Consider the following 56973-nt stretch of genomic DNA (forward strand, 5'->3'; position numbering starts at 1 on the left):
CATGATCAAACTCTTCAATTTAAGATTTGTTTGATTCGCTAAGTTAATAGCTGTGCTCAAAGAATTAGTAACTGTTCATTCGTAATGAATTTACTGCTAGTCACTCTTCAAGACTTTTTTATATCGTTAGCCGATAGGTCTTGTGAGTGCCCACACAGATTGTCTGATTAAATTGTTAAAGAGCAGTGCCACGTTATCCCGTGGCGCGGGCCGCATATATTATGCAATTCCGCTGTGAAGTCAAGTGATTATTACCTGGCTTCTTACTGTCATCGTCAACGCGTATTCGCCGTTGCCGTGTCAGTGGGAGCGCATTATAGGGACTTCCCGCCGGCTTACAAGCGCTAAATGCAAAAAAATCATCAAGCGCTCAAAAATAAGTCAAAACCCCATTTATAGACTGGGTTTTGTACTAAAAATGGGGATTATCTACACAAAGAAAGAGAAAACGGGAGAAATAGGCTATTTCCCCCGTTTGGTTCTCGTTAAAAAGCGACATTATTGACGAGCAATGATGTTCTCGCCATCAACATCCAGCGTAACCAGTTTGCCTGGGATTAACTTGCCGGACAGAATCTGCTGAGCTAACGGGTTTTCAATCAGTTGCTGAATTGCCCTTTTAAGCGGACGAGCGCCATAAACCGGATCGAACCCAATTTCACCCAACCGTTCCAGCGCGGCATCCGTTATTGTCACCTGGTAGCCGCGCTCTTCAAGGCGCTTGTACAAACGCTGTAGCTGGATCTTGGCGATCGATGCGATGTGTTTTCTTCCCAGTGGATGGAATACCACCACTTCATCGATACGGTTGATAAACTCAGGACGGAAGCTATGACTAACGACTTCAAGCACCATCCCTCTCATCTCTGCATAACTCCGCTCGCCAAAACGCTCCTGAATCAGATCCGATCCCAGGTTCGACGTCATAATCACAACCGTGTTGCGAAAATCGACCGTGCGCCCTTGTCCATCGGTCAAGCGCCCATCATCCAATACCTGCAACAGAATATTGAACACATCTGGATGCGCCTTCTCGATTTCATCCAGCAAAATAACCGAGTAAGGACGGCGGCGGACGGCCTCAGTCAGGTAACCCCCTTCTTCATACCCGACGTATCCCGGGGGCGCGCCCACTAAACGCGACACCGAGTGTTTTTCCATAAACTCAGACATGTCGATTCGCACCATTGCATCGTCACTGTCGAACAGGAAAGAGGCCAGCGTCTTACACAATTCCGTTTTACCCACCCCAGTCGGCCCCAGGAACAGGAACGAACCGATTGGCCGATTAGGATCGGACAGACCGGCACGACTGCGTCGGATAGAGTTCGCCACCGCTTCGACGGCTTCATCCTGTCCGATTACCCGCTGGTGCAGCGCCTCTTCCATTCTTAACAGTTTTTCACGTTCACTTTCCAGCATCCTGGACACGGGAATCCCCGTCCAACGCGCGAGCACTTCGGCAATTTCAGTATCCGTAACGCGGTTACGCAACAGATGCATGGTTTTGCCTTCCAGTTGGGTTGCCGCCGCCAGCTGTTTTTCCAACTCAGGAATTTTACCGTATTGAATTTCGGACATCTGACCCAGGTCACCCTGTCGACGCGCTTGCTCCAGCGATATTTTTGCCTGCTCCAAAGCAGCCTTGATGTTCTGAGTGCCGGTGAGCGAGGCTTTTTCCGCTTTCCACTCTTCTTCCAGTTTGGAGTACGCGCGCTCTTTCTCTTCAAGCTCGGTATTTAGCAGTTCCAAACGTTTTTGGCTGGCTTCATCCGACTCTTTCTTCAGCGCCTGCTGTTCCAGTTTTAACTGAATGATACGGCGGTCGAGACGATCCAATGGCTCAGGTTTCGAGTCAATCTGGATACGAATACTGGAAGCGGCTTCATCAATCAGGTCAATCGCTTTGTCCGGCAGCTTACGATCTGCGATGTAACGATGAGACAAGGTAGCCGCCGCGACAATGGCCGGGTCAGTGATCTGCACATGGTGGTGCAACTCATAACGTTCTTTAAGGCCACGTAAGATGGCAATGGTATCTTCTACCGTAGGTTCAGCGACAAACACCTTCTGGAACCGTCGTTCCAGCGCGGCATCTTTTTCAACATACTGCCGATATTCATCCAGCGTCGTGGCGCCGACGCAATGCAATTCACCGCGGGCCAGGGCCGGTTTCAGCATGTTGCCGGCATCCATGGCGCCGTCAGCTTTCCCGGCGCCCACCATCGTATGAAGTTCATCGATAAACAGGATAACGTTCCCTTCCTGTTTGGATAAATCGGTAAGCACGCCCTTTAGCCGCTCTTCAAATTCGCCACGATATTTAGCGCCGGCAACCAGCGACCCCATATCCAGGGAGAGAACGCGCTTATTTTTTAGACCTTCCGGTACTTCGCCGTTAATAATACGCAGCGCCAAACCTTCGACGATGGCGGTTTTACCGACCCCCGGCTCGCCGATTAAAACAGGGTTATTTTTCGTTCGACGTTGTAATACCTGAATGGTGCGGCGAATTTCTTCATCACGGCCGATGACCGGGTCAAGTTTGCCCTGTTCCGCGCGTTCGGTCAGGTCGATGGTATATTTTTTTAATGCCTGCCTCTGATCCTCAGCGCCTTGATCATTCACTTGTTCTCCTCCTCTGATTTGATCAATTGCTTTGGTAACGCTTTCCTGCGTTGCCCCCGAATTTTTAATCATGTCGCTCAACGTGCTGCGCGAATCCAGCACCGCCAACACAAAAAGTTCAGAGGAAATAAAGGTATCGCCACGCTTTTGAGCCAGCTTGTCGCACACGTTTAAAGTGCGAACCAATTCGCTGGATGGCTGGACATCCCCACCGGTGCCTTCTACCTGAGGTAAACGCGCGATTGCGTGGTCGATCTCATTTTTCAGATGGGGAACGTTGGAGCCAGCCGCTGTCAGCAGCGGGCCGACGGTACCGCCTTCCTGATTAAGTAAAGCACTCATCAGGTGAAGGGGTTCGATAAATTGATGGTCTCGTCCGAGGGCAAGAGATTGGGCATCGGAAAGAGCCAGTTGAAACTTGTTGGTAAGACGATCCAGACGCATAACACCTCCCATGAAACTGGTCAAAACTGCTACTGGAGATCAGATGAGGTCAACCCTCAAGATTTCAAGGTTATTTTGCCAATAGCGATGGGATTAAATTGTTATTTGCCGTGGATCGCCTTAATTCAATAGGTTATATCAGCCAGATTAAACTTGCCATACGGCCCGTCACACCATCACGCCGATAGGAGAAAAATCGCCGCGCATCGCTGACCGTGCAAAACTCGCCGCCAAAGATCTGCGTCACGCCGCCAGCGCGTAAACGTAAACGCGCCAGTTGGTATATATCGGCAAGAAACTTATCACCATTAGGTCTGAATGCCGATATCGCCGTAACGTCATGTTGAATAAAAGCATCCCGGACTTCCGGCCCGACCTCGAATTTTTCCGGGCCGATGGCTGGACCAAGCCACGCCATAACCTGAGAGGGTTCGGCACGAAAGCAGGATAACGTCTCCTCCAATACGCCCGCACACAACCCGCGCCAACCGGCATGCGCCGCGGCGACTTCATCGCCAGCGACGGAGCAAAACAGAACCGGTAAACAGTCGGCGGTCATCACGGCGCAAACCGGCCCCTTGCGATCGGTGTAAACCGCATCCCCGCAGACAGTAGACGGCCGGTCGCCGCCAATACGAATAGTTTGCGTGCCGTGAACCTGTTCCAGCCAATGGGGCATCGAGGGTAAGCCGGCCTCATCCATCAGGAGCTGACGGTTCACCCTCACTTTTTCAGCCTCATCGCCCACATGGTTTCCCAGATTGAGCGCATCATAAGGCGGTAAACTGACGCCGCCGTAACGGGTTGTGCTACATGCCCGGACACACGCCGGGATAGGCCAGTCAGGATGTATCAGCATTATTTAATCACCAATCGAGTTGATCCTGGAACGCTTCCGTATCTGCTTTTAATGCATTAATGAGATCGACCATGTCCTGCGGCAAAGGCGCATGCCATTCCATTTGTATCCCGCTGATTGGATGATATAAACGCAGCATTGTGGCATGCAGCGCCTGCCTATCGAATCCACGCAGCGCGGTAATAAACGCTTCTGAAGCGCCTTTCGGCGGGCGCGGACGTCCGCCGTAAAGTTGATCGCCCACCAGGGGATGATTAATGTGCGACATATGCACACGAATCTGGTGAGTACGTCCGGTTTCCAGACGCAGGCGCAATCTTGTATGCGCGCGGAAGTGCTCCATGATGCGGTAATGCGTGACCGCGGGTTTCCCCATAGGATGAACCGCCATATGCGTGCGTTTGGTCGCATGACGCGCTATCGGTTCCTCTACCATTCCCCCCGCGGTCATGGTGCCGATCGCAACGGCTTCATATTCACGCGTAATTTCACGCGCCTGTAATGACTCGACCAGCCGGGTCTGCGCCGGCACCGTTTTCGCGACCACCATCAATCCCGTGGTGTCTTTGTCCAGACGGTGAACAATCCCCGCCCGCGGCACGTCCGCTATCTCAGGATAGTAATGCAATAACGCATTAAGCACGGTGCCGTCGGGATTGCCGGCGCCAGGGTGAACGACGAATCCTCTGGGTTTATTGATGACCAGAATATCCGGGTCTTCATACACGATATCCAGTGCGATGTCCTGTGCTTCCCAACGCGCATCTTCTTCGATAATTGCATCAATATCAACCAATTCGCCGCCCAGCACCTTCTCTTTTGGCTTATTGATTACATTACCGTTAATCTGTACCCGGTTCTCCAGAATCCACTCTTTTATACGAGATCGTGAATAATCAGGGAACAATTCGGCCAAAGCCTGATCTAAACGTTGTCCGAGTTGGGATTCGGCCACCGTTGCGGTGAGTTGTACTTGTTGTGCCATAGTTGCAGCTTCTTCGTTAACGTTGGGTTTTCACGGCGACGCCGTTTAAAATAATGTACTATTGTAGCTGGTCTAAATCGGGAGCTTAACGGACAGTTTCCCGGAATAACACTCTGAGGATAATCAAAACGTCATGACGCGTATGAAATATCTGGTGGCTGCTGCCACGTTGAGCCTGGCGCTGGTTGGTTGCTCCAACGGTTCCAAAGATGCGGTTCCTGATAGTCCGCCATCGGTACTGTATGCTAATGCTCAGCAAAAATTGCAGGACGGTAACTTTAGAGCAGCCATCACGCAGTTGGAAGCACTGGATAACCGCTATCCATTCGGCCCTTATTCTCAGCAGGTGCAGTTGGATTTAATTTACGCCTACTATAAATCTGCCGAGCTACCTTTGGCCCAGGCCTCCATCGACCGCTTCCTTCGATTAAACCCCACGCATCCAAGTATTGATTATGTCTTGTACATGCGTGGATTGACGGATATGGCTCTCGACGACAGTGCATTGCAGGGATTCTTCGGCGTCGATCGTTCCGATCGCGATCCTCAGTATGCCCGCACTGCTTTCCGAGACTTTACCCGCCTGATTCAGGGCTATCCAAACAGCCAGTATGCGACCGACGCGAATAAACGGCTGGTCTATCTGAAAGAACGTCTGGCCAAATATGAACTTTCAGTCGCGCAATACTACACGAAACGCGGCGCTTATGTGGCGGTAGTTAATCGTGTGGAACAAATGCTGCGTGACTATCCGGATACTCAGGCAACGAAAGATGCTTTACCGTTGATGGAAAATGCTTATCGCGAGCTTCAGTTGGCAGCGCAAGCGGATAAAGTCGCGAAAATCATCGCCGCCAATCCAGCTTAAGACAACCAAACGAAAAATCGCCAAACGGCAGCTTCGGTTGCCGTTCTTTTATGCGGTATGACAGGAAGAGAGGAGGCAATCACAGGCCAGGCGGGGCCACCCATCCATTCAATAATGACATAGCCCTCATCCCCCCTCAAGCACTTCCCGTCGATTCTCGACCTCGCCTCACAAATCATGTTTTTTTGACAAAAAGTGACAAAAAAAAGTGATCATAATCACGATTTTTGTCTTCACTCGCGCTATGCTGAAATTATTCAAGACGGACAAAGGCAGAGAGGTAAGTTATATGACTATCAATATTACCAGTAAACAAATGGATATTACCCCCGCAATACGTCAGCATGTCGAAGACCGTCTTTCAAAACTGGATAAGTGGCAAGCTCACCTGATTAACCCGCACATCATTCTGTCAAAAGAGCCTCAGGGTTTTGTTGCCGACGCGACAATCAGTACGCCGAATGGTCCCTTGGTCGCCACTGCCAAGCATGAAGATATGTATGCCGCTATCAATGAACTTATCGCCAAGCTTGAACGTCAGCTAAACAAAGTTCAGCATAAGGGCGAAGCGCGTCGTGCGGCGGCAAGCGTCAAAGACGCCAACCTGCAAGTTCCGCAAGAAGAGTAACTCATCGCTACTCTTGCTATCTAACGCGCCTTTGGGCGCGTTTTTGTATGGCGGACATTCTTGAAGAGCCAATATAGTGCGCCGCTCAACCATCTTCTCCGGCAATTTTGTATTGACAGAATGAAAAGCCAACGGTTACTGTTTCGTACTCATTTCTTATTTCATACTGGGTCAGCATGACTAACACATCGTTCTTCTTCGTATTCTTTTTCACCTTCCCCTGAATTTGGGAGGCGATTCGTCGTAAGAGTTGGAATACGAAGACGAACAAAAAAGCCTCCTGAAAACAGGGGGCTTTTTTTATGGCGGACTATCCCTGCCTCTGGCGGGCCGTCGCCGGCGACGTTGAAAATCGCGCCCGGCGATTATTATCAGGACAAAAACAGGTAACAATACCATGACCGATAACCCACTACTGGTTCTGCGTGAACGCATCAGTGAACTGGATTTAAAATTACTGCAATTACTGGCAGAAAGGCGGGAACTGGCGCTTGAGGTTGCACGCAGTAAATTACTGTCTCATCGCCCTATCCGAGATAAAGAACGCGAGCGGGATTTATTGGATAAGCTCACGACCATCGGGAAAAAATATCATCTGGATGGTCACTACATTACCCGTTTATTCCAGATTATTATCGAAGACTCGGTGCTGACGCAACAGGCGCTATTGCAGCATCACCTCAATCAGACCAGCATTCATTCCGCGCGAGTTGCCTTTCTTGGGCCAAAAGGCTCATATTCACACCTGGCGGCCCGCCAGTACGCCGCCCGGCATTTTGAGCAACTCGTTGAGTGCGGTTGCCAGAAATTCCAGGATATTTTCAATATGGTGGAAACCGGTCAGGCTGACTATGCCGTATTACCGATTGAAAATACCAGTTCAGGATCCATTAACGACGTCTATGACCTGTTACAACACACCGGGTTATCCATCATCGGCGAACTGTCGAATCCGATTAATCACTGCGTTTTAGTGGCTACCGATACCAGCCTGGATCAAATAGAAACGGTGTATAGCCACCCTCAACCATTCCAGCAGTGCAGTCATTTCATCAATCGCTACCCTAACTGGAAAATTGAATATTGTGAAAGTACCGCCGCAGCAATGGAAAAGGTGGCTGCGCTCAACTCCCCCAAAGCCGCGGCGCTGGGCAGTGAAGCAGGCGGAATGCTGTATCAACTGAAGGTGCTGGAACACAACCTGGCCAACCAATCCCAAAACATTACCCGCTTTATTGTGCTTGCCCGTAAGCCCATTGAGGTTTCTGAGCAGGTTCCGGCAAAAACCACGCTGATTATGGCCACAGGGCAACAGTCCGGGGCGCTGGTTGAAGCGCTGCTGGTGCTGCGCGAGCACGGCATCATTATGACGAAGCTGGAATCCCGACCGATTAACGGTAATCCCTGGGAGGAAATGTTCTACATTGATGTACAGGCGAACTTGCGCAGCGATGCGATGAAAAAAGCCCTAAAAGAGTTAGCGGAGATTACGCGTTCATTGAAAGTTTTAGGCTGCTACCCCAGTGAAAACGTCGTTCCCGCAGACGTCGCCGAGTAAAAAAAGCCATCCCGGCTAACGGCCGGGATGGCTGAATGTGAAGATGATGAATCGCCTGCGCGGCGCTTATTGGCGGATGTCGTTGGCCTGACGTAATAACGTCCGGCTTTCGGCCTGGAATCGACCCGCATAGTCGCCAAACCAGTGCTCAACTTTTTTGAAGCTATTGATAAACTCCGCTTTATCGCCCTGTTCCAGTAGCTCGATAGCCTCGCCAAAGCGTTTATAATAACGCTTAATCAACGCCAGATTATTCTCGGAAGACATAATGATATCCGCATACAGTTGCGGATCCTGAGCAAACAGCCGTCCTACCATTATCAATTCCAGACGATAAATCGGCGATGACAACGCCAGCAGCTGTTCGATCTGCACGTTCTCTTCCGCTAAATGCAGGCCATAGGCGAAAGTGGCAAAATGGCGCAGCGCCTGAATAAACATCATATTCTGATCGTGCTCCACCGCGCTAATACGATGTAGCCGCGCGCCCCATACCTGAATCTGCTCCAACAGCCATTGATAGGATTCTGGCTGACGGCCATCGCAATAGACCACCACCTGTTTCGCCAAACTGCCGCTGTCCGGCCCAAACATCGGATGCAGCCCAAGCACCGGTCCGTTGTGCGCCGCCAGCATGGCCTGCAAAGGCGCATTTTTCACCGAGGCTAAATCCACCAAAATACAATCGTCAGGCAGCTTAGGCAGACGGGCGATAACCTGCTCAGTCAGATGAATCGGTACGCTGACGATCACCATACCGGCGTCAGCCAGCAGGGTTTCCGCCTGCGGCCAGTCCTCTTGTTCCAGGATCTTGACCTGATAGCCCGACAGCGTCAGCATTTTTTCAAACAACGACCCCATTTGCCCACGCCCCCCCACAATCACTATCGAGCGGAGTTGCGGACATAGCGTTTTAAATCCCTTCTCATTCTCACTGGAATAGGACTCGCGCATAACCCGGCGCAGGATATCCTCAATCAGGTCGGGCGGCACGCCTAATTGGGCCGCCTCTTTACGGCGCAAACTGAGCATTGTTGATTCACGATCTGGCACATAGATAGGCAAGCCGTAACGGCTTTTGACCTCACCTACTTCCGCCACCAAACGCAACCGGCGTGACAATAGCGTTAACAGCTCTTTATCTACCTCATCTATCTGATCACGCAATGCGGTCAGTTCAGCTACCATTACTGTTACTCTCCTGAAAGTTTTACCCGCTCTGCGCCGATTTCCTGATGAACGGAACGCAGTAGCGTTTCTGTATTTTCCCAACTGATGCAGGCATCCGTTACCGATACGCCATAGCGCATTTTCGAACGCGGCTGTTCTGATGGCTGGCTGCCTTCATTAAGATGACTTTCCAGCATCAGGCCGATAATAGATTGGTTGCCTGCCTTAATCTGCTCGACTGCCGACTCGACCACGATAGGTTGCCGACGGTAATCTTTATTTGAGTTGCCATGGCTACAATCTATCATCAGGGAGGGTTTCAGTCCCGCCTCAAGCATCTGTTTTTCACATTCTGCAACATCTTGCGCACTGTAGTTCGGCTTTTTACCGCCGCGCAAAATAACGTGACCATCGGCATTTCCCTGCGTGTGCAACAGGCAAACCTGTCCGGACTGGTTGATTCCCATAAAACGGTGCGGCATAGACGCAGCCCTCATCGCATTAATTGCCGTTCCAAGGCTGCCGTCCGTACCATTTTTAAAACCGACGGGCATTGACAAACCAGACGCCATTTCCCGGTGCGTTTGTGACTCCGTGGTGCGGGCGCCAATTGCCGACCAACTGAACAGATCGCCCAGATACTGCGGATTATTGGGATCCAGCGCTTCAGTCGCCAGCGGCAACCCCATATTGACCAGTTTGAGGAGTAATTCACGAGCGATATGCAACCCGGCTTCCACATCGCAGGAACCATCCATGTGGGGATCGTTGATTAACCCTTTCCAGCCGACCGTGGTGCGTGGTTTTTCAAAATAGACCCGCATAACGATATACAGCCGATCGCTCAACTCGGCAGAGAGGGATTGCAAACGACGACCGTATTCCAAAGCCGCATCGGTATCGTGGATGGAACAGGGGCCGCACACAATCAGTAAACGGCGATCGCGTCCATGAATGATATCGGCAATCGTTTCGCGCGCGCGGGCAATCGCTTTTTGTTCGTCATCACTCAGAGGAAATTTGGCTTTTAACTCATCTGGGGTGATAAGCACTTGTTCTTCAACAATATTGATATTATTAAGCGAATCTTTTTGCATGTTCATATATTCCTGATAAATCCTGTATGACGTGATAGATGAATGCGCTCTATGCATTATGGCTACACCATATCACGAACCGTAAATTTTTCAATCCATAGATGTAAACTAAATTTACCACCACACAAAAACATCTGAAAGAGAGTCCCCTGCTCTTTACTGCTGTTTTTCATCATTCCAATCCCTAACCTGAATAATGCTAGAATCAGCGGAATATAAAGGGGGTTACGATGCTGAAAGCCATCATCATTGATGACGAACTACCCGCTCGTGAAGAGCTTGCCTTACTGCTGGAAAATGAACCTGACATAACGATCCTGGCCCAATGCGGCAACGCGCTGGAGGCGATACCGGCCATTCATCGCTTGCAACCTGACGTGATTTTTCTGGATATCCAGATGCCGAAAATCAGCGGACTGGAATTAGCCGCAATGCTGGATCCGGAAAACATGCCGTATGTCGTGTTTGTCACTGCCTATGATGAATATGCCGTGCGCGCGTTTGAAGAACATGCGTTCGACTATCTGCTAAAGCCACTGGACTCGCAGCGACTCGGCAAAACGCTGACGCGTTTACGTCGAGGTACAAGTGTAAATAAAAATATACAGCTAATTACCGAACCCTACCTGCGCCACATTCCATGCAACGGCCATAACCGCATTTTTTTACTTAAGGTCGATGAAGTGGAATATCTCAGCGCTGAACTGAGCGGAGTACATGTTGTTGGGATAAATGAGTCAGGCTATACGCAGCTTTCTCTGAAAACGCTGGAAGAAAAAACGCCTTTCGTCCGCTGCCATAGGAAATATATGGTCAATACGGAGCTACTGAAAGAAATTAAGCTCCTGGAGAACGGTGCGGCGGAAGTGCTCACCAACACGGGAAAACATATTCCTGTCAGCCGACGCTATCTGAAATTATTAAAAGAAAAATTAGGCATCGTATAAAAATAGTGTGATTTTTATGATAATGCCCACACTGACGAAAGGTCTCATTATGAAATGCAGTTACGTCCTGGCTGTAATTCTTATTATCGCAGGGTGCCAAAATAACGTCTCTACGCCAATGGCCAGTGGAGAAAAAGACTTCTGGTATGAGGCCGGTTACCAGGACGCCGTGTCGGGCATGGTCGTCAAAGATAATAGCGTGCTGGAGGAGTGGTTCGGCAATCCGCAGGTCGATCGCGAGTCCTATTTGCGTGGATACGGCGCGGGACAGGCGAATTTTTGCCGAATCGACAACATGCGTGCGTGGGGGAAATCCGGCAAAAGTTTCCCCGCCAGTTGTGATGGCGTTGCCGAGGCCGAGAGCCTGAAAAATCAATGGCAACAGAGTGTCGAGTAATCCTCTGCCCCGTCATATCCGACCGCACACGCTCTGGCACAATTTCAGAAACCGCTGAATGCCATTGTAATTTCAATATGAGATAATAACGAAGGTAAAACAACCAGCGGAATAGTTAATTACTAACGGAGTAGTAACATGTCAAAAACCAATCAGCCCGGCGGCGCAACCCCTCACGCCGAACTGTTATCTCACCAAGATTCCTCTTTTGACCACCATGATGCCCTGATGGAATCCGCCAGAGACAGGATCCGTCAGTCAGGCGATCTTCCCGCCGCGTCCATTGAACAGCAACTCGCCATCCTGGAAGAGCTTGCCACCTTCGAACTGGGACGCTTTTTATTGCAGCATAATGGATTGAATGCCTACTGGACGCATCATCTGGTGACATACCGCGACGATGGATCCGCTGCCAATTTCAGCGGCCAGCTTGAGGCGCTTATTCACCAGCAGTTGCCTAGCGTACTGGCGACCCGTGAACGGTTCGGCATTTTCCGGCAGCAGTTGCAGCAGTTATTACGTCCCGGTATCGTTATGGCATCCGTTCCCTGCGGATTTATGGGCGATCTGATGCTGCTCGATTATAGCCATCATCAGGATGTCAGCTTAATCGGGGTCGATCTGGATCAGCAGGCGCTGGAAGGCGCACGACAACTGGCGGTTCAACGGGGTCTTGAAAAACAGTTATCGCTCTATTGCCATGATGCCTGGTCACTCAATCTGGGAACCCACGTCGATGTATTAACCAGCAATGGACTGAATATTTACCAACCCGATGACGAACGCGTGACTGCATTATATTGTGCGTTTTTTGATGGATTGAAGCCCGGAGGTACGCTGGTGACCAGTTTCCTGACGCCGCCGCCGGCGCTGTCAGCAGACTCGCCCTGGCGAGAGGCCGACCCAACCCTGCTGGCGTTTCAGCAGTTGCTTTTCTCGCGTATCCTCAATGCGAAATGGACATCTTTTCGCACCCACGCGCAAACGAAGTTCCAATTGAGAAAGGCAGGATTCAGCGACATAGAGTTTATCAACGATCGCATGCACATGTTCCCCACGGTCGTCGCGCGCAAACCTCGCTAAGTATTCAATCTCGTCACATAAAAAAGGGCTTAGCCATCGGCTAAACCCTTTATTTGTAACAACTTTCGGATGTTGCGAAAGCGCTATCTTAGTTAAGACGCTCTTTAATACGGGCAGACTTACCAGTGCGTTCACGCAGATAGTACAATTTGGCTTTACGTACGGCGCCACGACGTTTAACAGTAATGCTGTCCACTACTGGAGAATGTGTCTGGAAAACACGTTCTACACCTTCGCCGTTGGAAATCTTGCGAACAGTGAATGCAGAATGCAGACCGCGGTTACGAATAGCGATAACCACGCCCTCGAATGCCTGCAGACGTTTTTTGCTACCTTCAACAACCCATACCTTCACTTCTACGGTATCACCCGGACGAAATGCAGGTACGTCCTGCTTCATCTGTTCTTGTTCAATTTGCTTAATAATGTTGCTCATAATATGTCTCTTACCCTAGGTAAACTGATATCTGGGTTCGTCTGGTCATGCCAGAACGACCACCTAATACTTTTGTTGCTCAGACTGATATTCCTTCTGGAACTCAGCCAGCAACGTTGCTTGCTCGTCAGTCAGAGCTAGGCTTTTCAGAAGTTCAGGTCTTCTAAGCCAGGTTCGGCCCAGCGACTGCTTCAAACGCCAGCGGCGTATTTCAGCATGGTTGCCTGACAGTAAAACTGGCGGGACATCCATACCGGCCAACACTTCAGGACGAGTGAAATGAGGACAATCCAACAACCCATCAGCGAAAGAATCTTCTTCTGCTGAGGCCTGATGACCCAGAACACCCGGTATAAACCGGGAAACGGAGTCAATCAGGGTCATTGCCGGGAGCTCCCCGCCGCTGAGAACGTAATCGCCGATTGACCATTCTTCGTCAATTTCGGTTTTAATTACGCGCTCATCGATTCCCTCGTACCGACCACAAACCAGGATCATTTTCTGATTCGTCGCGAGTTGGCGCACGCCTTCCTGATCTAATTTACGACCCTGAGGCGATAAATAAATCACTTTGGCACCTTCGCCTGCCGCTTCTTTTGCCGCATGAATCGCATCCCGCAAGGGTTGCACCATCATCAGCATACCGGGACCGCCGCCATAAGGGCGATCGTCCACGGTGCGATGCCGATCGTAAGCGAAGTCTCTCGGACTCCAGTACTGTACGTTCAACAGGCCATTTTTAACTGCCCGGCCAGTGACTCCGTAGTCAGTAATTGCGCGGAACATCTCTGGAAACAGGCTAATAACCCCAATCCACATAGTCTCGTTCCACTTCGTACTACCGGTCAATTCAGAGTTCAAAAACCAGGATCCCAATCTACTTCAATAGTTTGAGCAGAAAGGTCAACATGCTTGACAACCTGTTCAGAGAGGAACGGAACCAACCGCTCCTTGACCCCAAAGGCATCTTTCAGGTTAGCCCTTACCACCATCACGTCATTTGAACCGGTTTCCATCATATCGATGACTTTCCCCAGTTGATAACCTGCTACGGTCACGACCTGACAGCCAATAAGATCTTTCCAGTAATAATCACCTTCATCCAGCGCGGGCAACTGCGACGAATCGACGTTAATCTCGCAATTAGTCAGTAGATTTGCCGCATCACGATCGTCAACACCTTGGATCTTGATGATCAGATCCTGATTGTGATGTTTCCAGCTTTCAATCTCGACAAGCTGCCAACCACTTTTTGTCTGGATAAACCAAGGTTGATAATCAAAAATGCTCTCGGCATCTTCGGTGGATGAAAACACTCTGAGCCAACCTCGGATGCCATAAGTAGACCCCATCTTACCCAAGATAATCGGGTTAGCGGGCCCCGTCGGGCTGAGTTGCTTGCTCATTGTCACCACCGCAACAGATTATGCTGCTTTTTTAGCGTCTTTGATCAGCGAAGTTACGCGATCAGAAACAGTTGCGCCCAGACCGACCCAATGTTCGATACGATCCAGATCCAAACGCAGCGCTTCTGCCTGACCGGTTGCGATCGGGTTGAAGAAGCCTACGCGCTCAATGAAGCGACCATCGCGCGCATTGCGGCTATCGGTCACGACAACTTGATAAAACGGGCGTTTTTTAGCGCCGCCACGTGCCAAACGAATTGTTACCATAACATCCTCTTTAGTGAATAAAACAACCGGGCCCCATCGAGGAACGGGGCCCAGTGTCATATAAAAAGCCCCAAAATTTTACTCATTTTGGCGCAAAAAGCAATCTAAAGCGTATAAGCTTGCGAGACTTTGTCTATTCGCCGGGTTTTCCGCGCTTAACGTCCCGGAAATCCTGGCGGCATCATACCTTTCATGCCACGCATCATTTTCGCCAGACCGCCATTTTTCATTTTCTTCATCATCCGTTGCATATCATCGAACTGTTTGAGCAGTCGATTGACATCCTGAACCTGCATCCCCGACCCCATCGCGATTCGACGTTTGCGCGAACCTTTAATGATTTCAGGTTTTGCCCGCTCTTTATGCGTCATGGAGTTAATAATCGCTTCCATACGCACCAGAACTTTGTCATCCATCTGCGACTTAACATTATCGGGCAACTGGCCCATACCCGGCATCTTGCTCATCATGCTGGCCATACCGCCCATGTTGCGCATCTGCTTCAACTGTTCCAGAAAATCGGTCAGATCGAAGCCGTCGCCTTTTTTCAGCTTCTTGGCCAGTTTCTCAGCCTGCGTGCGGTCAACCTTGCTTTCAATATCCTCGATAAGGGAAATCACATCTCCCATGCCAAGAATACGGGAAGCCACGCGCTCGGGATAAAATGGCTCAAGCGCTTCCGTTTTTTCGCCTACGCCGAGGAATTTGATTGGTTTGCCGGTAATATGGCGGATAGACAACGCCGCGCCGCCGCGGGCGTCGCCGTCAATTTTGGTCAGGATCACGCCGGTCAACGGCAGCGCTTCATTAAAGGCTTTGGCCGTATTCGCCGCATCCTGCCCGGTCATGGCGTCAACGACAAACAGGGTTTCCACCGGATTAATCGCCGCGTGAACCTGTTTGATTTCGTCCATCATGGCCTCATCGACATGAAGACGACCGGCGGTATCGACCAACAACACATCATAGAATTTCAGCTTGGCGTGCTGAAGCGCCCGATTGACGATATCGAGCGGCTTTTCCTGGGCGTCTGAGGGGAAAAAATCGACCCCGACGCTTTGCGCCAGCGTTTCCAACTGTTTGATGGCCGCCGGCCGATAGACGTCGGCAGAAACCACCAGTACTTTTTTCTTTTGTTTTTCTTTAAGAAACTTGCCCAACTTACCAATGCTGGTGGTTTTACCCGCCCCTTGCAAACCGGCCATCAACACCACGGCCGGCGGTTGAGCGGCAAGGTTCAGCTCCGCGTTAACCTCGCCCATGGCGCTGACCAGTTCATTTTTAACGATCTTGACGAACTCTTGCCCTGGGGTCAGGCTCTTATTGACTTCGTGGCCGACAGCCCGCTCTTTTACCCGGTTAATAAAATCCCGCACCACGGGTAAGGCGACGTCAGCTTCGAGTAACGCCATACGAACTTCACGCAGCGTTTCTTTTATATTGTCTTCAGTCAACCGCCCGCGGCCGCTGATATTGCGCAATGTGCGCGATAGTCGATCGGTTAAATTTTCAAACATATCTCATGCTCAATGTAAGACAAAGCCGCTACCGCGACGCGAATGGAACGGATTATAACACGAAAGCCGCGGCGATCTCTGCGCCGCGGATGGAGAACAGTTGGTGCCTATCACGACTAACGCTATACTGACTGCTCACTTTACTCAGTTGATAGTTAATAACCTACTCGTATGTCTGTTTTCGCTATTGTCGCTTTGGTCGCCTACACACTAAGCCTTGGACTGATTATTCCCGGTCTGCTGCGCAAGAACAGTGCATATCGTCGGCTGGCAATACTTTCGGCCAGCGTTGCGCTTATCTGTCATGCGGTAGCGCTTTATCAACGTATTTTTGATGTCCAGGCCGGACAAAATCTCAGCCTGTTGAATATCGGCTCCCTTGTCAGCCTGATTATCTGCACCGTGATGACCATCGTGGCTTCACGCAATCGCGGATGGTTCCTGCTGCCCATTGTGTATACTTTTGCGCTCATCAACCTGGCGTTTGCCAGCTTTATGCCTGGCGAATTCATTACGCATCTGGAAACGACGCCGGGGCTGTTGTTCCATATCGGCCTGGCGCTATTCTCCTATGCGACGCTGATCATCGCCGCGCTCTATGCGCTACAGCTGGTATGGCTCGATTATTTGTTAAAAAATAAAAAGCTGCGCTTTACTGCCGATATGCCGCCGTTGATGAGCATCGAGCGTAAGATGTTCCACATCACCCAGGTTGGCGTGGTCCTTCTGACCCTGACGCTGTGTACGGGGTTGTTCTATATGGATGACCTGATCAACAACAAAGAGAATCTGCACAAGGCAATCTTTTCGTTGTTTGCCTGGTTCATCTATATCCTGCTGCTGTGGGGACACTACCACGAAGGGTGGCGCGGACGCCGCGTGGTCTGGTTCAGCCTGGTTGGCGCGCTGCTACTGACATTGTCCTACTTCGGCAGCCGGGTGATACAGCATTTCGTGGCCGCCTGACGACGGTCTAGCATCAGATAAAAAAGAGAGCCGTAACAGCTCTCTTTTTTATTTTGCCGATCAGATATGTAGTTCCGACAGCTTCTCTTTCGGCAACGCCAGTTCATCATTATGGTTGATGCCGATATCGCGATCCAGAATATGCCGGGCAATCTCCTGGGCTTCGGCCAGCGAATGCAGTTCATACGAACCGCACTGATATTCGTTAAGCTCAGGGATTTTACGCTGGTCGGTCACTTTCAGCACATCGGCCATAGCGGCTTTCCAGGCATCGGCGACACGCTGCTCATCAGGCGTGCCGATTAAGCTCATATAGAAGCCGGTACGACAGCCCATTGGGGAAATATCAACGATCTCTACGCCATCGCCATTCAGATGATTGCGCATAAAACCGGCAAACAAATGCTCCAGCGTATGAATCCCTCGTTCCGGCATCACTTCGATATTCGGGCGGCAAAAACGCAGGTCAAATACCGTGATTGTATCGCCATGAGGGGTTTTCATGGTTTTGGCAACCCGGACAGCGGGCGCAGCCATACGAGTATGATCTACAGTAAAACTATCTAGTAATGGCATCAGGCCACCTCCTCATAGAAAAAATTCATTTTTTCTCATTTCCGGGAACTTTTCTTTTTCATGCAAGTCTGAATACTTGAAAGACGCGCATTTATCATCATCATCCCTATTCGAGATGTTCATTTGGCCACATTGATATGTGGCCTTTTCTTTTTTATTGCGCCGCCAGGTACGCTTCAAAACTTATCTTATCATCTGCTTCGATCTGCCGCTGACGTCGCCATGAGCGTTCACTTTCCGCCGCCAGCTGTTCTTCTGTCAATACCTGCAACGGTTCATCGCACAGCATCTTACGATATTCTTCCGCCAGATGAAGTCCGACCCCGCGATTACCGCCCTCTTTCATCAAGTTCAGCAAGCGACCAGAGAAGGTGCTTTCCGGATCGTCAAAACCAATAATCAGTTCATCGCAAACCTGCTGATAATAGGGCTGAGCGTTGCCGTTATCCAAAACTTCCGCAACTCGACGTAAATCGTTAAACAATGATTTCCCGACCTTGGCAATAGCATGCTGCGCTGTTTCACAGCCCATGCCGATCGTCTGCCCCGGTTTACGGCCTTCCAGTATCACCCGATTCCAGTTTTTGCGCGTGCATAACAGTTCATCCGCACTCATCTCCGGCGCGTCCGCCAATGCGCACCAGATCAGGAATAAATCGAGGAAACGCACCTGACTGGCATCAACCCCGGTAGGCGAGAAAGGATTGATATCCAGCGAACGCACTTCAATATATTCAATCCCGCCGCGCAGCAAGGCGTCAGAGGGCGATTCACCGGCCCGGGTCACACGTTTCGGCCTGATTGGCGCATAAAGCTCATTCTCAATCTGCAATACGTTGGTGTTTAATTGCAGGTAGCGCCCCGCTTTCTTCATCCCAATCTTCGCATACTCTTCCGAAGGGGTTTTGATCGCCTGTTTCAGCGCCGCCACATAGGTGTTCAAATCGTTAAACGTAATGCCCAAATTGCTTTGTGACTTATTAGTGTAGCCGAGATCGCTCAGGCGCAGAGATGTTGCATAGGGCAGATAGCACAATCCCTTCTCGGTACGTTCAAATGGCAACGACGTTTCGGCGCCTTGCAGGAAGGAAGAACAAATAGCGGGTGACGCGCCGAACAAATACGGAATGACCCAGCCAAAGCGGTAGTAATTTCGGATCAGGCGAAAATATCCGGCGGAAACTTCCGCTTTACCGCTTTCCATATCGCTGACGCCGGCTCGGGCTTGCCAGAATGACACCGGCAATGAAAAGTTATAGTGTACGCCGGAAATCGTCTGCATCAGCGCGCCATAGCGATTCTTCAGCCCTTCACGATAAAGGGTTTTAAACCGCCCGATATTGGATGAGCCATATTGCGCCAGTTCGATATCTTGTTCATTAGCGATAAAGCACGGCATACTCAATGGCCACATCAGTTCGTCGCCCAAATTACGAGCGACGTGACGATGAATATCGCGCAAAAATGCCAGCAGATGATCGACATCTTTATCGACCGGCGTAATGAACTCTAACAATGCTTCAGCAAAATCCGTGGTAATCCATGGATGTGTTAATGCCGCACCTAATTTCTCTGGATGACTGGTTGCGGCAAGCTGTCCATCTGCCATAACGCGCAAAGTTTCGCGTTCAATTCCACGCTGGATACCGTTCACTGCCTGAGGATTATTTTCCAGCCAGGAAAGAGCCTGTGATATATCCGGGATCAAATCGACCTCCCGATGTTAAATGTAATGTTTGTAAGCATAATTGAAACTTGATGAACCGCACCAGACCTCATTTTCCGGTTAAGACCACCATGCGATGCCTTGTAAGGTTATCCCTGTCAGGACGATATAGCGCAGCGCTTTGCCAATACAAATAAAAATCGCCGAGCTCATCCAAGGCATGCGTAACCAACCCGCCAATACACACAACAAATCGCCAACTACCGGAACCCAGCTAAATAACAATGCAGCCGAACCGTAACGCTGCAACCAGCGTACAGCCAGACCATATCCCATCTGTTGTTTTGGTTGAGGTAGCAAGCGCCCTATTAAAACATTGGTTAATCCGCCCAGGGTATTCCCCACCGTTGCGACCATAATCAGCAAAAAGGGTCTGGCGCTTTCAGAAACCAACAAAGAAACCAGCACGACTTCCGAACTGCCGGGCAACAACGTCGCACTCAGTAGGCTACTCCAGAAGAGAGAAAAAGCGGCCCATAACTCACTCACCGTTTACGAACATCGACCACGGCCATTTTTGCCCTTACGGCAGCTTCAATGCCATAATCCGCATCTTCAAATACCACGCAGTTTTCCGGCGCGACGGCGATCAATTCGGCGCAACGTAAAAAGGTATCGGGAAAAGGCTTATGATTATCTACGTCATCCGCCCCTACGATTGCATCAAAATAATCGCGTAAACCAAGGTGGTTCAGGAGCTTGTCAGCCAGACCATGGGTACTCCCGGTGCCAACCGCCATCGGACGGCGTCCCCGATAGTCTTTAACGATATCGATCAACGGCAACGGTTTTACCGTATCCAACAACATCTCCTCCACCACCGCCGCTTTTTCGGCCGCCAGTTGGTAGGGGTCGATATCAACCTGATGACGACTAATAATAGCCTGAGCAATTCGCCAGGTGGGCGAACCGTTAAGCGCGGTCATCGCAGCGGCATCATAGTTAACCCCATATCCCGCCAGCACTTGCTGCCATGCTTTCTGATGCGTGGGTTCCGTATCGAGGATGGTGCCGTCCATATCAAAGATCAGCCCTTGATAGCGATCGTACATCATGACTCCATGATCACTGAAAAAAGAGAGATCTACTTTAGCGTAAAGTGAAAACATTGTCGCTCACTCAATAACCATATAAGAATCATGCCATTAGCCGTGCAGATAATAGTTTTGCCGCACGAATGCCGTGAACGCCACGCGGCATCACGCAAAATAGGGAGTTAATAACACAGGTAAGTGTAATACACACAAGCCGGTAGGCCGGACAGATGGCGCAGGATATGCGGACGCTTGAAATGTTTAAGCGATGTACAACAAGATTAACGCAGAAGAAAAATGTAACCGTTCGATACAGAAGTGAAAAAAGGAAAAAGAAGATATAGACCAGACGAGGCGTGCTGCTGTTCCGATTAAAGATGGTGCATCCGGGAGGATTCGAACCTCCGACCGCTCGGTTCGTAGCCGAGTACTCTATCCAGCTGAGCTACGGATGCATCGGAATGAAAACGTCTGTTTAGTGAATCAGCGCATGGCGGTTAAGCCAGATAACCCAAGGTATTCAAGAATGGTGCATCCGGGAGGATTCGAACCTCCGACCGCTCGGTTCGTAGCCGAGTACTCTATCCAGCTGAGCTACGGATGCATTAATAATTCTTTGTATAGCGTAGTGTTTGCTTGTCACTATCGGCATCAGGGATACCGTTTATTACCTGCCATTTATAATATGGTGCATCCGGGAGGATGACTCGGCAAAGCCTCGCCCTTCGGGCCGTTGCTAAAGCGACGTTATCCTCCCTCGTCATGATATGCCGCTAAAAGCGAAACAAACCAGACTGGGTTGCTGCCATTCCAACTTAGTATGGTGCATCCGGGAGGATTCGAACCTCCGACCGCTCGGTTCGTAGCCGAGTACTCTATCCAGCTGAGCTACGGATGCAAAATAAATGGCGGTGAGGGAGGGATTCGAACCCTCGATGCAGCTTTTGACCGCATACTCCCTTAGCAGGGGAGCGCCTTCAGCCTCTCGGCCACCTCACCAAACCTTACCTGCGATTGTCATCAGATGTTTCTTGCTGACCCTCACCGGTACTGCGTGGCGCACATATTACTTTCCCGGTCTTATAAGTCAAATACTTTTTCCCAAGTTATGTTTATTTGCGCAATTCGCACCCAAGACGAGCAGATTCACAGCAAAAAGGGTATTTTATCAACAGAAAAACAGACGCTTATCTTGTCGTAAGAAAAGATAATCAAAAGCGCCAGGGCGTGTTGATAAACATGCGAAGAGGGAAAAACACGGGAAAGCGACAATAGCGTCTCGTTTCCGCGAGACGCTTTGTCAATCAATAGGATGTCGGTTGCGATTTTTCTGCCTGAATTCGCTGATAGATTTCTTCACGGTGGACAGAAACATCTTTAGGAGCGTTAACACCAATACGCACCTGATTGCCTTTTACCCCTAGTACGGTAACCGTTACCTCATCGCCGATCATGAGGGTTTCGCCAACTCGACGAGTCAAAATAAGCATTCTTTGCTCCTTGAAAGATTATAAAGAGTCGGGTCTCTCTGTCTCCCCGTCATCATCCATCATGTGCCGTGAAAACGTAAACCTAGATGGAGGATATCACCCTCGCCATCTCACTCATAGTTTGTCGCTACTGTTAGTTTAGTCGATATAAGTAGCTTGTGCCTTTGTTATCACAACAAGACTTGCAAGCCGATTCAACTTCCTAACATCGAAAGTAGCCTCGTATTCATCTTGCTTGCCGGAAGCCTTTTCGGCAAGACAAAAACGCCAAAACCAATGAAGTTATGGCGTTTTGTTAGGATAACACTCTGATTTAATATTTATAGCTTATCAGCCACCCAAGGTTCAATGCTGGCCAATGCTGCGGGTAACGCGGCGATATCGCTGCCGCCGGCCTGCGCCATATCAGGACGCCCGCCGCCTTTACCGCCTACCTGCTGAGCGACAAAACCAATCAACTCGCCGGCCTTCACGCGATCGGTCAGATCTTTCGTGACGCCGGAGATGAGACTGACCTTACCTTCCGCCGTCGTTGCCAGCACAATAATGGCCGATCCTAATTGGTTTTTCAGATCGTCCACCATGGTGCGGAGCATTTTAGGCTCAACATTGTCCAACTCAGTGACCAGCAGTTTCGCACCGTTAATCTCTTTCGCTTTGCCTGAAAGCGAGGAGCTTTCCTGCGCGGCCTGCTGTGCCTTCAACTGTTGGAGCTCTTTTTCCAGCAGACGAGTACGCTCAAGTACAGACCGTACCTTATCAACCAGATTATTACTATCACCTTTTAGAAGCTGAGTGACATCCTGTAGGACGTCGCTCTGGCGGTGCAACGCAGACAGCGCGTTTTCCCCGGTAACCGCTTCAATACGACGGATGCCGGCCGCCGTACCGGACTCGGAGACGATCTGGAACAGGCCGATATCCCCCGTACGACCAGCGTGAGTCCCGCCGCACAGTTCGATGGAAAAATCACCCATGGTAAGAACCCGGACGTGATCTTCATACTTCTCGCCAAAGAGCGCCATCGCCCCTTTTTCCCTGGCATCCGACAATGTCATTACCTCGGTCTGTACGGCCAGGTTACGGCGAATCTGCGCATTGACGATATCTTCCACCTGGCGAATCTGCTCTGGCTTCATCGCTTCCGCGTGCGAGAAGTCGAAACGCAGGTAGCTGTCATTAACCAGAGAGCCTTTCTGAGCGACATGATCGCCCAAAACCTGACGCAACGCGGCATGCAACAAGTGAGTAGCGGAATGATTCAGACGAATGCGATTACGGCGTTCGTTATCAATAACCGCTTCCACGCTGTCACCGACCTTCAGCGTCCCCTGAACCAGCTTACCGATATGACCGATGGCCTGCCCGTATTTCTGTGCATCCTCAACGGCAAAGTTAACGTTGGCGCCTTTTAATTCGCCCCGATCGCCTACCTGACCGCCGGACTCGGCATAAAATGGCGTTTCATTCAGAATAACAATGGCCTCCTGGCCCGTGTTAATCTGATCGACCGCGTTGCCATTATGGTAAAGCGCGATGATTTTCGCCTGTTGCTGGTTTTGTTCATAGCCGGAGAACGGCGTCTTCACATCGACGCGCACAAGATTATTGTAATCGACCCCAAAGCCACTGGCCTCGCGCGCGCGCGCGCGCTGCGCATCCATGGCGCGCTCAAACCCTTCTTCATCGACTTTCAGACCACGTTCACGACAAACATCGGCCGTCAGGTCAAGCGGGAAACCATAGGTATCATACAGACGGAAAGCGGTTTCTCCGTCCAGCGTATCCCCTTTCAGCGCTTTGATTTCTTCATCCAGCAGGGCCAGGCCGCGCTCCAGCGTACGAGCGAACTGCTCTTCTTCCGTCTTCAGCGCTTGCTCAACCATCGTCTGCTGGCGCTTTAATTCATCAGCGGCGGAGCCCATCACTTCAATCAGCGGAGCGACCAGCTTATAGAAGAACGTATCGGTCGCGCCAAGCATATTGCCATGTCGAATCGCTCTGCGAATGATACGACGCAGAACGTAACCCCGGTTTTCATTTGACGGCATCACGCCATCGGAAATCAGGAACGCGCAAGAACGGATATGGTCGGCAATAACGCGTAGCGACTTGTTGTCCAGGTCAGTTGTTCCCACCGCTTTGGCAACGGCGGCGATCAGCGTTTTGAACAAATCAATTTCATAGTTGGAGTTCACATGTTGCAACACCGCGGAAATACGCTCTAAACCCATGCCGGTATCCACGGAGGGCTTGGGTAGCGGCAGCAACGTGCCATCGGCCTGACGATTGAACTGCATAAAGACGAGGTTCCAGATTTCTATATAGCGATCGCCATCCTCGTCCGGACTTCCCGGCGGCCCTCCCGCGATATGCTCGCCGTGGTCGTAGAAAATCTCGCTACACGGGCCGCAAGGGCCGGTGTCGCCCATCTGCCAGAAGTTATCTGAAGCATAGGGCGCGCCCTTATTATCCCCAATGCGGATAATACGTTCATGAGGAACGCCGATTTCGTTGGCCCAAATGTCATAGGCTTCATCATCGGTGGCGTATACCGTTACCCACAATTTCTCTTTCGGCAGATTAAACCATTTGGGATCTGTCAGCAGTTCCCATGCATTGTGGATAGCATCGCGCTTAAAATAATCGCCGAAGCTGAAGTTACCCAACATTTCAAAGAAGGTATGGTGACGAGCGGTATAGCCGACGTTTTCCAAGTCATTATGTTTACCCCCGGCGCGCACGCAGCGTTGCGACGTAGTCGCCCGTGAGTAACTACGTTTATCCAGCCCAAGAAACACGTCTTTAAACTGGTTCATACCCGCGTTGGTGAATAGCAACGTTGGATCGTTATTCGGCACCAGAGAGCTGCTAGCAACAACCTGATGTCCCTTACTGTGGAAAAAATCGAGAAACGCTTGACGGATCTCAGCGGTGCTCTTGCTCATAATTGTCCTGGAATCAAACTAAAAGAACAGATCGTGGGCAAGGTTAGTGCAGCATGCTGACGCTACCGTGCAACTCACGAACAAAAAGTGGGAATAAGATAAATTTTCTTCGATGGGAAGTAAAATCCCGTATGCATTCAATCTGAAAAATTAGTGTAAATGGAGTTGATTTCTTCATGGGAAAAGCCGCGATATTGCAAATATCGTTGAAGTTTTGCTTTTTCTTTCCATTCGACAGGCAGGAGAGGCCCGAATTTTCTTTCTGCTGCGACTTTAGCCAGTTCGAACCAGTCAATATCACATTCGTTTAATGCAACAGCGATCGTCGTCTTATCGATGCCCTTCTGACCTAACTCTGCTTTGATACGCTGGGCGCCATAGCCTTTACGACTACGGCTACCGATATAACGACGAGCATAGCGCTCATCATCCAGCCAGCCGTGCTCCGTACAATAAGCGATAGCAGATTCGATTTCCTCCGCAGCAGCGCCGTCCGCCATTTCATCACTCTCTGGCTCCGCAGTGATCGCTTTTTGCAAATACGCCGCAAGCTTGCGGCGTATTTCAACTTCACTATGGTCGCGGACGGAAAGCACATTCATCGCATAACGTAATGGTTTACTCATTCACAAACCCGATGAACACCGTTGCGGTAAACAACTTAACCAACATTAAAACTCTTTATCGCCTTCGCCGACGGCGACTTCATCAAAAGCATCGCCATCAATCGCCGGGGATAAATCGCTGCTCTTATGCAGCAGCATTCCACGCAGTTTTTTATCCAGTTCATCCGCAATAGCAGGATTTTCCTTCAGATAATTGCACGCATTGGCTTTACCCTGTCCAATCTTGTCGCCGTTGTAGCTGTACCAGGCGCCCGCTTTCTCAATCAGCTTATGCTTAACGCCCAGATCGACAAGCTCGCCGTAGATGTTAATCCCTTCACCGTACAAAATCTGGAATTCGGCCTGCTTGAAAGGCGCGGCCACTTTGTTTTTCACGACCTTAACGCGGGTTTCGCTACCGACGACTTCGTCGCCGTCTTTGATCGAACCTATACGGCGAATGTCCAAACGAACCGACGCGTAGAATTTCAGCGCGTTACCCCCCGTCGTCGTTTCCGGGTTACCGAACATCACGCCAATCTTCATACGAATCTGGTTGATGAAAATCAACAGCGTATTGGCCTGTTTCAGGTTGCCGGCTAATTTACGCATCGCCTGGCTCATCATACGCGCAGCCAGTCCCATGTGCGAATCACCGATCTCACCTTCGATTTCAGCTTTCGGCGTCAATGCGGCGACGGAGTCGACAATGATGACGTCAACCGCGCCGGAGCGTGTCAGCGCGTCGCAGATCTCCAACGCCTGCTCGCCGGTATCCGGCTGAGAACACAGCAGATTATCGATATCGACGCCCAGTTTCTTGGCGTAAATCGGATCCAGCGCGTGCTCCGCATCGATAAAGGCGCAGGTTTTGCCTTCACGCTGAGCCGCTGCAATCACCTGCAACGTCAGCGTTGTTTTACCCGAGGACTCCGGGCCGTAAATCTCGACGATGCGTCCCATCGGCAAACCGCCGGCTCCTAATGCAATATCAAGAGACAGGGAGCCGGTAGAAATGGTTTCAACATCCATTGAGCGATCTTCGCCCAAACGCATGATAGAACCTTTACCAAATTGTTTTTCAATCTGACCCAGCGCTGCTGCCAGTGCCTTTTGTTTGTTCTCATCAATAGCCATTTCTGCTCCTGTCATACGGCGTAAAGCTGTCTCTCTACCGGCCGTTTAGTCATGGATTACCGAGTAATTGTCGACATTATACTGTATACGCATACAGCATCAAGATTATTTTTGCAGAAACTCATCCAATAGCGTTTGCAACGCAAAATGGACCGACTGCAAACGCACGGCGTGCCTGTCTCCGCTGAATAACGCTTTGCGCGTAAAGGCCCGCCCCTGGTTATCAGTAAATCCGAACCAGACGGTGCCGACGGGTTTTTCATCCGTTCCGCCATCCGGCCCGGCGATACCGCTGACAGAGACGGCGAAATCCGCCCCGGCGACGGTCAACGCGCCGGCGGCCATTTCCCGCACGACCTCCGAACTTACGGCGCCGTAGTCAGCCAACGTCTTTTCATTCACGCCGACCAGCACCTGTTTGGCCTGATTGCTGTAGGTGACAAACCCGTAATCAAACCAGCCGGAGCTACCGGCCACATCGGTGATGGCCTTCGCCAGCCATCCGCCGGTACAGGACTCCGCGCAGGTCATCTTGGCGCCGCGGGCCTTCAGCCGATCGCCGACCAGACCGCTTAATCGTGAAATATCAGTTTCCGTCATTGCTCCATCATCCTAATCAGGCATAGATAAGTCAGGGTAACACTTTTCCCCGGAGAAAGAGGTCTTGCCATCAGAGTTGCGAACCCCATTGCAGGAAAATCGCGCATGTTGCATAGACCTCATGCCGTCTTCCGACTTTGCTTAATGGTCAATATTAGTCACAATGGCGTTAAAGATGCTCTACGGACCAAAAATTCATTAGGAGGACTCTTGTTAAGACCGCCTTTTCTAAAAAATATCGGGGGTAGCGGCAATAGCGGCTCGGATGAAATTCGTAGCAGCATTACGATTAATCGACCTGCTGAAACGTTGTTTGCGCTCTGGCGCAAGCCTGAAACGCTGCCGATTCTGATGAATCATTTCGCCACCATCGATATTCTCAACCATACCGACTCACGCTGGCGTGTGAATACCCCCTTCGGCGCGCTCATTGACTGGCGGGCGAGAATTGTTGATGAAAAACCGGGGGAATATATCTATTGGCGTTCTCTGGAAGGCGCCCGCATCCCCAATGAAGGCAGACTATCATTCAAACCCGCCCAGCCTGGCCTGGGAACCGAAGTGACATTGATGATTCGCTTTGATCCTCCCGGTGGTTTGCTGGGGAAAAAAATCAGCCAGATGTTTGATATTTTCTCCAAAGACATGCTGACAAAAACGCTCCGCCGCTTTAAAACCCTGGCGGAAAATGACGAGACAGCCTGAAAAAAACAACTGCAATTGCAGTAAGATAGCGCCAGACCATCTTTACCTTGAAAAGGAAACTTGCAGGCCAGCCTTGCATTGTTCATAGCCAACAGGAGATTAAATGCTGGAGTTAATTCAGACAATCGGAGTGGGTTTAGTATTAATTTTACCTCTCGCCAACCCTCTGACAACAGTGGCGCTGTTCCTCGGGCTGGCCGGGAGTATGAGCTACCGCGAACGGAACAAACAGATATTTCAAGCATCCCTGTATGTTTTCATCATTATGACCGTCGCCTTTTATAGCGGGCAACTGGTCATGAATACTTTCGGAATTTCTATTCCCGGATTGCGCATCGCTGGCGGACTGATCGTTGCCTTTATCGGCTTTCGCATGCTGTTTCCGCAGCAGCAGCCAGAGAACTCGCCTGAAGTGGCAAGTAAAGCCGATGAAATCCATAACAGCGAATCCTCCAGCGCGGTCAATATCGCCTTCGTTCCGTTGGCGATGCCCAGCACCGCAGGCCCAGGTACCATCGCGCTTATCATCAGCTCCGCATCACAAATCAAGAGCGGTTTAGATATTACGCCATGGGTGCTTACGGTCGCGCCGGTGCTGACGTTTCTGATTGTCAGCCTGATTTTGTGGTTGAGCCTGAAAAGCTCAGGATTCATCATGCGGCTTGTCGGCAAAAGCGGTATCGAGGCCATTTCCCGCCTGATGGGTTTTCTGTTGGTGTGCATGGGCGTTCAGTTCATCATCAATGGCACATTAGAGATTGCCACAAAGATTCATTAATGCATGAACCGACGCCCCGGCATTAAGGGCTTCTTGTCCTTCCTGCGCTGTACGGGGCGAGCCGCCCGATGATATCCGAATTCAAGCGGCGGATTAGCGTATGAACACATCATCGCGCGGCAATCATCCGGTGCCGTTATTTTCAATCATTGAACGGAGGAGAAAGATCTTATCTACCCTTTCTCATGCATAATTAAATCAGGCCACGTCTCAAGCCAGCCCTTACTATTTATTCGCTGGTTAAACGCTTCAAAACTGCTCTTCACGTTAAATGTAATTGTTTTGTTGAATAGACGCTCAAGACCGAACGGCGCAATAAATTGAATATCATCATTTATCCATCTTACAGCGACGGCCGTCTCGATCTCAGGCCAGTATGACATGGCTTCCAGCGTGCTTTTATATTGCGTTTTCTTTAACTTACCGTGCATTCTCGCCTGATTTTTTACCGAAAAACCAAGCGACGCGTTTGTTAATGCGCGTAGTTGCGATTCATAAAATAAATCCGCTGACTTATCCGTCTGTTCTGCATCGTAATAAATAACATCGATATCATTCAATGGGGTGGAATATGAATAACGATGTAATTTATCCCAGACCAAATTACGGATAAACCCGGCGGCGATCCAACAATCAGAAAGGGTTAACGAGGATACGGCCTTGATGACGTCAAGTCTCATTTCATCTTGCATTAGCCATAATCTAATTTGCGCTTCATAATCCACCTGCACGCTCCTGGAACACAATCAATCCCGATTAATAATGATGCATAACGTCGCTTTTACGCGCGGGATAGCCATACTAAGACGGATATAACAACGTGATTAATGCGACCGCCCACAACGCAAGCGTGGCAAACATCGTCCGGCGAAATAACCGGCGCGCGCCCAGCCAACGTTCCGCCAGCGTACGCGTTTTATCCTGTTTCATCGGCCATAAATAGGCCATTCCCTCGTCAAATGAAGCGAGGTCGCTTTCATTATCCAGCAACAAAAAAAGCCGCTCATCAAGCCACAAGCGCCAGCAAAAATAATGGCTAATGAAAAACAGAATCAACAACAATACGCTTTGCAGGGAATATGCCGAATTAAAGGCGATGCCTAAAGGCGGCAGCGTCAGGAATGCGAAGTAACGCCAACTTGAAAGATGGATCTGCATGATACGGTTCGTCAGCGCGATGTTCGGCATAAAGTTTCCTGCAATTGTTCCAGCACAGCAAGATGGGCTGGCGTTAACACTACCTGCGGACGCCGAGTTCTTATCAGCTCAACGGCCTGCTTAACGTTGGCGACTTTCCCCTGGGCCAGCAACCAGGCCGCGACGACAACCGCGCTACGTGATAAGCCGAGCGCGCAACAAACCAGAACAGTATCGTGCGTTTGTCGCAAGCGGCCAAGTTTTGCCAGCGCATGCAAAATGCTTCGCGCATCAGGCGCCGCTAAATCCATTAACGGATACGCGCACCAGGGATGGCGAGTCCCTTGATGAAACTCAGCCGTCAAATCCAGGATGGCGCTTTGCTGCACCGCAGCCTCAGGGAAACCGCCGAGATAGAGCCCGTCGCAAATCGCAGACGTTTTAGGGATGGCGCGAGAAAACCAGCGCATGGATAATCTGGCGCCCGCTAAATAAGGCCACAACAGGATCCGGGCGGAAAGCGATAATTTCCCTTGCGCGTTTTTTTGGAAAACCGCAACGCCTAATCCCGCATAACCGGCAGCGACCAGAAACAGTGATATCGCCGGCCATAACAATATCTCGCCATAAGGCATGATGAAGCCGGCAAGCAGAAGCATAACGCCGCCGCCCGCATATTTTAAAGACAGGCGGACAGAGTGAGAGGATGGGCGCCGCCAGCGCCATTTCCCCGCGATCGGAATGGCGTAGCTAATCAAAACCGCCGCGATAAAACCGCTGAATACGTCGATAAAATGGTGTTGCCATGTGGTTAGCACAGACGCCGCGATCAGTAAAAACCAGCCTCCCGCCACTATTCTTGCATTTCTGCTCAAATGCTGACGAAAACGTAACCACAGCAGCCAGGTGAGAATAATATGTAATGACGGCGCCTGATTGTAAGGCAGGTCGAATTGCTCCAACTGACGAAACAGCCAACCGAATATCCCTTCGGTTTCCGGGCGAACAAAAGTGAATTTCAAAGGGAATAATAAAAAAACGGCGCAGGCGGTCAGCGATGCCGCCAGCAACCGGTAGCCGTGACGCGTCAGTTCCTGCTTTGAAGTACAAATAAACAGTGAAATGCCATACAGAATATCGATACTCCAGTAAGGCACGATGGTCCACGGAATAAACGGAATCACATGTTCCCAGCTAAAGACGATCCAGCCGACATCCTGCCTCGTCGCCGTGAATTGGTTGACCTGCCCGTAGGTCAGAAAAAACAGCGGCCCCAGCAATAGCAGCCAGCATAGCCCCTGTTTCCAGAGGCTGAATGGATTTCGTGAGATTGCCGACTCAGTCATGCCGTTTTCTCACCGCCAGCGACACGGTAAATATCCCGTACTCGTCAATAAGCTGTCCGCACTTTTCAAAACCGGCCTGCTCCACCAGCGTATCCAGCTCTTTCTGGCTGCGAACCCGCATCATCCAGGGAATGCCGTTCTGGTGGCTGGTTAAGGTATAAGCGATGGTTTTTAACTGCGGATGCCAGGGCTGACCGGTGTAAACCAATACGCCGCCCGGAGGAATCGCCGCCGCAAGCCCGGCCAAAGAAGTTCTAAGTAAGTCATTATCCGGGAACAGCTCATACAGGCCGGAAACAATCCCCAACGTCGGGGCCGGATCAATTGACGCCAGAGAGTCATAGTCGAAAGCATTGCCAGTCTTGAACTGCGCAATCCCGCTCAGCCCCCGCGCTTCAATCATGGCCTGACCTTTCGCCACATTCAGTTCGCTGTAATCGCGCAGCAGAATACATTCAATATCGGACTGTTGTTCCAGCGCATCCAACACATAGCGGCCGTGCCCGGCGGCGATATCGACAACGCGAATCGGCATATTTTTTTCGCGCAATGTCGCCAAAGCCCGTTGGATCATCTGCTGTATATGAACTTTACGTAGCCGAATGCCGCGCCAGCCGATACTGTTAAGATAATTACGGTCAATGACGCGACCAAGGAAGCCCTTGCCTTCCGGTTCGTTGCGATAGACATAATCAAGCGTGCTGCCGGAATCAAAGCCGGTATCATAGCCCAGTTGCATCCCTGTCGAGCGCCGGCCGAGGGTGTTCATCGCATAGCTCAACGCGGAGTAGTACAGCCCTTCCGGCGAGAGTGATTTCGGCGGCGCCTGTAATTCACGATAGGCGTCGGCGCTTGGGCTCCAGCGATCTTCATGGCGGTAATCAAATGCGTAAACTTCGCTGCCGTAAAGTCGCGAGATAAAATCCTTCATCTTATCGAAAGCAATACGGCGGTCTTTCTCGCCCAACGTATCATGGTAGAAACCCGGTAAAATATGCTGTTCTTTTATCGCGCTGCGCAACCCTGCATAAAATTGCTTTTGCGGTTTAGCATGTACCACGAAGTCATCGCCGGAAATAAGCAGTTGGGTAGGCAACGTTATCGCTGAAGAATCCGACACAATACGTTCAGCGGTTTTATAGAGATCCAGCAAAATATTGACGGCGATTTGGCGCGTGATTAATTCATCCTGTTCAAAGCTGGCGATACGCGCTGGATCGTGACTGAGAAACTTCCCTTTCACGTAAGAGTTTACATAAAACAGGCCGCGTATCCGCTGCAATAATCCCAAACCGGCTCGAGCGAAAGGGACATAGAGTTTGACCTTAAACGCCGGCGACGCCAGCACCATGCCCCGAATTTTGGGCGCATAATCATGAACCCAGGCGGCAACCAGCACCGCCCCCACGCTTTGTGCAATGACGATGATATCTTCGCTGCCTACATTGGCATCCGCCGCCGCAAAGCGTACGAACTCATCGACATCCCGCACGGATCGCGCCAGGCTGGGGCTGTAGCCGCGATCGCCGGGAGACTTTCCATGTCCGCGCGCATCCCAGGCATAAAAATGCGTGTCCGGCATGTTCAGTTCATCGACGACATGCTGTAGCCGCCCGGAATGCTCATGTCCGCGATGAAACAACACGATCACTTTACGGCTATCGCTTTCCATCGCGGGCCAATGACGAAAATATAGCGATATATCGTCACTGGTTAAGAATGTCCCTTCCTGAAATAAACGCGTTTCCTGACTCATCATATTTTCCTTGTGGCATGTTGTTGTAATGCAAGAAAGCGGTTTAATAACTTATCTTTAAAAGACGCTTTGTCGGCGTCGAAAAACAACGGATCATCAATGTAAATATCGATAAAAAACGGTACCGGTATTTTTTGGCCTTTCCCCATCGAACGATCCAACCCATGCATATAGACGGGAATGATAGGGACTTCAGGGCATTGCTGACTTAAATGCCAGATACCTGACTTAATATCCGAGAGTTTTCCCGGTTCGCCACGGGTTCCCTCGGGAAATAGAATGATTATTTTATTTTCAGCTAATGCATCCACACAGGATTGCAAGGGATTCGCCTGATGGGCGCCACGATAAACAGGAATGATGCCGATAACTTTAAGGGCGAACCAGGCAATCAGTTTATTCTTCAGAAAATAATCGGCCGCAGCTACAGGCTGTACATTAACAAGAGTAGACAGAGGAAACAGCGTAAATAATGTCAGCACATCCAGATGGCTATTGTGGTTCGCCACAATAATCGCCGAACCGCTGACCGGTAGCTTTTTTCTATTGGAAATGGAAACCCCAAGCCAAATCCATACCACGGGATAAGCGATACATAAGGTAAACAGCCAGCGCAGCATTCGGTTCATCAGCGCTCCTTAGACATAGAAATAATAATAAAAGTGGAAAAACAGCGGCGCGGTATAAATCAGCGAGTCCAGACGATCCAAAATACCGCCATGACCGGGCAGCAGTTTGCCGGAATCTTTGACGCCGAAATCCCGCTTGATGGCGGACATCACCACATCGCCGCAAAATCCGCTTAAGCCGATAAGCATGCCCGCGCCTAATGAATGCGCCCAGTCCATCTGCGTGAGCATCGGCCCCAGTAAGGTCGCCAGAAGCGTTGTGGTGCATACCCCGCCGAGCAGTCCCGCCAGCGTTTTATTGGGGCTGACTTTCGGCGTAACCTTGATTCTGCCCAGCGACTTCCCCCACAGATACTGAGCGATATCATTTATCTCGGTCAGAACAACGAGGAAAATAACCAGCAGCGCGCCTGCCTTAACCGCCTCTCCCGGCAACGCCAGCAAAAAAGCGACGTGGCTTAATGCGAAGACGGTCGTCATCATGCCCCAGTGCATAATCGACGCCGAATGCAAAAAACCTTTGGTATCGCCAATGATCACCATTCGAGCGGGTAAAAATAAAAAGACATAAATAGGAATAAAGATAATAAACATGCCGTACCAGGACATGCCTATCCAGATGTACTGCAATGGAATAGCGGCATACATCCATAGCAAGGGGACATTATCCGAACGCCGCGTGGGGGCCAACGTCAAATATTCTTTTAAGGATAAGAAACTGATAAATCCGAAGAAGGTCAGCGCCAGCCATTTCGGCGACAGCATCGCCAGAGAAAACAGACAAACAATCACCCACCAACTGTTGATGCGCTGCTGCAACTCAAGCCAGTCACGTTGAGGTCGACATTTTTTCAATATGAATATCGTGATTGTCGCCAGTACCAGGACACTGAAAATGCCGCCCAGACAATAATATAAAGCTTGCGCGCTATCAGACATGCTCCGCCTCCAATGCGCTACGGCAACGGTTGATGCAGGTCCAAACCAATAATACCGCGGCAATAATAAACACAGCATTGGCAACAGCCACATACTGCGGCCATAAAGCAATCCCCAGACCTAACGCCCCGAACAGAAATGCACGATCGCTTTTGCCGAGCGGGCCTCGATAGTTTCTTTGACGCGTTAACGTTTGCGTGATGACGCCGCAAAATTCAGTCAGCCAGGAGAGCAAAACAACCAAAACCACCAACCAGGGCCATACCCCTGCCAGGAAAGCGAAAGCAAGGTAAAGCGCGGCATCTGAAATAATATCGCCTACTTCATTAAGCATCGCGCCTAAGGTTGTCTGTTGGTTAAACTCTCTCGCCAGCATGCCATCAATCGCGTTGAGCGCCATACGGAAAAATAAATAAATCGGCAGAGAAATAAAAAAGAAAGGCACGGGGAATAACATCAACAATCCCCCCAAAATCACCGATATCAACATCGCCAGCAGCGTCACCTGATTTGCTGATACCCCCCAACGATGCAGTTTGACGACTATCGGTCTTAATAGGTTTTGAAATTTAGGCTTAATCTCATATAACGTCACTTGACGGCTCCTGTCGTTTTTTAAAGTAATGCATCCCTGAATGGGTTCAGAATCAATGTTGCATGAGTACAACTGATATTACTTAAAAAAGATTGGTATGGAAAAGCTTCCGCCGCTGTAAAAATAGATCTATCGAGTATGAATCTCGGATGAATCTTTTTGGATGCGTTTTTCGGTTCTCATATTAAAGGGTTGTCATCCAGTGTATCCAGTAACGAATCTTACTCGCAAACAATGATTTCCGACTTACTTTGGTGAAACCGTTCAAAAACGCTGTGGATAAATAAGAATAAATGCGGTGATGTGGATCAATTTTTTGCGGGATGGCCAGAGAAACATAATCCGTCGTGAATGTTGATTTTAATCGACAGACTACGCCCCGGATGACACTCACTACAACACCAAAAGCCAACACGACGCAGCTATTGAAAGCCTTCAAAAAAACGCACGCCCTTAGTCGTCTCAGTCCATGAATACCCGGTCAAAGCGCTGAGCACGTTTTTCTTTACCTGCGATACGGTATTTCATGCGCCAGCTTTTAGTGCCGTTTGGGAACACCTCCAGATACATGCCCCACCATCCGCTAACTTGTAGGGTTTATCTTTAGGCTTGGCAGTCTCGACTTGTCTGGCATTGAGCTTCATCCGGGGGTATCTCCTCTAGACCGAACACGACATGCCCCCATTGACACCCCCAAATCACCGTAGATTTCAGACAATAGTAGTCAAACGCAACACCATAAATAATTGTTTTTAATAAATATATTTAGTTATTAAAAATTCATTTATACACATCGGCGCTTGAGCCCCGTTAAAGTGGATACAAAATCTCAAGTAGGCAATATGACGCTTCCCCAATAAAATTATTTTTCTAAAAACTGTTCACCCTCTTCACCTTGTATTTTTTATCTTTATTTTTAGCGAGTTAAGTGGTGAGCAGCCAATGAACAGGTGATGAGTAACTCACCACCCTTGCAGGTAAGGTACGCCCAGGCCGTGATTGTGGTACTCTTTATCGCATATATATGCGGATTAAAGGTGAAAGCACATGCGATATGAAATGGCGGTACTCGCGGCTCTGGTACAAGAGGATTCCCCTAATACGCACTCTATCGTAACCGCTACAGGTATCTCTGAAAGAAAAGTACAGGAAGTGTTAAGCACGCTCCAGTCAACGATGGATATCAGCATTACTCGTGTAAAAAGTGGCAAACGGCAAGCCCTGTCTATCTCGTCATGGGGTGTGTTCGGTGACGGGGAACGGCTGGTTGAGAAACTTAAAAATACCGACCTGTTGATATTCAAGCAACATCGGAAAATAGCGCCAAAAACGTTGCCAAACAAAACGCGCTCCCCACGTATGGTGACACTGGAAGAAAAGCGCGATTACTACAATCAGGTGAAACTCAAAAACTACCGGGACAGTATGCGTCTTGAAGGATTCAGCGTTGAGGATACGCCGCTTCCCGCAGACAAACAGGAAAGGGAAGCGCTGAGAAAAAACCTGATTGCCATGTATAAGGCGAGTGGTTATGTCTGATAAATACGGCTCAGGGCAAGATCCTTACACCTACCCCGATAGCGATGTTCTGATAAACAAGCTCGGCATCAACGATAACAGTAAATTCGACTATGCGGAGCGTCAGTTATCCGAACTGGCCGTTCTCGATATTGAATTTGAAGAACCACCTTACGACCTGCATTACTGGTGCAGGCTGCATGGGAAAATATTCGGGGATTTATTCGATTGGGCAGGAGAAATACGGCATATCGATATTTCTAAAGGCCAGACACGTTTTTGCACCGTATCCCGTATTGCAATTGAAGCCAATAAAATTTTTACACAGCTATCCAATAATGATTTTTTACAAGGCCTTGAGTGTCCGGCTCTGATAACTCAGTTAGCAGAATACTATTCAGATTTGAATGTAATTCACCCGTTTCGGGAAGGTAATGGACGTTCTCAGCGTTTATTGTTCGAGCATATAATTATCAACTGTGGCTATGGTGTCTCTTTTGAAAAGATCGGCGTTCAAGAATGGTTAGCGGCTAACGTGGCCGGATACCACGGCAATACTCGGCCATTAGCCGATATTTTTGAGAAAAGTATTCTTTGACCTCCCAATAAAAAGATTTTTCACAAAACTGATCACCCTCTTCACCACGGATTTTTATTTTTACTAATCAATAAATTAATGGGTGATGAGTCGGTGAACAGGTGATGAGTAACTCGTCACCCTTTGACGTTTTTTGGCGTAAAAAAACCGGCCGGAGCCGGTTGTATCGTTGCTGGCGTCTATCTCGCCACCTCACACTTGGGCAGCCAGTCGGCATCCGATTCATCTTTCAGCTCAAGGTTAGTCTGTCTGCCCTGTTTGGTTCTGCCCTTGAGGTACACCTGCCCGTATTCCGACATCATATTAGGCAGCACCTTGCCAAAAGCCGTCAGACTGATGGGTTTTTGATGGCCGTGTGACTCCATAAACGACAGGTAGGCGTGGTACAGGTATTTTCGCGGGTTACGCGGCGTGATGTTAGCGTTGTTGATGGTCTCTGCCGTGGTGTTGTCCTCCCCGGCCAGCATAGTGGCAATTTCGGCCAGAATACGCGCCTGTTTATCCGCGTTGTTCCCTGCCGCACGGGTCAGCCAGCGCCAGAAGTGCGGGGCGTTGTCGGCAAGGTTTTCCCCGGCCTTAAACGGCGTGTAGTCCACGTCGTTGACGGTATGCAGCCAGTGCTCGCGGCGATGGGGTTTAAACGCCCCGCTGACGGTATCGAAGGTGGAGCGTAGCGACATCCGCAGTTAGCAGTTAGCAGTTAGCAGTTAGCAGTTAGCAGTTAGCAGTTAGCAGTTAGCAGTTAGCAGTTAGCAGTTAGCAGTTAGCAGTTAGCAGTTAGCCCTTCACAGGGATGAACGAGCCATATGTGATCCCCTCACGGGAATGATGATGCCTTGTCATGGCCTCTTATCAGGTAGCCGTTGTGATCCGGTGGCTGAAACCGGGGCAGAGCCGGATTCTTTCCCGATCCGGTTAGTCTTCCCAACATTAACGCCTGTTTATTCGCTGCAACGTCATCGCGACGTGTTGCATCATGGAGCGCAGCACGAAGCGCGAGCCACATTGACAAGGGGTCTGGGAAAAGATTAGAGACGCTGGCGACGTCATCGGCTTCAAGTTGTTGGTGGAACGATGCGACGGTTCACACTTTGTACGTGTTTGAGCCTCGAAACGACACGCCGCTATGAGTTAACATCCCAATTGCCACTATTAACCACAGCGGCAACTGTTACTGAAAGAATCACTGAGAAAAAGATCGCATATTGAGAGAGAGAAAACCTCTTCAATTGATTGATTTATAATGATTTTAATGTGATAGTGCGATAATAGGAACAGAACACGAGGCTCATGGTATTGATTTATAATAAAATATGTATATTCAACACTTTACTGTACCCCCAAAAGTACCCCCAATGGATTTTCGTCCATATGAATGTGGTTGTTACAGTCTTGAACTTTCAACTTGAATGGATCAACTGCTATCATAAATTTACATTGACAAATGTCTAAGATGACATTTTCACCGTTCAAGGCCTTCAAGTTTCTACAGGTGAGTTTGTGCCACAAGCAAAGCGAGTGAAGATGATGGAACGCATCCCTTGATAGCCCGTTTGCGCGGTAATGTTGTATGATGTATGTAAATCCCCCCTTCTACCATCTTTGGTAGCAGGGATCATATCGTAGATACTGTTTTTGTAAGCGTTGATGGATTACAATCCCTCACAGAAGAAGGTTGAATGAGCGTTCTGGCAGCTATAGTCAGGGGCGGTAGCGTGTAAACAGCACTTAGGGACTTATCTGCTCACTTCTCCAAGAGAAAAGATTGCAACAAAACGTAACCGTATAATATTTTCATTACCTTCCCCCTTTAATATTTTTGCTAACGCCATATTGCTACATGGTCGTTTACATATCCAATAGATTTAATTTTTTGGTATGGCTTTAGCGCTATACACAATAATCTCGATAAGATTGACGGATACATACCTAATGTTCTATTTCCACACATGCAAGACCACGAGTGGGCGAAGATTTGTTGAGCAAAACGCTCCTTTTCTAAGTAGGGCAAATGGTCCGAAAAAATGGCAATGGTTATCCCAAGGTTATTACTTTTGGACCGATGTAGATTACTTTGCCCATATTTGGGGGCGAGATTCATATAATAATGATTATGCTATAGTTCGCTGCCAAATTACGATTAACTCTGATATAGTTTTAGACTTAGCTGCCAACGTTGAACATAGTCTATATTTCAAAGGACTTGCAGAAGCGTATCAGAAAAAAATACAAAAAGTTAATCCAAATGAAATGCCAACAGTTTCTACAGTAATAGAGCATTATAGAAAAGCAGCGGAAAAAAATAAAGAAATATTTCCCTTTGAAGCAATAAGAGCAGTTGATTGCTCGCCTACTGCTCCTAAATTAAAATTCGCTCCTGATGCTATGGGCTTTATGACTACTATACCTCGATTACAGTTCTGCTTATTTCAGTCTTCAAGAAACGCTATTACATCAAAAGAAATATATCATTTCTCGTAAAATATATTAAGGTAATACCATGAATACACTTGAAAAATCATTAGCATTAGCTAAAGCTTGGTTAGACAGTGTTGATGACAAAACATTCTACAGCGAATATGAAAAAATTAAAGAATATTCAAGCGTCGGTCCTACCATTGAGATTTTTATCAAAGGTTATTCCAAGGGGGATGTGCTGTCATATGGTTTTTATGTAAAGCCAGTTCAATCTAATATATCCCCTAATATAAACAACTTGAATTATAATGTAATCATTTCAGATGGATACTCTCTATCCAGTCAAGCTGTAAATGATGAAAATTATTCTTTGGCTGCATAATATGAATATACAATTAAAAGATAATATATTAGATTCATTCCGACTTGAAAAAAAAGAATCTGTAATCGATGAACATAAGGATGAGCTTTCATTTGGTTTTAAACCTGAATTTCTAGAAGATGAACTTCGTAGTTATTCCATTCTTTTCAGCATACAGTTCAAGCATAAGGAAGGGGCTACTTTTGACGTTGTTTATCGATCGAGATTTTCAACAGATGATGATATAACCTCAAGTTTCAAAAAGTCGCCTTTTATTTTTGTAAACTCACCAGCAATAGCCTATCCTTTCCTAAGAGCTTATATTGCGAATATTATGTTGCTTTCTGGTTATGATCCTATAATGCTTCCAACCGTAAACTTTCAAAAACTATATAATGATAATAAAAAAGAGATAGTAAACACATTAAGCCAATAATGTGCGCAACGACTCATCCCTTTTGATTATTTAACCTTTGAGTATTCGAAGGTTAAATATCATTTGATTTTAGATGTTTTTTTACCTGTAGCAGAGCATCTCCCTTCATCGGTTCTTTTCTAAGCCTTTCTTTTAACCGCGATTTAAATACACTCCCATACTCGTTCATACATAATGCTTTTTTTATTATTGTTTCATTATTTATTTTCACTAAGCATCTGTTTTGAATAACAATTTTTTTAATACCTAAACGCTCTCTTATCTCTTCAATCTTAGTTGCTCTACTATTGAAACGGCTACCGCTCTTGAGTCTAAATTTATTTGTGGCTGCGTTGGCTGTTTCTGCATGATCAAGTATCCTACTGATAGAACCGCTATCAGATTTATCACGCCAACTATTGAAGCCACTTTTATTATAAGTTTTGATTGATTTTTTATTGTGTTGCGTTTTAACTCTGTTGAGTATTTGTGCAGCTTTTTGTGATGTTCTTCTAACTTTTGTGCTTGTTGGTCTATTATATTTTTCGCTGAGTTTAAAGCTGTGGTTGTTGCTTCTAATGAGTTGTTCACTCTGGTAAGTGTCTGTTGTGTCTGATTTAATGCTGTGCTGACTGATTCGGATAATATCATCATCGATTCCGTTAACGGCTCTACTGTCATTGAAATCTGATTCAATAAGTGATCGTCTAATACTATTTTCGTCATCTGTTTTTCTTGCTGAGAATCTTCTAACGAGTTCATCATCTCTATTTTTGTCATATTTCACCTTATTTTTTATAGTGTTCCAACTAAATTTTTTGCCTAACTGAGAGCCTTTAAAATAAATATTTTTTCCATTATTTTTGATACCAAATGACACCCCAGAGACGGTGCCAGTAGAAGCAATGTTGAAGGCTGGCTCGATGCCTACAGCCTGCAGACGTTCTACGAACGTGGACAAATCAGGCTTACCGACTAAAGCCGCTTGTAGTGCGTTCTGTAGCACGATTCGAGCTGGTTTTTCACCTATACGGAGAGCTTGCTCAATCTCGTTCTTGGTTGGTGCTGATACGTCTGATTTTTGACCTTTAAGCCCCTGTGTAATGGTTAAGCCGTGCTTTACTTCTAAACGTTCACAAGCTGCTATTGTATTAAATGCTGAGTGCTGACCGTGCCATACAGAACCATCAAGGCCGACACGATTCGCTACTATATGGATATGGTCTTTATCAGTATCTTTATGACGCACACAAATATATTGATGTTTTTCTATATCGATATTCATTTCTTTCAAATAGTCTTTTGCTATTTCTTCCCATTCCTGATCTGTTAAATATTCATTCTTGGGAAGAGATATAAATGCATGAAACACTGGTTTTTTTATATCGTGTCTAAAGCTGCTTACAGCTTTGAACTCATCAGTTAAATCACTAACATTATTTTTATCTGCTGACATATTGCTACTAATAAAACTGTGATCGTCTTTTAATATATACTCAACTCTATTTTTAAATGATCTCCCTGTTTTAGCCACATTCCCTTTCATATATACCCCAGATCTTTATTAATTTCTGTCAATCTTCTGCCAACCTGCTTTATATTAAACATTATCTTATCAACATCATTTTTATTAAAATGTTCATTACCATTTAACTTTTTAACGGCCTGATTTATGTTATTACCAAGAGCTGACATCTGTAAGTATGTTTTTTGATTAACTTCTGGCATCTTTCTCTTAATGATTGGTTCAGCGTTTAAAATCTCTTTTCGGATGTAATGGCCCCTTTCAAGGCCGGATGCTTCAACAAGCTCTTTTAAATAGCCAAACTCTGCTTTGTTTACTCTAAACTGTATAGATATATCTCTGCGTTCTTCGTGATTTAATTCTATACGTCCTCTCTTTCTATCTGTCTTCATATTTCTTTCTCACTTCATTAAAAGCTGTATACTGAACATAATCACTTATAGCTTTTATATAATCATCATCATTAGTATCTATCAATGCTTGTATAAGCTCGTCAGCTTTATTTTCGTTAATGTATCTATTGGCAACAAAATAACATAAGCTTTGTTCCTCATAGCTAGAGTAATCAAAAGGTATATCTTTAGCTTGTTCAATATAATAGAAAAAACGCGCTAATATATTAAGTTTTATTTCATATTCCATAATCATTATTGATGCCTCTTTTTGTATTTTATAAGCTCTTTTTTATCTATTATTTTTCTTACATCTGATATTGCTTGCTTTGCTTCGCTTGATGTGTTTGTTTTACCCATACAACTACGGATCATAAACGCACCTAAAAGAATACAAAGAAGCATCATTGCTATTGCTATAATCATATATTAATCTCCTCAACTAAAATGAATATAAAACTTATCTTCTTCTTTTGATTTTAAAACAACATTGTTATAAAAATCTTTAATGTCATTGATACGTTCAGGATCTGGATAGTTTTTTATTTCTTCGCTATTTATTATTTTATTTAATGCGCTTTCTGCTCCTTTTTTACTTATTGTTTTACCGTCATTGCTACCTGAAAAATGATTATTATACTCTTCACAATGAAAACTTTTATAAAAAACAGCGTCAGCATAACCAAAAAAGAAAGCTACTTTTTTATCTTTTTTTCTTTCAATACTAAAATCGTGCGACATATGTATAACTCCTAATATTATTTATAATATCCAAAGTAAATCTTTGGGGTTTGATTTACCGCCTCCCATTTGATAAGGGGAACAGGCGGAAGGGTAGATCTTTTTCAACCCTACGAGCAAAGCGAGATAGGGCAATCCGAAGGATTGGGTAAATAGCGGATACGCTATTACACCTTGCCTCAGTTTCCGAAAGCTAAAAATAAAAGCTGAACTCAACTTATATTTAAATAAATAACCGTTCTAAAAAACTAGTCAATAGCGGCTACATAAATAAATACACTGCACGATAAATAAAATGCAAATAAAAATAGGGTAAATAATATATTGTCTTTATGACAACTTTGGGGGGGGAATCGTCAAGGGCTAAATCGTGGGGTCCCGCTTGCGGGTTCCGATTTAGTGCTTGATGATATAGAGGAGGAAATAAAATTTATATGGGTGATGGTTCGACACTTCGAGCCATCACCTTGGAAGACGTATTTTACATTCTCCTTCTGAAAGAAATCCTGTCAGAAAAAGCCAACTTGCTAATAATAAACCCAACAATCGCAATGACAAATAAACTAATATTACCAGCCATTATTCCTGAACTCATACCGATCAAAACTGATAATATTAAGGTGCTGAATACTATTAAAAATACACACCAGCCCGGCGGAGCACCGTATAATACCGTTGCTTGACATCCAGTGCATACGTGAACCCCTTTCTGACTTTCTTTTAGACAGTATGGGCATTGAATGGTATTATTTTCCATTTCCTACTCCTCTAATCTTTCTTAAAAACCGCACCTTGGTAAACAACTCCATCTTTGACTTTTTCGATTTTAAAAGTCCAAGATCCGAGATTTTTGTTTTGCGTTTTGGCGATATAGATGGGTTTCTTGCTTTCATCCCAGCTTTTAACTGTAAAAACACCATCGCGAAACTTGATCACATCTTTCTGAATATCAAGCCTGACGCCGAACTGTTGATTAACATAGTTGCCATAGATGCCATCATCGCCACACCCTGCTAGCAGGACCGCAAGACCTGCCACTAACATAAATTTCCGCATACCTTTTCCTTCACCAATAGCACAGATCTACGATTGACCTGTAAACGCCTTAGGATTCAATTATTTTCATGTCTAGTCATATCGTTTGTACCGATCGAAAAAATAAGCAATGATAGATAAAAACTATCAAAAACAAATAACCGATCGTTAAAATCAATTAATAACGATCAATTTAGTGCCTTTTGATTGTTAAAATCTATCAATATTAACATATCGATCTTTTACACCGATCTATTTCTGTTAAGGATTTGGATCTTGAACGGACAACAGCGGGAAAAGTTCTATGGTGGGATATCTGGAACGAGACTTTTTTTATATTTTTTAGATATATTTTCCTTTTTACTTTATTAGCCCTCGTTTTATAGTTTTTTTGATCTAGCTCTGCTTTATATTTTATTAGTGCCATATAAAACAAGGCACCTTTACTATAAATAAACTTAGCTTTACTGAGAGCTATATACTGCCTTGTGTTCGCCCCCGAAAATGGGACTTCACCCAAGGCTTCGCCTCCTGAAATTTTCAACTTATTTTGTTGAAAATCTATCAAGATTGGCGAAAACCAAGATGAAAAATATGACTTCACCCAAGTTGATCTGGCTTAAAGCTCTACATCGTTTCCAATGTAGGACACCCTACGACACCCCCAGATTCGTTCATGCAGATTAATGTATTGTTATCCCCTATTTATGATTTCAACAAAGGTAGGGCTTTCTCATAGCTATTCCATATACAACTTCACTTATCTGTTTAGAACTTCGCTTCGGGTTGGTATTACGTCGCTTCCCCTTCTATACCTACAATCAACAAAACATACGGACATCTCTCATTAGCGACTCGCGCTCAATTGCTCCACATATGCAGACCTGATACAAAGGTTTATAATTTGATTGCTTTTGAGGACATTAAAGATTCTGGAAATGGTATTCAAAAGACTTGTAAAAAGCTCAGATTTAGATTTGACAAATATGAAAAGATTATTTAATACTTTATTATATTTGTAATCACGTTAATCCTCTAACTGATTACAAGACTTAAAAAAGTCAGCGAAAACTTTTTTAGTCCTTAAAAAGTCAGATTTAACATCTGGCTTTTTTTGTATCTTTACTTTTTATAGATCTTATATTTTAATAGTCAATAGGAAGATAGGAGATATTTCACAAAATCATTTTGGTTAACGATAGCAGACTTAATAAAGGTCAGATATATATCTGACCTTTTGCTTAAGTTATCAATATTATTCATATAAAATCTCTAAACGCTATACAATCCATTTTAATATGTTTTATTTTCACATATAACAAATCATAATGGCCTCTGTATGCATACACATTATATTTATTCTAACCTCTTCAAAATCTATGTATCTATGCTGACTTTGATCAATACTCCTCTTCGTTTTTTTCAATAATATCATCGTAAACGGTTTCCATATAATATTTATCAGTAAATAGATCGAATACTTCATTAGCAGGCTTCGCAAGCACTTTCTTGGTAAAGCGAGAGTATTCTAACAATGCTGTAAGTTCTGCTGAGTTCTGACTATTACATTTATTTTCTTTTTTCATTTTTGGTTCCTTATTTAATCGTTAAGTAAATATCCCCCTACACTTTCATGTATTATTTAAAAGGGATTGTTGTATTTTATAAATATATGTTTATATTGCTTTCACATACTACCCATATATTATTATGCAGCTGTATTACGTGATGAATAGATCAGTTGTTCAATCCATTCATCAATCTCACTTTCAACAAAGGCACTGGCTCTTATTCCAATCTTAATCGGCTTAGGGAAATCCCCCTTACTAATAAGTCTATAGATCCATGCTTTGCTAAATCCTGTTTTATTGATCACTTCCGGCATGCGAATAAGTTTTTTTGTTGTCATATATTTCTCCGTTGTTGTTTTGATGAATGTAGTATCTTCAGATCGCTTATGACGTTCAACCCTCGCAAAATCAGAATTGAACTCGAATTGAGTGTTTTTCATACAAAACCAGATGAAATGGCGGGAGAGCTGTCACTGGGCGGGGTGTAGAGCGATTTAGCAATAAGTGCTATTTATTTTCCTGTTTCAAGGTATTTTATAATTTTCATATTAATCAATTATTTAATAAACATCAGTTTAAATTCTGACTTAATTCTTATCTGCATTAGCCAAGAAAAAGGGCTATGGCCGTTAAGACATAACCCTTCTTTCATCAGCAGTTATCCTTACCCACACCGATTAAACGTTCCCTGTAAGACATCACCGCCTTTCTCAAGGCTTACCATGTAGTCGGCATACCATTGCAGCATCTCGCGTCTGCCATCGAGATATTGCGCATGGTTGTAGGTGCCACGGATAGCATTCTTATCAACATGGGCTAGTTGGGTTTCAATCCATGCGGTGTTGTAGCCCTGTTCATGAAGAACGGTGCTCATGGTATGACGGAAGCCGTGACCCGTAACCCGTCCTGTATAGCCGATTCGCTTAAATACCTGATTGATACTGGCTTCGCTCATGGTCTTACTTGGATCATTGCGGCCCGGAAACAGCAAAGGGAATTGTCCCGTCATTGCTCTGATCTTTTCGATAATGGCTAACGCTTGGGTAGATAGCGGGATGATATGAGGACGACGCATTTTCATGCGTTCAGCAGAAATTTCCCATAGCGCTTTCTCGGAATCGATTTCCGACCATAAGGCACCACGCAATTCACCCGTTCTTAGGCCAGTAAGGATCAATAATCTTGCTGCCAACACCATCAATTCACTACCAGAGTAGCCAGCAAGGGCTTTAAAAAAGGCAGGAAGCTCTTCGGTGGTCAGGAACGGGTAATGTGTAGATTCATGCCCCTGCATGGCACTGGTGAGATCAGGAGCGGGATTATACTCGGCTCTGCCTGTCACGATGGCATAGCGAAACACTTCACCACATCGTTGGCGCACTTTCTTTGCTTTCTCTGTTGCACCTCTGGCTTCGATTTTTTTAAGCACATTAAGAAGCTCTAATGGCTTAATGTCCGCAACAGGCCGTTGACCAAGAAAAGGAAAAATATCTTTATTGAAAGCTTCGAGAATGTCAGAGGCATACCCAACTGACCATTTTTTCACTTTCATGCTGTGCCATTCGAGCGCAATTTGCTGAAAGGTGTTTTTGACCTGCGCTTCACGCTCAGCTTTATGTTCTTTCTTAAGCTCTAAAGGATCGATACCCCCAGCGATACCTTTTCGAGCTTCATCACGCTTTGCTCTGGCATCAGCCAAAGACACATCGGGATATACCCCCAGCGCCAATAACTTTTCCTTTCCATCGATACGATACTTTAAACGCCAGTAGCGTGACCCGTTAGTTTTAACCAATAAGTAGAGGCCACCACCATCAGCCATCTTGTAGGGTTTATCTTTGGGCTTGGCAGTCTCGACCTGTCTGGCATTGAGCTTCATCTGGGGGTATCTCCTTTAGACCGAACAGCGAATACCCCCATTGATACCCCCAACTCACCGTAGATTTCTGTGAACGTGAGTAGACGAGCAGAGACAACAAGGGCCGTGAAACCGCGTATTATAAGGGTTTAAAGGGTATTTGAGTAGACTTAAGGAGACGTTAAAATAGGTAGGATGGTGCCGATAATAGGAGTCGAACCTACGACCTTCGCATTACGAATGCGCTGCTCTACCAACTGAGCTATATCGGCGTTGAGATCGTCTTGGCGAATGCATGACGATGGACTACGGGGTGACAAACTATTGAAAATGAGGGGGCAAGTCAAGCGTTTGCCTCTCGTCTGCTGGTTTTATAGTCGCTGTGGCGAAGATAGGGAATCTCTGATAATTTTCAATACTATTAACAGAGTTCCCTATAACTTTACGGATTAAAAACGCGGTTATGGACGAACCAGATCGTCGCCGTAGCCTATCCATTTATATGTCGTCAACGCGTCTAATCCCATCGGGCCGCGCGCATGCAGTTTTTGCGTGCTGACGGCCACTTCCGCGCCCAGACCAAATTGCCCGCCGTCGGTGAAACGGGTGCTGGCGTTGACATAAACCGCCGAGGAATCCACTTCGCGGACGAAACGTTCCGCGTTGCTCAGCGAGCGGGTTAAAATCGCGTCAGAATGCTGGGTGCCGTGCTCGCGGATATGCGCCACCGCATCTTCCAGATCGTTTACCAGCGCGACGTTGAGGTCGTTTGACAGCCATTCATCGTCATAGTTGACCGCTTCCACCGGCACCACCTGCGCCGGTCCATCGGCCAGATACGGCATTGCCGATGGGCTGGCATGCAAGGTGACGCCGGCCGTCGCCATTTTTTTGCTCAGCTCGGGCAGAAAGTCGGCCGCGATGCTTTTATTCACCAGCAAGGTTTCCAGGCTGTTGCAGGCGCTGGGACGTTGGACTTTGGCGCTTTCGATCACCGTCAGCGCTTTGTCGAAATCAATGCTTTCATCCGCATAAATATGGCATACCCCGATACCGCCGGTAATGACCGGGATTGTCGATTGCTCGCGACAGAGCCGATGCAGGCCGGCGCCGCCGCGCGGGATCAGCATGTCGACATAACGATCCAGCTTCAACAACTGGTTCACCAGTTCGCGATCCGGACTTTCAATCGCCTGTACCGCCGCCGCCGGCAAGCCGGTCTGCGCCAGCGCTTTCTGAATCACCTTTACCGTCGCCGCATTGGTGCGATAGGTTTCCTTGCCGCCGCGCAGAATAACCGCATTGCCGGTTTTCAGGCATAGCGCTGCCACATCAATCGTGACGTTGGGGCGTGCTTCGTAAATCACCCCGACGACGCCGAGCGGCACGCGGCGGCGCTCCAGCTTTAATCCGCTGTCCAGCATACGACCGTCGATCACCTGCCCCACCGGATCCGCCAGGCGGCATACCTGACGAACGTCGTCGGCAATGGCCGCCAGTCGTTCCGTCGTCAGCAGCAGCCTGTCGAGCAGCGCTTCGCTCATGCCATTTTGCCGCGCCTGCGCCACATCCTGCTCATTAGCCGCCAGGATCTGCGCGCTTTCCCACTCCAGCAAATCGGCTATCGCGACCAGTGCGCGATCTTTCTCAGCCGTACTGAGCACCGACAGTTGATAAGACGCGGCTTTCGCCGCTTTGCCCATTTGTTCAAGCATCGGGTACTCCTTAATTGATAATCATATCGTCTCGATGGACGGCCACCGAACCGTATTCGTAGCCGAGAATATCGGCAATCTGCTGGGAATGGTGTCCGGCGATCATCCGCAGCGCATCGCTATTATATCGGGTCACGGCATGCGCCAGATCACGACCGGTCAGACTGCGGATACGAATAACCTCGCCGCGGGAAAAATCGCCCGTCACCTCGCGGATCCCTTTCGGCAATAGCGAACTGCCGCGCTCAAGGATCGCCGACAGCGCGCCGTCATCCACCGTGATCTCGCCGGCCGGCGGCGCGCCGAAAATCCAGCGCTTGCGCTTTTCCAATGGCGCTTCCAACGCATGAAAACGCGTCCCGACGGAGACATCCTCGATAACATCGCCAATCACGCCCGGCTTGTTGCCCGCGGCAATCACCACATCGATACCGGCCCGGCAGGCGACATCGGCCGCCTGAAGTTTGGTCGACATACCGCCGGTGCCAAGACCGGATACGCTGTCGCCGGCCACGCTGCGCAACGCATCGTTGATGCCGGTAACCTCACGAATAAGCTCAGCGTCCGGATTTTTACGCGGGTCGGCGGTATATAAGCCGGCCTGATCGGTCAGCAATAAAAGTTTATCCGCATCGGCCAGAATGGCCGCCAGCGCGGAGAGGTTATCGTTGTCGCCGACTTTGATTTCCAACGTCGCTACCGCATCATTTTCATTAATAACCGGAACGATATGGTTATCCAGCAGCGCCCGCATGGTGTCGCGCGCGTTAAGAAAACGCTCGCGATCTTCCAGATCGGCGCGAGTCAGCAACATCTGGCCGATATGAATACCGTAGATGGAAAACAGCTGTTCCCAGAGTTGGATCAACCGGCTTTGCCCCACCGCCGCCAGCAGCTGTTTGGAGGCAATGGTGGCCGGCAATTCCGGGTAGCCCAGATGCTCACGTCCGGCGGCTATCGCCCCGGAGGTGACGATAACAATGCGATGCCCTGCCGCATGCTGCTGCGCGCACTGACGCACCAGTTCAACGATATGGGCCCGATTAAGGCGACGTGAACCGCCGGTCAGCACGCTGGTGCCAAGTTTCACAACCAAAGTTTGGCTACCGCTCATAATATTTCTGCCGTTGAAGTCATCAAAAAAGAATAAATAAGAAAAACGTTGTAACAGGCCGGGCGCATTATACCAACAGGCACAACGCGAAAGCCCGCGAATAAATCGGGGATCAGACGGGAAGCATCACGGTCGTGCGGTTAACGAACAGGCCGGATCCAGAGATTGCAGGAGAGTTTCCAAACGAATATGAAAGGCTTCTTTCGTACTTTTCAGCTTATCCATCACTTCTTTATCTTTGATTTTTTCTTCACGCCAGTTACCGCTTTTATCAAATAAACCAAAGCGATAATGGTAAACAAACGTCTGATCCTGCGCTTCAAGATCCAGCCACCAGCCCCAGAACTCACGTTTTTCGGGGGCGGGTTTAACATTGACACAAACGGCCAGACAATCAAAGAAAAAATGGTCGTCCTCGCACTGCGCTTCACGTATGTATGGGCCCAGAGAAGCAAAGTTTTTCATCAACCTGCTTTTCGTATGTCCACTTGATAACATCATTCGGCAATCTCCTCGGTTTGAACATCCTTTTTAGCAGAGTATGATAATTTATCAATCAACTAAGCTAAATTTTGGCCTAACCAACGCGTGATTTGCTGTAACGCTTGATGAAAATTCTGATAGACCGGGGAAAAATTCACCGGCAGCAGTTTTCCCTGCTGTGATGAATTGACGATCAGCGCCGCCTCTTCTTTCGGACAAACCAAATCGTTATCCCAATATCCGGCCAGCATCGGCGTTGGACAACGTCGCCCCAACAAACCTTGCGTTTTAAGCGAATAGCGGCTTAATTCAATTTTCAGCGCTTCGTCGGTGGAAAACGGCATCCCCAGCCTGCTCGCCAGCACATCCATAAACATCTCCGGTACCTGTTGCTGGCGTTTCGTGTCGCACAACAGATGATGCACTATCGGGCCGAGACAGGCGACGCCGCGCAAGCGCTGCGTCTCCAGATACGCAAGCCGCACGGCGATATTGGCGCCGAAACGAAAGCCAAACGCGCCGACGCGGCAATGGTCCACCCACGGCACATCCGGCAATGCCCGCAGCACCTGCTGATGCAGGAAGCTGGAGTCCTGATGCAGTTTCCAGCGCGAGGAAAACCCCACCGACGGCACATCAATCGTCAGCATGGCCATCCCGGCCGGCGCCAGATAATCGCAGAACAGACGATAATAATCGCTTTGCAGCATTTCCAGACCGCCGCACATCAGTATCGTCGGGAAAGGCGCCTCGCCTTTATGCGGCAGGTGTAGAAATCCGGTCAGCGAACCGCCGCCCTCGATCGGGAACGTCAGTTCCTTTAACTCATAGGGAAGGTATTTCGCGGCCTCTTCATAAGCACGGTTGGCCAGCGTCTGCGCCTGTTCGGCCAGTTCATCGCCTTTAATATGGGGATAAGCCGCGATGCTATACAGATTCGCGGCATTCAGCCAATAACGGCCGTTCTGTTGTGCGTCGCCATCGTCAGTGACCTGCTGTTGCCAGCTCGCGCCCTGCTTGACCCATTCATAAATCCAGTTTCCGCTGCGATAGCCGATAACCGTATCCAGTAATTGCTCAGCGCTTCTTTCCGCTTTGCTGGCGGCGATGCGCGCCAGTACGTCTTCGATATCCCAGGGGTCGACGCCGCGCCAGATCCACATCAACCGATTCAGTATGCGGTACCAGTGACTGTTATTTTCCCCCTCCAGCGTGGAGTGGCTGCGCAACGCATTTCGGTCGCGGCTGGCGCGTTTCACCAGTGTTGAGGTTTCCTGATGTTTGAAGGATGGTTTGAACAGGATTTCAGACAGGTTAGCTTTAGCTTGCGCCACAGTAGTCTCCCTTATATCAGCGACACTAAACTTAGTCCCGAGTGTAACGAACTCATCGTAGTGAAGACAAACGACAGCGCGCACAAATCAGCACAAAGGCACATAATGAGCTCAATTCGCCCATAAATGAGAGAGCGGCATTGGCATGAGGCGGCAATGCCCGGCGTCACCGGGCATGGGAATCAGATAAAACGACGCGCTCGTATCAGCGGTCAGACAACGGCGGAACAAATATCACGCCCATATCCCACGGCTGTTCGATCCAGGTATTCTGAGGAATATCGACGACATAGTCGTCAACCAGCGGTTGACCGGCCGGTTTAGCGAAAATCGTGACGAAGTGAGCTTTGGGATACATTTCGCGAATGGCTTTCGCCGTCCCGCCGGTATCAACCAAATCATCGACGACGAGAAAGCCTTCGCCATCACCCTCTGCGCGCTTGAGCACGTTCATTTCACGCTGGTTATCATGGTCATAGCTGGAGATACAAACCGTATCAACATGCCGAATCCCCAGTTCACGCGCCAACAGCGCGCCGGGAACCAGGCCTCCGCGGCTAACGGCAATGATGCCTTTCCATTGTTCGGCAGGCAGTAGGCGCTGCGCCAGTTTGCGGGCATGAATTTGCAACATATCCCAGGTTACGACGTACTTTTCGCTCATAAAATATATCCCAGCCGAATAGAAATGGCTTACGTTGAGTCTGAGGGGAAAAAGGTTGCGCGGGATTATAGATATCCAACGACACAAAAACCAGCGTTTCTCTGCGTTATAGCCGCGTTTACTCCGCCTGCACGCAGTCTAAACAAAAATTTGGCGATAACTAAGTACAAAAAGAGATTGGACGCCTCCGCCGGAAAAATATATTAAATGAAGGCAAGGCAAATCAACCGGAGAAGACCATGACCGAATTTTATGCTTTGGTGCAGGAACAGCTTACTGTCATCAGTACTGTTTTAGTCATTGGACTGGTTGCGCTATTTTGTGCGGAATTAAAATCCAACTTTCAGCATTTGTGGAAAAAACCTGAATCGCTACGGGGGAAAATCGTGCATCGATGCTATCTTCCCGCCCAGCGCAGCCTCACGCTGATTGATAACTTTTATGGTTACGTTCCGGTGCATACGCTGGAAAGCGAGAAATATATTCTGGACGTCGAGGCCGACGGGCGGCGCTATCAGGTTGAATCGGACGAAGAGACTTACAGGACATTGTTTGTCGGCGACAGTGTGGTGATCTACGCCAATCGCGACGATGTCACCATTGCCCCGTCCGCCGCGCATCCCCTGTAACCTTCATTTTTCAGTACGGGGCGACCTGCGCCCCGCTGTTGCCCAGCCTGGAGGAGCGCCGCCGGGAAAAGCGAACGGGCCATTTTCGTTAAAGCGCGCTCTTGCTTCATCAAGATCATTGCCGTGATGAACAGCATGATCCCACAACGACCTTGTCATGCCCCTTTATCATTCCTGATTCATCGCTATTAAAGATCATTAAAAATTCGCTCACGCCTTGCCGTTAGTGATTTTTTATCTTTATAAACCCAACAAATACATATAAAAACAACGTGTTATATGTGATTAGCACATAACTATAGCACAAATGGTAATTTCCCAATAAATAACCGGTAACTTTATCCTGCGTTCAGGAAATGATGTCTTCTTTTATTTAATTCAATCAGGGATTTCATAATGAATATAACCCGTCGACGTTTACTGATCTCGTCAAGCGCACTGGCCGCAACATTTCCCTTCACCTCTTTCCTCAGCGCGGCGCAAACCAACGCCGCCGCGGGGACGCCGGTCAAAGGCGGCACGTTGGGGGTACACATCGCCGGAGAACAACGCATTCTGAACCCGGCGCTGCGCGCGTCCACCGGGGTATATATCGTTACCAGCAAGATTATCGAGTCCCTGGTGGATCTGGACGCCAACGGCGCGATCGTTCCGCAATTGGCCACCGAGTGGCACAGCACGGAGGACGGTAAAACCATCACCTTCAAACTGCGCGAGAACGTTAAATGGCACGACGGCAAACCCTTTACCGCCAGGGATGTGCAGTACAACGCGCTCGAACTGTGGAAAAAGCAGCTTAACTACAGCACCGCCCTGCAACAGTTTCTCGACGCCGTGGATACGCCCGACGACCATACGGTGATATTCCGCTATTCCCGCCCCATGCCGATCGAACTGTTGCTGCGCGCTCTGGCCGATCTGGGCTATGTGGTGCCGCGCCACCTTTACGAGAATAGCAACGTGCTGGAAAATCCGGCCAATACCGCCCCTGTCGGCACCGGGCCTTTCAAGTTCGTCGAGTACCAGCGCGGGCAATATATTATCGCCACGCGCAACCCCGACTACTGGCGGCCGGACCAGCCTTATATAGAACGGATCGTCTGGCGCATCATTACCGATAAATCCGCCGCGACGGCGGCGCTGGAAACGGGCCAGTTGCAGCTAAGCGCCTATTCCCAACTGTCGCTGGCCGATCTGGACCGACTGAAAAACCATCCGGACTTTGAGGTGACGGCCAAAGGCTCCGAAGCCAATACCTTTAACAACACGCTGGAATTCAATTTCCGCCGCAAGGAAATTGCCGACGTCCGCGTAAGACGGGCGCTGGCCCACGCCATCGATATTCCCTTTTTCATCGAAAACTTTCTCTACGGTCAGGGAAAACCGGCGACCGGTATTATTCCGTCGACCTCCACCGGGTTCTATCCGCCCAACAGCGCCCAGCCCTATCCTTTCGACCGCAAAAAGGCCGAAGCGCTGCTGGATGAGGCCGGCTATCCGCGCGGCGCCAACGGCGAACGGTTTAAGCTGAAACTGGTGCCGATCCTCAACGGCGAGGACGTCGCGCTGTTCGCCACCTTTATTCAGCAGTCGCTGGCGGAAGTGGGGATCAAGGTCGATATCGCCAACTACGACTATGCCGGTTCGCTGTCGGCGGTCTATAAAGAGCACAATTTCGACCTCGCCACCGGCTGGCATCAGTACCGGGGCGACCCGGCGGTATCCACCACCGTGTGGCTGCGCTCCGGCAGCCCGGACGGCGCCCCCTGGACCAATCAGTATGGCTGGCAATCCGATGTTATCGATAAGCTGATCGACGATGCGGCTTCCGAGATCGACCCTGAAAAACGGCGTGCGCTGTACGCCCAACTGGTCGCCGAAGCCAACGAACAGTTCCCGCTGTGGTTCGCCATCGAGCGCCAGTTCCTTTCCGTGGTCAACAAGAAGCTCCACAACGGCCTGAATAACGCCCGCTGGCCGTCGAGTAGTTGGCATGACGCCTGGCTAGAGGCGTAACAATGAATTTGTTATTACTCTGCGGCCGCCGACTGGCGGCCGCCATCCCCGCCCTATTGCTTATTCTGATCGGTATTTTCCTGCTTTTGCAGCTGGCGCCCGGCGATACCGTCGATGCGCTGGTCGCGCAGGTCGGCGGAGCCGACGCCACCATGATCGAGGAACTGCGCCGGTATTACGCGCTGGATCAGTCGGTATCGGTGCGTCTGGGGGATTATCTGTGGCGTCTGGTTCATCTGGATCTCGGCCAGTCTGCCATTTATGGCAAGCCCGTCGCCGACGTGATTATCGAGCGTCTGCCGGTGACCCTGCTGCTGATGGGATCGTCGCTCGGGCTGGCGGTGTTTATGGGTATGGTGCTGGGGATCATCGCCGCCCGGCGCGTGAATCGCTGGCCGGACACGCTGATCTCCCTGCTGGGGCTGATTTTCTATTCCACCCCCTCTTTCTGGTTCGGCCTGATGGGGATTTTCCTGTTTTCCATCTATCTCGACTGGCTGCCCTCCGGCGGATTTGAAACCATTGCCGGCGGACTCAGCGGCTGGGCGAGAATTTGGGATATCGCCCGGCATCTGTTATTGCCCACGCTGACGCTGGCGCTGATATTTCTGGCGATCTATCTGCGCATCATGCGCGCCTCGATGCTGGAAGTCGCCACGCTGGATTTCGTGCGCACCGCCCGCGCCAAAGGATTAAGCGAAACCAACGTCGTCGTCAGACATATATTGCGTAACGCGCTGCTGCCGCTGGTGACGTTAATCGGCCTGCAGGCCGGCACCATGCTGGGCGGGTCGGTGGTGGTGGAAAGCGTTTTCGCCCTGCCGGGGTTGGGCCGCCTGGCCTACGAATCGGTGATGCAGCGCGATCTGAACACGCTGTTAGGCGTGGTTTTCGTCTCCGCGCTGCTGGTTATCAGCATTAATTTTCTGGTGGACGTGCTTTACGCCAAACTGGACCCGCGTATTTCCGGTGAACGGTCATGATTGATTTTTTCAAGCGCTACGCGCGCAGTCCCGCGTCGTTATTTGGTATCGCGTTATTAGTCGTGGTGGTGGGCATGGCCCTGACCGCCGATCTGTTCTTTCCCGAAAATCCCCTGCGGCTGGCCGGTCGGCCGCTACAGTGGCCGTGGCAAAATCCGCGCTTTTTGCTGGGTACCGACCACGCCGGACGCGATATCGCCGCCCAGTTGTTTCATGGCGCGCGCGTTTCGCTGATGATCGGTTTCGTCGCCACGGCGATCGCCATCGTTATTGGCATCGTGGTCGGCGCGCTGGCCGGCTATTACGGCGGCGTCATCGACGACCTGCTGATGAGGATCACCGAAAC

At 48.6% G+C, this 56973-nt stretch carries 59 protein-coding genes, 5 tRNA genes, 2 pseudogenes and 1 other annotated feature (1 of these 67 only partly in view); of the genes and pseudogenes, 18 read left to right on the top strand and 48 right to left on the bottom strand.

Annotated elements, in window-relative coordinates:
* Nucleotides 1–498: 498 nt before the first annotated feature.
* From clpB to rluD, 3 genes are all read right to left on the bottom strand, one after another.
* Nucleotides 499–3072: an ATP-dependent chaperone ClpB gene (clpB, locus tag ABRZ28_RS18370; RefSeq protein ID WP_330521086.1), complete on the bottom strand. Its 2574-nt coding sequence runs from the start codon at nucleotides 3070–3072 to the stop codon at nucleotides 499–501.
* Between the two features lie 133 nt (nucleotides 3073–3205).
* Nucleotides 3206–3931, bottom strand: coding sequence for a purine nucleoside phosphorylase YfiH (gene yfiH, locus ABRZ28_RS18375; protein ID WP_319605558.1), 726 nt, complete (start codon nucleotides 3929–3931; stop codon nucleotides 3206–3208).
* 7 nt (nucleotides 3932–3938) lie between these two features.
* A complete protein-coding gene (gene rluD / locus ABRZ28_RS18380; protein WP_330521088.1) occupies nucleotides 3939–4916 on the bottom strand; it encodes a 23S rRNA pseudouridine(1911/1915/1917) synthase RluD in 978 nt (325 codons plus the stop codon).
* A 133-nt stretch (nucleotides 4917–5049) separates the two neighbouring features.
* Between rluD and bamD the strand changes: the two genes are divergently transcribed.
* The 3 genes from bamD to pheA all read left to right on the top strand — a co-directional run bounded on the left by bamD (nucleotide 5050) and on the right by pheA (nucleotide 7970).
* Nucleotides 5050–5784, top strand: coding sequence for an outer membrane protein assembly factor BamD (gene bamD / locus ABRZ28_RS18385; protein ID WP_319605556.1), 735 nt, complete (start codon nucleotides 5050–5052; stop codon nucleotides 5782–5784).
* A gap of 289 nt (nucleotides 5785–6073) precedes the next feature.
* A complete protein-coding gene (raiA, locus tag ABRZ28_RS18390; RefSeq protein WP_319605555.1) occupies nucleotides 6074–6412 on the top strand; it encodes a ribosome-associated translation inhibitor RaiA in 339 nt (112 codons plus the stop codon).
* Between the two features lie 175 nt (nucleotides 6413–6587).
* Nucleotides 6588–6716: a sequence feature (Phe leader region), on the top strand.
* 93 nt (nucleotides 6717–6809) lie between these two features.
* On the top strand, nucleotides 6810–7970 hold the full coding sequence (pheA, locus tag ABRZ28_RS18395) for a bifunctional chorismate mutase/prephenate dehydratase (RefSeq protein ID WP_330521089.1): 1161 nt from the start codon (nucleotides 6810–6812) through the stop codon (nucleotides 7968–7970).
* Between the two features lie 66 nt (nucleotides 7971–8036).
* Here the strand turns inward: pheA and tyrA are convergent, their stop codons facing one another.
* On the bottom strand, nucleotides 8037–9158 hold the full coding sequence (gene tyrA / locus ABRZ28_RS18400) for a bifunctional chorismate mutase/prephenate dehydrogenase (RefSeq protein WP_319605553.1): 1122 nt from the start codon (nucleotides 9156–9158) through the stop codon (nucleotides 8037–8039).
* Nucleotides 9159–9163: 5 nt separating this feature from the next.
* Nucleotides 9164–10237: a 3-deoxy-7-phosphoheptulonate synthase gene (locus tag ABRZ28_RS18405; RefSeq protein ID WP_319605552.1), complete on the bottom strand. Its 1074-nt coding sequence runs from the start codon at nucleotides 10235–10237 to the stop codon at nucleotides 9164–9166.
* 230 nt (nucleotides 10238–10467) lie between these two features.
* Here ABRZ28_RS18405 and btsR point away from each other — a divergent pair, with 230 nt between their 5' ends.
* The 3 genes from btsR (at nucleotide 10468) to ABRZ28_RS18420 (ending at nucleotide 12664) form a co-directional block, all read left to right on the top strand.
* Nucleotides 10468–11184, top strand: a complete 717-nt coding sequence (gene btsR, locus ABRZ28_RS18410; protein WP_319605551.1) for a two-component system response regulator BtsR — start codon at nucleotides 10468–10470, stop codon at nucleotides 11182–11184.
* 49 nt (nucleotides 11185–11233) lie between these two features.
* On the top strand, nucleotides 11234–11581 hold the full coding sequence (locus ABRZ28_RS18415) for a DUF2799 domain-containing protein (RefSeq protein WP_330521091.1): 348 nt from the start codon (nucleotides 11234–11236) through the stop codon (nucleotides 11579–11581).
* A 138-nt stretch (nucleotides 11582–11719) separates the two neighbouring features.
* Nucleotides 11720–12664 (top strand): SAM-dependent methyltransferase, encoded by a 945-nt coding sequence (locus tag ABRZ28_RS18420; protein WP_319605549.1) that lies wholly within the window; start codon nucleotides 11720–11722, stop codon nucleotides 12662–12664.
* An 88-nt stretch (nucleotides 12665–12752) separates the two neighbouring features.
* Here ABRZ28_RS18420 and rplS read toward each other — a convergent pair whose 3' ends face one another.
* The 5 genes from rplS to ffh all read right to left on the bottom strand — a co-directional run bounded on the left by rplS (nucleotide 12753) and on the right by ffh (nucleotide 16290).
* Nucleotides 12753–13100, bottom strand: a complete 348-nt coding sequence (gene rplS, locus ABRZ28_RS18425) for a 50S ribosomal protein L19 (RefSeq protein WP_048637765.1) — start codon at nucleotides 13098–13100, stop codon at nucleotides 12753–12755.
* A gap of 63 nt (nucleotides 13101–13163) precedes the next feature.
* Nucleotides 13164–13919 carry a tRNA (guanosine(37)-N1)-methyltransferase TrmD gene (gene trmD, locus ABRZ28_RS18430; protein ID WP_319605548.1) on the bottom strand — a complete coding sequence of 252 codons (756 nt, stop codon included), beginning with the start codon at nucleotides 13917–13919 and terminating at the stop codon, nucleotides 13164–13166.
* Nucleotides 13920–13957: 38 nt separating this feature from the next.
* Complete coding sequence (gene rimM, locus ABRZ28_RS18435) at nucleotides 13958–14506, bottom strand: ribosome maturation factor RimM (RefSeq protein WP_330521092.1); 549 nt, start codon at nucleotides 14504–14506, stop codon at nucleotides 13958–13960.
* Nucleotides 14507–14524: 18 nt separating this feature from the next.
* The gene (gene rpsP / locus ABRZ28_RS18440; protein ID WP_048637762.1) at nucleotides 14525–14773 is read right to left on the bottom strand and encodes a 30S ribosomal protein S16; all 249 of its coding nucleotides are present in this window, start codon (nucleotides 14771–14773) and stop codon (nucleotides 14525–14527) included.
* Nucleotides 14774–14928: 155 nt separating this feature from the next.
* On the bottom strand, nucleotides 14929–16290 hold the full coding sequence (gene ffh, locus ABRZ28_RS18445; RefSeq protein WP_319605546.1) for a signal recognition particle protein: 1362 nt from the start codon (nucleotides 16288–16290) through the stop codon (nucleotides 14929–14931).
* Nucleotides 16291–16461: 171 nt separating this feature from the next.
* On the opposite strand from ffh, the gene ABRZ28_RS18450 reads away from it, so the two are divergent.
* On the top strand, nucleotides 16462–17256 hold the full coding sequence (locus tag ABRZ28_RS18450; protein ID WP_319605545.1) for a cytochrome C assembly family protein: 795 nt from the start codon (nucleotides 16462–16464) through the stop codon (nucleotides 17254–17256).
* Between the two features lie 60 nt (nucleotides 17257–17316).
* Here the strand turns inward: ABRZ28_RS18450 and luxS are convergent, their stop codons facing one another.
* The 13 genes from luxS to pncC form a co-directional block, all read right to left on the bottom strand.
* Nucleotides 17317–17832, bottom strand: a complete 516-nt coding sequence (gene luxS / locus ABRZ28_RS18455; RefSeq protein ID WP_330521093.1) for an S-ribosylhomocysteine lyase — start codon at nucleotides 17830–17832, stop codon at nucleotides 17317–17319.
* A gap of 154 nt (nucleotides 17833–17986) precedes the next feature.
* A complete protein-coding gene (gene gshA, locus ABRZ28_RS18460) occupies nucleotides 17987–19540 on the bottom strand; it encodes a glutamate--cysteine ligase (RefSeq protein ID WP_330521094.1) in 1554 nt (517 codons plus the stop codon).
* Nucleotides 19541–19618: 78 nt separating this feature from the next.
* Entirely contained in the window at nucleotides 19619–20047 is a 429-nt protein-coding gene (locus tag ABRZ28_RS18465; RefSeq protein WP_319605542.1) for a YqaA family protein, read from the bottom strand.
* The gene (gene yqaB, locus ABRZ28_RS18470) at nucleotides 20044–20610 is read right to left on the bottom strand and encodes a fructose-1-phosphate/6-phosphogluconate phosphatase (RefSeq protein ID WP_319605563.1); all 567 of its coding nucleotides are present in this window, start codon (nucleotides 20608–20610) and stop codon (nucleotides 20044–20046) included. The genes ABRZ28_RS18465 and yqaB overlap by 4 nt, the downstream gene beginning before the upstream one ends.
* A 360-nt stretch (nucleotides 20611–20970) precedes the next feature.
* Nucleotides 20971–21047: transfer RNA gene (locus ABRZ28_RS18475), tRNA-Arg, on the bottom strand.
* Nucleotides 21048–21119: 72 nt separating this feature from the next.
* Nucleotides 21120–21196: transfer RNA gene (locus ABRZ28_RS18480), tRNA-Arg, on the bottom strand.
* A 217-nt stretch (nucleotides 21197–21413) separates the two neighbouring features.
* A tRNA-Arg gene (locus ABRZ28_RS18485) sits at nucleotides 21414–21490 on the bottom strand.
* An 8-nt stretch (nucleotides 21491–21498) separates the two neighbouring features.
* Nucleotides 21499–21591, bottom strand: a tRNA-Ser gene (locus ABRZ28_RS18490).
* Between the two features lie 305 nt (nucleotides 21592–21896).
* Entirely contained in the window at nucleotides 21897–22082 is a 186-nt protein-coding gene (gene csrA, locus ABRZ28_RS18495; protein ID WP_048637755.1) for a carbon storage regulator CsrA, read from the bottom strand.
* A 320-nt stretch (nucleotides 22083–22402) separates the two neighbouring features.
* Nucleotides 22403–25030 (bottom strand): alanine--tRNA ligase, encoded by a 2628-nt coding sequence (gene alaS / locus ABRZ28_RS18500; RefSeq protein WP_330521095.1) that lies wholly within the window; start codon nucleotides 25028–25030, stop codon nucleotides 22403–22405.
* Between the two features lie 137 nt (nucleotides 25031–25167).
* Nucleotides 25168–25656, bottom strand: coding sequence for a recombination regulator RecX (gene recX, locus ABRZ28_RS18505; RefSeq protein ID WP_330521096.1), 489 nt, complete (start codon nucleotides 25654–25656; stop codon nucleotides 25168–25170).
* Between the two features lie 45 nt (nucleotides 25657–25701).
* Entirely contained in the window at nucleotides 25702–26772 is a 1071-nt protein-coding gene (recA, locus tag ABRZ28_RS18510) for a recombinase RecA (RefSeq protein ID WP_319605539.1), read from the bottom strand.
* Nucleotides 26773–26877: 105 nt separating this feature from the next.
* Entirely contained in the window at nucleotides 26878–27372 is a 495-nt protein-coding gene (gene pncC / locus ABRZ28_RS18515) for a nicotinamide-nucleotide amidase (protein ID WP_319605538.1), read from the bottom strand.
* A gap of 210 nt (nucleotides 27373–27582) precedes the next feature.
* Here pncC and ABRZ28_RS18520 point away from each other — a divergent pair, with 210 nt between their 5' ends.
* Nucleotides 27583–28077, top strand: a complete 495-nt coding sequence (locus tag ABRZ28_RS18520; RefSeq protein ID WP_330521097.1) for an SRPBCC family protein — start codon at nucleotides 27583–27585, stop codon at nucleotides 28075–28077.
* Between the two features lie 103 nt (nucleotides 28078–28180).
* Complete coding sequence (locus ABRZ28_RS18525; protein ID WP_319605537.1) at nucleotides 28181–28855, top strand: MarC family NAAT transporter; 675 nt, start codon at nucleotides 28181–28183, stop codon at nucleotides 28853–28855.
* Between the two features lie 173 nt (nucleotides 28856–29028).
* On the opposite strand, the gene ABRZ28_RS18530 is transcribed toward ABRZ28_RS18525, so the two are convergent.
* The 8 genes and pseudogenes from ABRZ28_RS18530 to ABRZ28_RS18565 all read right to left on the bottom strand — a co-directional run.
* Nucleotides 29029–29580 carry a nucleotidyltransferase family protein gene (locus ABRZ28_RS18530; RefSeq protein WP_330521098.1) on the bottom strand — a complete coding sequence of 184 codons (552 nt, stop codon included), beginning with the start codon at nucleotides 29578–29580 and terminating at the stop codon, nucleotides 29029–29031.
* A 76-nt stretch (nucleotides 29581–29656) separates the two neighbouring features.
* Nucleotides 29657–30043, bottom strand: coding sequence for a hypothetical protein (locus ABRZ28_RS18535; RefSeq protein WP_330521099.1), 387 nt, complete (start codon nucleotides 30041–30043; stop codon nucleotides 29657–29659).
* The gene (locus ABRZ28_RS18540; RefSeq protein WP_330521100.1) at nucleotides 30025–31338 is read right to left on the bottom strand and encodes a phosphatase PAP2/dual specificity phosphatase family protein; all 1314 of its coding nucleotides are present in this window, start codon (nucleotides 31336–31338) and stop codon (nucleotides 30025–30027) included. The genes ABRZ28_RS18535 and ABRZ28_RS18540 overlap by 19 nt, the downstream gene beginning before the upstream one ends.
* Entirely contained in the window at nucleotides 31331–33094 is a 1764-nt protein-coding gene (locus ABRZ28_RS18545) for a bifunctional alpha/beta hydrolase/class I SAM-dependent methyltransferase (protein ID WP_330521101.1), read from the bottom strand. The genes ABRZ28_RS18540 and ABRZ28_RS18545 overlap by 8 nt, the downstream gene beginning before the upstream one ends.
* Nucleotides 33094–33723 (bottom strand): lysophospholipid acyltransferase family protein, encoded by a 630-nt coding sequence (locus tag ABRZ28_RS18550; RefSeq protein WP_330521102.1) that lies wholly within the window; start codon nucleotides 33721–33723, stop codon nucleotides 33094–33096. The genes ABRZ28_RS18545 and ABRZ28_RS18550 overlap by 1 nt, the downstream gene beginning before the upstream one ends.
* A 9-nt stretch (nucleotides 33724–33732) precedes the next feature.
* Complete coding sequence (locus ABRZ28_RS18555) at nucleotides 33733–34662, bottom strand: phosphatidate cytidylyltransferase (RefSeq protein WP_319605531.1); 930 nt, start codon at nucleotides 34660–34662, stop codon at nucleotides 33733–33735.
* Nucleotides 34655–35257 carry a CDP-alcohol phosphatidyltransferase family protein gene (locus ABRZ28_RS18560; protein ID WP_319605561.1) on the bottom strand — a complete coding sequence of 201 codons (603 nt, stop codon included), beginning with the start codon at nucleotides 35255–35257 and terminating at the stop codon, nucleotides 34655–34657. The genes ABRZ28_RS18555 and ABRZ28_RS18560 overlap by 8 nt, the downstream gene beginning before the upstream one ends.
* A 498-nt stretch (nucleotides 35258–35755) precedes the next feature.
* Nucleotides 35756–35901: pseudogene (locus ABRZ28_RS18565) on the bottom strand (Arm DNA-binding domain-containing protein); the annotation flags it as partial.
* A gap of 403 nt (nucleotides 35902–36304) precedes the next feature.
* Between ABRZ28_RS18565 and ABRZ28_RS18570 the strand changes: the two are divergent.
* Both ABRZ28_RS18570 and ABRZ28_RS18575 read left to right on the top strand, forming a co-directional pair.
* Nucleotides 36305–36796: a YhfG family protein gene (locus tag ABRZ28_RS18570; protein WP_319605530.1), complete on the top strand. Its 492-nt coding sequence runs from the start codon at nucleotides 36305–36307 to the stop codon at nucleotides 36794–36796.
* Complete coding sequence (locus tag ABRZ28_RS18575) at nucleotides 36789–37373, top strand: Fic/DOC family protein (RefSeq protein WP_319605529.1); 585 nt, start codon at nucleotides 36789–36791, stop codon at nucleotides 37371–37373. The genes ABRZ28_RS18570 and ABRZ28_RS18575 overlap by 8 nt, the downstream gene beginning before the upstream one ends.
* Before the next feature lie 179 nt (nucleotides 37374–37552).
* Here the strand turns inward: ABRZ28_RS18575 and ABRZ28_RS18580 are convergent.
* Nucleotides 37553–38035: pseudogene (locus tag ABRZ28_RS18580) on the bottom strand (winged helix-turn-helix domain-containing protein); the annotation flags it as partial.
* Between the two features lie 1270 nt (nucleotides 38036–39305).
* Here ABRZ28_RS18580 and ABRZ28_RS18585 point away from each other — a divergent pair.
* The 3 genes from ABRZ28_RS18585 to ABRZ28_RS18595 are packed head-to-tail and all read left to right on the top strand — an operon-like array spanning nucleotide 39306 to nucleotide 40588.
* The gene (locus ABRZ28_RS18585; protein WP_116163204.1) at nucleotides 39306–39854 is read left to right on the top strand and encodes a hypothetical protein; all 549 of its coding nucleotides are present in this window, start codon (nucleotides 39306–39308) and stop codon (nucleotides 39852–39854) included.
* A gap of 19 nt (nucleotides 39855–39873) precedes the next feature.
* Entirely contained in the window at nucleotides 39874–40173 is a 300-nt protein-coding gene (locus ABRZ28_RS18590; protein WP_125176117.1) for a hypothetical protein, read from the top strand.
* A gap of 1 nt (nucleotide 40174) precedes the next feature.
* On the top strand, nucleotides 40175–40588 hold the full coding sequence (locus tag ABRZ28_RS18595; RefSeq protein WP_167469151.1) for a protein-export chaperone SecB: 414 nt from the start codon (nucleotides 40175–40177) through the stop codon (nucleotides 40586–40588).
* A gap of 52 nt (nucleotides 40589–40640) precedes the next feature.
* On the opposite strand, the gene ABRZ28_RS18600 is transcribed toward ABRZ28_RS18595, so the two are convergent.
* The 16 genes from ABRZ28_RS18600 to gpt all read right to left on the bottom strand — a co-directional run bounded on the left by ABRZ28_RS18600 (nucleotide 40641) and on the right by gpt (nucleotide 52999).
* Complete coding sequence (locus ABRZ28_RS18600) at nucleotides 40641–42113, bottom strand: relaxase/mobilization nuclease domain-containing protein (protein ID WP_330521107.1); 1473 nt, start codon at nucleotides 42111–42113, stop codon at nucleotides 40641–40643.
* Nucleotides 42110–42484 (bottom strand): plasmid mobilization protein, encoded by a 375-nt coding sequence (locus ABRZ28_RS18605; RefSeq protein ID WP_042948916.1) that lies wholly within the window; start codon nucleotides 42482–42484, stop codon nucleotides 42110–42112. Before ABRZ28_RS18605 ends, ABRZ28_RS18600 begins: the two co-directional genes overlap by 4 nt.
* Nucleotides 42471–42740, bottom strand: coding sequence for a hypothetical protein (locus tag ABRZ28_RS18610; protein ID WP_100122017.1), 270 nt, complete (start codon nucleotides 42738–42740; stop codon nucleotides 42471–42473). Before ABRZ28_RS18610 ends, ABRZ28_RS18605 begins: the two co-directional genes overlap by 14 nt.
* Nucleotides 42740–42910 (bottom strand): hypothetical protein, encoded by a 171-nt coding sequence (locus tag ABRZ28_RS18615; protein WP_167469169.1) that lies wholly within the window; start codon nucleotides 42908–42910, stop codon nucleotides 42740–42742. Before ABRZ28_RS18615 ends, ABRZ28_RS18610 begins: the two co-directional genes overlap by 1 nt.
* A 12-nt stretch (nucleotides 42911–42922) precedes the next feature.
* Nucleotides 42923–43225 (bottom strand): hypothetical protein, encoded by a 303-nt coding sequence (locus tag ABRZ28_RS18620; protein ID WP_330521109.1) that lies wholly within the window; start codon nucleotides 43223–43225, stop codon nucleotides 42923–42925.
* A 481-nt stretch (nucleotides 43226–43706) separates the two neighbouring features.
* Nucleotides 43707–43982, bottom strand: coding sequence for a hypothetical protein (locus ABRZ28_RS18625; protein WP_071883304.1), 276 nt, complete (start codon nucleotides 43980–43982; stop codon nucleotides 43707–43709).
* Nucleotides 43983–43993: 11 nt separating this feature from the next.
* A complete protein-coding gene (locus tag ABRZ28_RS18630) occupies nucleotides 43994–44269 on the bottom strand; it encodes a hypothetical protein (RefSeq protein ID WP_233591131.1) in 276 nt (91 codons plus the stop codon).
* Nucleotides 44270–45660: 1391 nt separating this feature from the next.
* Entirely contained in the window at nucleotides 45661–45846 is a 186-nt protein-coding gene (locus ABRZ28_RS18635) for a hypothetical protein (RefSeq protein WP_330521111.1), read from the bottom strand.
* Between the two features lie 122 nt (nucleotides 45847–45968).
* Nucleotides 45969–46169 (bottom strand): helix-turn-helix transcriptional regulator, encoded by a 201-nt coding sequence (locus ABRZ28_RS18640; protein ID WP_020231157.1) that lies wholly within the window; start codon nucleotides 46167–46169, stop codon nucleotides 45969–45971.
* Nucleotides 46170–46495: 326 nt separating this feature from the next.
* Nucleotides 46496–47710, bottom strand: coding sequence for a tyrosine-type recombinase/integrase (locus tag ABRZ28_RS18645; protein WP_330521112.1), 1215 nt, complete (start codon nucleotides 47708–47710; stop codon nucleotides 46496–46498).
* 175 nt (nucleotides 47711–47885) lie between these two features.
* Nucleotides 47886–47961 (bottom strand) — tRNA-Thr (locus tag ABRZ28_RS18650).
* A gap of 189 nt (nucleotides 47962–48150) precedes the next feature.
* Entirely contained in the window at nucleotides 48151–49404 is a 1254-nt protein-coding gene (gene proA, locus ABRZ28_RS18655; protein WP_330521113.1) for a glutamate-5-semialdehyde dehydrogenase, read from the bottom strand.
* Between the two features lie 10 nt (nucleotides 49405–49414).
* Nucleotides 49415–50518: a glutamate 5-kinase gene (gene proB / locus ABRZ28_RS18660; RefSeq protein ID WP_319605520.1), complete on the bottom strand. Its 1104-nt coding sequence runs from the start codon at nucleotides 50516–50518 to the stop codon at nucleotides 49415–49417.
* Nucleotides 50519–50644: 126 nt separating this feature from the next.
* Nucleotides 50645–51019 carry a sigma factor-binding protein Crl gene (gene crl / locus ABRZ28_RS18665; RefSeq protein WP_319605519.1) on the bottom strand — a complete coding sequence of 125 codons (375 nt, stop codon included), beginning with the start codon at nucleotides 51017–51019 and terminating at the stop codon, nucleotides 50645–50647.
* Between the two features lie 59 nt (nucleotides 51020–51078).
* Entirely contained in the window at nucleotides 51079–52335 is a 1257-nt protein-coding gene (frsA, locus tag ABRZ28_RS18670) for an esterase FrsA (protein ID WP_330521114.1), read from the bottom strand.
* Nucleotides 52336–52540: 205 nt separating this feature from the next.
* Nucleotides 52541–52999: a xanthine phosphoribosyltransferase gene (gene gpt, locus ABRZ28_RS18675; RefSeq protein ID WP_319605517.1), complete on the bottom strand. Its 459-nt coding sequence runs from the start codon at nucleotides 52997–52999 to the stop codon at nucleotides 52541–52543.
* Nucleotides 53000–53238: 239 nt separating this feature from the next.
* Here gpt and ABRZ28_RS18680 point away from each other — a divergent pair, with 239 nt between their 5' ends.
* From ABRZ28_RS18680 to ABRZ28_RS18695, 4 genes are all read left to right on the top strand, one after another.
* On the top strand, nucleotides 53239–53628 hold the full coding sequence (locus tag ABRZ28_RS18680; protein WP_330521115.1) for a hypothetical protein: 390 nt from the start codon (nucleotides 53239–53241) through the stop codon (nucleotides 53626–53628).
* A 396-nt stretch (nucleotides 53629–54024) separates the two neighbouring features.
* Nucleotides 54025–55644: an ABC transporter substrate-binding protein gene (locus tag ABRZ28_RS18685; protein WP_330521116.1), complete on the top strand. Its 1620-nt coding sequence runs from the start codon at nucleotides 54025–54027 to the stop codon at nucleotides 55642–55644.
* A gap of 2 nt (nucleotides 55645–55646) precedes the next feature.
* Nucleotides 55647–56627, top strand: coding sequence for an ABC transporter permease (locus ABRZ28_RS18690; RefSeq protein ID WP_136167624.1), 981 nt, complete (start codon nucleotides 55647–55649; stop codon nucleotides 56625–56627).
* Nucleotides 56624–56973, top strand: partial view of an ABC transporter permease gene (locus tag ABRZ28_RS18695; protein WP_009111678.1) — the beginning only. 484 nt of this gene lie beyond the right edge of the window; only the first 350 of its 834 coding nucleotides appear in the window; the start codon lies at nucleotides 56624–56626; the stop codon falls past the right edge of the window. The genes ABRZ28_RS18690 and ABRZ28_RS18695 overlap by 4 nt, the downstream gene beginning before the upstream one ends.

This window comes from Brenneria sp. g21c3 (assembly GCF_040240345.1).
Taxonomy (GTDB): domain Bacteria; phylum Pseudomonadota; class Gammaproteobacteria; order Enterobacterales; family Enterobacteriaceae; genus Brenneria.

Coding starts and splice junctions, on each gene's coding strand:
- ffh (WP_319605546.1), bottom strand. CDS start 16,290: ATGTTTGAAAATTTAACCGATCGACTATCGCGCACATTGCGCAATATC.
- ABRZ28_RS18405 (WP_319605552.1), bottom strand. CDS start 10,237: ATGCAAAAAGATTCGCTTAATAATATCAATATTGTTGAAGAACAAGTG.
- ABRZ28_RS18610 (WP_100122017.1), bottom strand. CDS start 42,740: ATGATTATGGAATATGAAATAAAACTTAATATATTAGCGCGTTTTTTC.
- rpsP (WP_048637762.1), bottom strand. CDS start 14,773: ATGGTAACAATTCGTTTGGCACGTGGCGGCGCTAAAAAACGCCCGTTT.
- ABRZ28_RS18640 (WP_020231157.1), bottom strand. CDS start 46,169: ATGACAACAAAAAAACTTATTCGCATGCCGGAAGTGATCAATAAAACA.
- ABRZ28_RS18645 (WP_330521112.1), bottom strand. CDS start 47,710: ATGAAGCTCAATGCCAGACAGGTCGAGACTGCCAAGCCCAAAGATAAA.
- ABRZ28_RS18620 (WP_330521109.1), bottom strand. CDS start 43,225: ATGTCGCACGATTTTAGTATTGAAAGAAAAAAAGATAAAAAAGTAGCT.
- ABRZ28_RS18540 (WP_330521100.1), bottom strand. CDS start 31,338: ATGACTGAGTCGGCAATCTCACGAAATCCATTCAGCCTCTGGAAACAG.
- yfiH (WP_319605558.1), bottom strand. CDS start 3,931: ATGCTGATACATCCTGACTGGCCTATCCCGGCGTGTGTCCGGGCATGT.
- raiA (WP_319605555.1), top strand. CDS start 6,074: ATGACTATCAATATTACCAGTAAACAAATGGATATTACCCCCGCAATA.
- ABRZ28_RS18590 (WP_125176117.1), top strand. CDS start 39,874: ATGAATACACTTGAAAAATCATTAGCATTAGCTAAAGCTTGGTTAGAC.
- proB (WP_319605520.1), bottom strand. CDS start 50,518: ATGAGCGGTAGCCAAACTTTGGTTGTGAAACTTGGCACCAGCGTGCTG.
- crl (WP_319605519.1), bottom strand. CDS start 51,019: ATGATGTTATCAAGTGGACATACGAAAAGCAGGTTGATGAAAAACTTT.
- tyrA (WP_319605553.1), bottom strand. CDS start 9,158: ATGGTAGCTGAACTGACCGCATTGCGTGATCAGATAGATGAGGTAGAT.
- ABRZ28_RS18600 (WP_330521107.1), bottom strand. CDS start 42,113: ATGAAAGGGAATGTGGCTAAAACAGGGAGATCATTTAAAAATAGAGTT.
- ABRZ28_RS18685 (WP_330521116.1), top strand. CDS start 54,025: ATGAATATAACCCGTCGACGTTTACTGATCTCGTCAAGCGCACTGGCC.
- rluD (WP_330521088.1), bottom strand. CDS start 4,916: ATGGCACAACAAGTACAACTCACCGCAACGGTGGCCGAATCCCAACTC.
- ABRZ28_RS18585 (WP_116163204.1), top strand. CDS start 39,306: ATGTTCTATTTCCACACATGCAAGACCACGAGTGGGCGAAGATTTGTT.
- btsR (WP_319605551.1), top strand. CDS start 10,468: ATGCTGAAAGCCATCATCATTGATGACGAACTACCCGCTCGTGAAGAG.
- rimM (WP_330521092.1), bottom strand. CDS start 14,506: ATGAGCAAGCAACTCAGCCCGACGGGGCCCGCTAACCCGATTATCTTG.
- pncC (WP_319605538.1), bottom strand. CDS start 27,372: ATGACGGAAACTGATATTTCACGATTAAGCGGTCTGGTCGGCGATCGG.
- ABRZ28_RS18545 (WP_330521101.1), bottom strand. CDS start 33,094: ATGAGTCAGGAAACGCGTTTATTTCAGGAAGGGACATTCTTAACCAGT.
- bamD (WP_319605556.1), top strand. CDS start 5,050: ATGACGCGTATGAAATATCTGGTGGCTGCTGCCACGTTGAGCCTGGCG.
- alaS (WP_330521095.1), bottom strand. CDS start 25,030: ATGAGCAAGAGCACCGCTGAGATCCGTCAAGCGTTTCTCGATTTTTTC.
- ABRZ28_RS18595 (WP_167469151.1), top strand. CDS start 40,175: ATGAATATACAATTAAAAGATAATATATTAGATTCATTCCGACTTGAA.
- csrA (WP_048637755.1), bottom strand. CDS start 22,082: ATGCTTATTTTGACTCGTCGAGTTGGCGAAACCCTCATGATCGGCGAT.
- ABRZ28_RS18555 (WP_319605531.1), bottom strand. CDS start 34,662: ATGTCTGATAGCGCGCAAGCTTTATATTATTGTCTGGGCGGCATTTTC.
- recX (WP_330521096.1), bottom strand. CDS start 25,656: ATGAGTAAACCATTACGTTATGCGATGAATGTGCTTTCCGTCCGCGAC.
- ABRZ28_RS18605 (WP_042948916.1), bottom strand. CDS start 42,484: ATGAAGACAGATAGAAAGAGAGGACGTATAGAATTAAATCACGAAGAA.
- ABRZ28_RS18570 (WP_319605530.1), top strand. CDS start 36,305: ATGCGATATGAAATGGCGGTACTCGCGGCTCTGGTACAAGAGGATTCC.
- rplS (WP_048637765.1), bottom strand. CDS start 13,100: ATGAGCAACATTATTAAGCAAATTGAACAAGAACAGATGAAGCAGGAC.
- clpB (WP_330521086.1), bottom strand. CDS start 3,072: ATGCGTCTGGATCGTCTTACCAACAAGTTTCAACTGGCTCTTTCCGAT.
- ABRZ28_RS18550 (WP_330521102.1), bottom strand. CDS start 33,723: ATGAACCGAATGCTGCGCTGGCTGTTTACCTTATGTATCGCTTATCCC.
- recA (WP_319605539.1), bottom strand. CDS start 26,772: ATGGCTATTGATGAGAACAAACAAAAGGCACTGGCAGCAGCGCTGGGT.
- yqaB (WP_319605563.1), bottom strand. CDS start 20,610: ATGTACGATCGCTATCAAGGGCTGATCTTTGATATGGACGGCACCATC.
- ABRZ28_RS18420 (WP_319605549.1), top strand. CDS start 11,720: ATGTCAAAAACCAATCAGCCCGGCGGCGCAACCCCTCACGCCGAACTG.
- ABRZ28_RS18625 (WP_071883304.1), bottom strand. CDS start 43,982: ATGGAAAATAATACCATTCAATGCCCATACTGTCTAAAAGAAAGTCAG.
- proA (WP_330521113.1), bottom strand. CDS start 49,404: ATGCTTGAACAAATGGGCAAAGCGGCGAAAGCCGCGTCTTATCAACTG.
- gpt (WP_319605517.1), bottom strand. CDS start 52,999: ATGAGCGAAAAGTACGTCGTAACCTGGGATATGTTGCAAATTCATGCC.
- luxS (WP_330521093.1), bottom strand. CDS start 17,832: ATGCCATTACTAGATAGTTTTACTGTAGATCATACTCGTATGGCTGCG.
- pheA (WP_330521089.1), top strand. CDS start 6,810: ATGACCGATAACCCACTACTGGTTCTGCGTGAACGCATCAGTGAACTG.
- trmD (WP_319605548.1), bottom strand. CDS start 13,919: ATGTGGATTGGGGTTATTAGCCTGTTTCCAGAGATGTTCCGCGCAATT.
- ABRZ28_RS18575 (WP_319605529.1), top strand. CDS start 36,789: ATGTCTGATAAATACGGCTCAGGGCAAGATCCTTACACCTACCCCGAT.
- ABRZ28_RS18450 (WP_319605545.1), top strand. CDS start 16,462: ATGTCTGTTTTCGCTATTGTCGCTTTGGTCGCCTACACACTAAGCCTT.
- ABRZ28_RS18415 (WP_330521091.1), top strand. CDS start 11,234: ATGAAATGCAGTTACGTCCTGGCTGTAATTCTTATTATCGCAGGGTGC.
- ABRZ28_RS18635 (WP_330521111.1), bottom strand. CDS start 45,846: ATGAAAAAAGAAAATAAATGTAATAGTCAGAACTCAGCAGAACTTACA.
- ABRZ28_RS18690 (WP_136167624.1), top strand. CDS start 55,647: ATGAATTTGTTATTACTCTGCGGCCGCCGACTGGCGGCCGCCATCCCC.
- ABRZ28_RS18680 (WP_330521115.1), top strand. CDS start 53,239: ATGACCGAATTTTATGCTTTGGTGCAGGAACAGCTTACTGTCATCAGT.
- ABRZ28_RS18525 (WP_319605537.1), top strand. CDS start 28,181: ATGCTGGAGTTAATTCAGACAATCGGAGTGGGTTTAGTATTAATTTTA.
- ABRZ28_RS18615 (WP_167469169.1), bottom strand. CDS start 42,910: ATGATTATAGCAATAGCAATGATGCTTCTTTGTATTCTTTTAGGTGCG.
- ABRZ28_RS18535 (WP_330521099.1), bottom strand. CDS start 30,043: ATGCCGAACATCGCGCTGACGAACCGTATCATGCAGATCCATCTTTCA.
- ABRZ28_RS18630 (WP_233591131.1), bottom strand. CDS start 44,269: ATGTTAGTGGCAGGTCTTGCGGTCCTGCTAGCAGGGTGTGGCGATGAT.